Raw genomic sequence first — 57,671 nt, forward strand, 5'->3', positions numbered from 1 at the left:
GACCTGTCGGTCGTGCGCCATCTGTGCGACAGAGTGGCGATCATGTACCTGGGCCGGATCGTGGAGGAGGGCGAGCGTAGGGAGATCTTCGCACGGCCCGCCCACCCCTACACCAGGGCGCTCATCTCGGCTGTGCCGATCTCGCATCCGTCGCAGCGCGGTGAGAGGAAGCGGATCGTGCTCGCCGGTGACGTGCCCAGCCCGGCCGACCCGCCGTCGGGCTGCCGCTTCCGTACCCGCTGCTGGAAGGCCCAGGAGCGGTGCGCTCTCGAAGAGCCGGCGCTGACCGGCGCGGGACACCGCGTAGCCTGCCATTTCCCCGAGGGGGGCACCACCGCCGACCCCCGCTGATCCGAGCGACTGCTAGGGTGGAAGAGGCTTGAGATCGGATGCTAGGAGACCAGACGTGGCAGGTGACGACGACATCTCCGGGTGATACCGGAGGTTGATCGGCCCCGGCAGGCGCACATGACCGCCGCCGGCGTGGCTCTCGTCGTCGTTCTCCGAACCCCTGTCCCCTTCGCCGGGCGGCTTCGGCACGCCCGCGTTCTCACATGAGGTCTCTCGCATGTCCAACGCGTTCGTCATCTGCTCCAACCTGTCCTTCTCCTGGCCTGATGACACGCCCGTCTTCAGCGACCTGTCCTTCACCGTGGGCGGCGGCCGTACCGGCCTCGTGGCCCCGAACGGCGCGGGCAAGAGCACGCTGCTCAAGCTGATCGCCGGCGAGCACGTGCCCCGTGGCGGCAGCGTGTCCGTCGACGGCGTGCTCGGCTACCTGCCGCAGAGCCTGCCCCTCACCGGCGACCTGACCGTGGCCGAGGTCCTCGGCATCGCCCCGGTGATCGCCGCGCTGGACGCCATCGAGTCGGGCGACGCGGGGGAGGAGCACTTCACCACGATCGGCAACGACTGGGACATCGAGGAGCGCACCCGTGCCCAGCTCGACCGGCTCGGGCTCGGCGACCTCGCGTTCGACCGCACGCTGGCCACGTTGAGCGGCGGCCAGGTCGTCTCGCTCGGCCTGGTCGCGCAGCTCCTCAAGCGGCCCGACGTCCTGCTGCTCGACGAGCCGACGAACAACCTCGACCTTGAGGCGCGCCGCAGGCTCTACGACCTGCTCGGCGACTGGAACGGCTGCCTGCTCGTGGTCAGCCACGACCGGGCCCTGCTCGACCGCATGGAGCGCATCGCCGAACTCGACCGGGGCGAGATCCGCTTCTACGGCGGTGACTTCACCGCCTACGAGGAGGCCGTACGCGCGGAACAGGAGGCCGCGGAACGCAACATGCGCAGCGCCGAGCAGGAGCTCAAGCGCGAGAAGCGGGAGATGCAGCAGGCACGCGAGCGCGCGGAGCGCCGGGCCGGCAACGCCGCCCGCAACCTCAAGAGCGCCGGCCTGCCGCGCATCTTCGCCGGGAACATGAAACGGGGCGCCCAGGAGTCCGCCGGGCGGGCGGGCCAGATGCACGCCGCCCGCGTCGGCGACGCCAAGGCCAGGCTCGACGAGGCCGGGCGCGCCCTGCGCGACGACCAGAAGATCGCGCTGGAGCTGCCGGGCACCAACGTGCCCGCCGGGCGCACGGTCTTCCACGGCGAACGCCTGCAGGCCCGCGGCCTGTTCGCCGAGCCGGGCATCGACCTGACCGTCCGCGGGCCCGAGCGCATCGCGCTGACCGGCCCCAATGGTGCGGGCAAGTCCACTTTGCTGCGCCTGATCAGCGGCGAGCTGGAGCCCGACGGCGGCACGACGAGGCGGGCCGACGGGCGGGTCGCCTACCTGTCGCAGCGGCTCGACCTGCTCGACGTCGCGCGCACCGTGGCCGAGAACCTGGCCGCGTCCGCCCCCGGCATGCCGGAGGCGGAGCGGATGAACCTGCTGGCCCGCTTCCTGTTCCGCGGCGCGCGTGCGCACCTGCCGGTAGGGGTGTTGTCGGGCGGCGAACGGCTGCGCGCCACCTTGGCCTGCGTGTTGTGCGCCGAGCCCGCGCCCCGGCTCCTGCTGCTCGACGAGCCCACCAACAACCTGGACCTGGTCAGCGTGGGGCAGTTGGAGAGCGCGCTCGGCGCGTACGAAGGGGCGTTCGTGGTGGTCAGCCACGACGAACGGTTCCTCGCGGAGATCAAGGTGGGGCGCTGGCTGGAGCTGTCCGGCGGGCGGCTGCTGGAGACCGGAGGGCCCGCCGGTGAGTGACGAGCCGGCCGCCCGGTTGGTCAGGCCGTTTCCGCGCTCAGGGTCTGTGCCACGGGCCGGCGGGCCGCCAGGCGTGCGGGCAGGGCGGTGAACGCCGCCGTCGCCAGGAGGACCGCGAGCGCGGCGGTGAGCATCCAGGAGGTGGGAGGCGTGGTCGTCTTCCCGAGGCTGAAGGCCCAGAGCACGGCGATGCCCATGGGGATGCCGGCGAGGGCTCCGGGCAGGGCTGACAGGAGTTGGGCGGTGGACAACCCGGCCGAGATCTCGCCGGGGGTGGCGCCGAGCGTGCGCGCGATGGCCATGGTCACCCGGGCCTCCATCGCCGTGGTCCAGGTGAGCGCGATGGTGTTCACGGTGGCGAGCACGATCAGCAGGACGGTGATCGCCAGCAGCAGCCGGCCGTCGTGCACCTCTCGCAGGTTGGGCAGGGAGCCGTACCCCTTGACGGGCTGGGCGTGGAAGGCCAGCAAGGCGATGACCGCGATCAGTGTGGCGGCGGTGGAGCACGCGTGCAGCACGGCGCGGCCCGGCCGGCGGGCCATCAGGCGCAGCCCGAGCAGCAGCGGGGTGGGCAGCAACGCGGACAACGCCGTCAGCCGGGGACGGTGGCGAGGCTGGTGGGCGGGGCCGGTCAGCGCGGTGACGGTCGCGGTGCGCAGGGCCCGCAGTGTGGCAGGCAGGGTGGACAGCACCGCCACCGCCACGGCGAGGACGGTCGCCGCGACGATCGTGGCGCCGGTCGGCCCGGCGAGGTCGCCGATCCGGCTGGCGGTGGGGCTGGCGATGGCGGGCGCGGCCAGGCGGGCGAGCGCCAGGCCCAGCGCGTCGGCCAGCAGCGCCAGAGCCAGGTATTCGGTGAGCAGGACGGCGGCGATCAGGCCGGGGGTGGCGCCGACCGCCTTGAGCAGACCCGCCCGGCGCGTCTGCTCGGCGGCGCGTCCCGCGGCCAGCGCGGCCACCCCGGTGATGGCCAGGAGGCTGAGCAGCCAACTGCCGACGACCAGGATCGGCTGGCTGCTCCTGAGGATGACGGCGTCCTGCTTGGCCTTGAACTGCCAGGAGTGGAAGGTCACCCTGGCGGTGGAGTCTCGGTGGGCGTCGATGAAGTCCTGGGTGGCGGCGGGGTCGCGCAGCTTGAGGTCAAGGGCCATGGTCACCGGGAGATCCCGTGACGCCAGTGCCCGGGCATCTGATCGGGTCAGCCAGGCCAGGCCGCTCGCGTCGCCGGGGCCGCCGCCCGGGCCGATCTGCGCCGCCCAGGGGTAGATGGAGGTGGCCGCGGTCACGGCGATCCCGACGACGGGGTACGACCGGCCGGAGATGGTGACGCGGTCGCCGACGCGGGCGCCCAGCGCGGTGGCGAAGCCCCGTTCGAGTACCGCGCCGCCGGGGCGTACCCAGCGGCCCGAGGTCACCAGCGGCCGGTCGACAGCCCCGGGTTTCTCGGCGGCGCCGTGCACCACCACGTTGGAGGTGGAGCCGCGCGCGGTGAGGGTGGCGTAGACGATGCGGTAGGGGCCGTTGTGGGCGACGACCTCGGAGGCGCGCGCCAGCGAGGTCAGAGCCGATGTCGCGGCGGGGCCCGGGTCGGGGGCGAGTGCCACCATGTCCGGCCCGGCGGTGGCCGTGCGGGTCTGCCGATAAAGCGTCTGTGACGCGTCCCCGAGGGACAGGCCCAGGGCCAAGGTGGCGGTGGCCGCCGTCACCGCGAGCAGCAGCATCACGGCCTGGGCCTTGTGCCTGCGGACGTCGGCCAGGACGAGGCGGGCGATGAGCACGGCGCGGCCCATGTCGTTCAGCCCTCCAGCCCGATCAGGTCGCCGAGCCGCCCGGTGCCGGTGCCGGCCAGCCGGGTGTCGTCGACGAACATGCCGTCGCGCATCGACACCAGCCGGTCGGCCGTGGCCGCGACCCGCTCGTCGTGCGTGACGATCACGAGGGTCTGACCCGCTGACCGCAGGTCCTCGAAGATCCTCAGCACGTCGCGTGTGGCCGTGGTGTCGAGGTTGCCGGTCGGCTCGTCGGCCAGGACGATCAGCGGCTCGTTGGCCAGCGCGCGGGCGATGGCGACCCGCTGCCGTTGCCCGCCGGACAACTCAGCAGGCAGATGCCGGGCGCGCCTGGTCAGCCCGACCCGCTCCAGCAGGAGCCTCGCGCGCCGCCCCGCCTCACGCCGCGAGCGACCGGCCAGCAGCGCGGGCAACTCCACGTTCTCGGCCGCCGACAGCTCCTCCACCAGATGGAACGCCTGAAAGACGAACCCCAGCGACCGGCGCCGCAGCCGGGCCAGAGCCCGCTCGCTCAGGGTGTCGACGCGACGCCGCGCCAGCCACACCTCCCCACCGGATGGCCGCTCCAGGCCGCCCAGCAGGTGGAGCAGGGTCGACTTCCCGCAGCCGCTCGGCCCCATCACCGCCAGCATCTGCCCCGCGGGCACCTCCAGGTCGACCTCGTCGACCGCGCGGACCCGGCTCTCGCCCTGACCATGCTCCTTCACCAGGCCGTAGGCCCGGACCACAGGACTCGACACGTTCACGCACCCTCGGATTCGTCATCGGTCTTGGACCAGGCCCGCTCGCAGGCTTCCAACCAGCGCAGGTCCGCCTGCAGCCGCAGCACGACCCCCTCCAGCAGCAGGACGGCGGAAGATCCGGCCGGCTCGGCCAGCGCCGCGCGCTGCGCCTCACGCAGGCGGCGCAGCAGTTCACGGCGCTGCGCCGCCACGAGCTCGACCGGGTCGGCGAGCCGGGCGGCGGCCGCCGCGACGAGCTTGAGATGAAACTCCGCCAGATCCGGCTTCGGCCAGCCCACCTCGGCCACCCAGGCGGCCACCCGCTCCTGCCCGGCCGGCGTCAGCGCGTACACCTTGCGATCCGGCCGCTCGGGCAGGCCGTCGGCCCGCTCGCAGACGACGAGCCCCGCTTTCTCCAGCCGGGCCAACGTCACATAGATCTGGCCGGGGTTCATCGACTCGCCCAGCGGGCCGAGGCTCTGCCGCAGCCGAGCGCGCAATTGGTACCCGTGCGACGGCTCCTTGGCGAGCATCGCCAGCACTGCGTCCTGCATTCCACCCCCCTAACGGCTAGCCAATAGATAGCGGTTAGCCGTAAGAGGTGTCAAACGCGCTTGGCCTTGCGCCACGAGCGGTCGTAGAGGGTGGCGCTGTCGAGGGTCGAGGGGCCGCCTTCGTCGCCCAGCGTGGGACCGTTGACCGTTTTGCGGCTGGAAATGAAGCGGTGTTTGCCGGTGGAGTCGATTCCCAGATAAATGCCGACGTGGTCGAGGGCTGTGCCGTCGTCGGCGCTGGCGTCCCAGAACAGCAGGTCGCCCGCCCGCAGGCTCGCGTAGGACGTGGGTTTGGCCGTGCCACCGTCGATCACGGTGATTCCCGGGGCGTTCTCGTCGGCCATCTGCACGGCTCGGCGGGGGAGGGCGGACTTGTTCAGCGTGTCGCCGATGCCCAGCGGGTGGCCGCCTCGGTAGCCGAAGACCATTCTGACGAAGCCGGAACAGTCCAGCGAGTCCTTCTGGCGGGCTTCAGGGGCATCGATCCTGTCGTCGTAGGTCCAGGTGACGCCGAGGTAGTCGTTGAAGTCCGAGCCCTCTTCCCTGGTGCCGTCAGGAAGCAAGGGCCCGTAGTGGGCGTCGCCCGCGTAGCGCAGGCCATCGCGGACCTTGGAGGGGGCGTCCGCGAGGTACTGCGTGGCGATGTCCAGCAGATCCTCGTCGGTCCTTGCGATGTTGGCCGCCGGCCATGAGGCCGCCCACGGCGCCGAGAGCGACCACGGGCCGGGCAGCAGGCGGACCCACGCCCGGGTCGAGACGGTCGCCTCGGTCGTCGCCTCGGCGAACTTGCGTTGCGGGCCGTAGGTGACGGCGGTTCTGGCCCCTTCCGTCAGGACGGCGCCGACCCGGCCTTGGCTGTAGTAGAGGTTCTGGCCGGATTCGCCGGAGGTGTAACCGGTGAAGGACTGGTCGGGCGCGCAGGCGGTGGCGTCGGCGAACAGCGTGGTGAAGGCGGCGAACCCCCCTTTCAGCGGCCGGCGCTCCTGCCAGACCGGTGCTCCGGCCAGCGGGTCGGCATGGCGCTGCCACCACATCCGGCCGGAGGCGTCGAGCGCGTAGACGACTCCCGCTCCGGCACCGGACGGGCTGCGGCGATCCTCCCAGCCCTCGCCGGTCACCAGGCCCGTGCCCGAGCCGAAGGCGGTGCCGCCCGCGACCGGGTCGGTGTGGTCGTACCAGCGCAGGTGTCCCTTGGTGTTCACGCCGTACAGCGTGCCGTCGCGCCCGGTCATCAGCGTGGTGATCGCCGTCCAGCCCGAGCGGATGACCTTGCCGCTCCCCGGTGCCCACCGCGCCTCGCCGGTCGTCGGCGAAAGATGGCGGTACCAGTGCAGGTCTCCGACTTTGTCGAGGGCGTAGATGACCCCGGAGCCGGCCGACACGATGTCGACGAAGTCGCCCCAGCCCTGGCCGATGACCGTGCGCTCGCCGGGAGCCCAGCCGCGCTCCCCGGTCGCGGGATCCAGGTGGCGGTACCATTTCAGGCCGCCGTCGCCGTCGACCGCGTAGATCACGCCGTTGCCGCCGGAGAACACCTTGGTCAGCGTGTTCCAGCCGTAGCCGATCTCCTTGCCGCTGTCGGCGGCCCAGGAATCCGCGCCGGAGGCTCCGGCGCGGTGGCCGTACCAGCGCAGTTTGCCCCCGCCGTCGATGCCGTACACCGGCACGACCGCCGAGCAGGTCAGGGCGGAGGCGGCCGCGGCCGGTCGAGGATCGACCGCGGACAGCAGGGAAACTCCGACAATTCCCGCGGCCAGGACGGCCAGGTGCGCACGGAGCATGTCCACGACCTACTTTCGATCCCGTGCCGAGACGGATCCCGCACGCGTCAACGCCGCCGGACTGATCGTAGGGAAATGATCGCTCTGGTGTCACTATGCGCACCTTCATGGGTCACATGGCGCGACGCTTAGAAGTTCGTTGAACGATCAGCTCAGCGGGCCCTTTTGCCCCCAGAATCGGATCGGGAAAGTGGGAGGCCGCTCTGTTCACGCGCGACAACACACACGTCCGGCGGCATCCGGGCCCGGCCCGCCGCATGTCCGGCCTCTGGAACGAGCCACTCCCATGAGGCGGCCGGTCGTCGGCGGCTCACCCCTGCGGGTGCTGGTGGCCGACGACGAGGCGCTCGACCGCGCGGGCCTGGCGGCGCTGATCAGCGCCTGTCCGGGGATGGAGGTGGCAGGGGAGTCGGCCGCGGGCGAGGAGGCGGTGTCCCTCGCGCTCGCCGCCCGCCCCGACGTCGTCCTGCTGAACGTCCGCGTGCCGGCCACCGGCGACATCGCCACCGTCGAGCGGATCCTGGCCTCGGCCGAGAAGCCGGCGCCGAGGGTCCTCGTCCTGGGCGGCGATGACCTGCACGGGTACGTCTACCGCGCGCTGCGTGCCGGGGCGGCGGGGTTCCTGCTCAAGGACACGCCGCCGGCGCTGCTGCTGTCGGCGATCCGCACGGTGGCGGAGGGCCATGTCCTGCTGGCGCCGAGCGCGATCAAGGCGCTCATCGACGTGTGGCGGCCGGCCGACCCGATCGCCTCGGCCCCTGACCTGAGGCTGCTGACCCGGCGCGAGGCCGAGGTGCTGGCGCTGGTGGGGCGCGGGATGTCGAACAGGGACATCGCCGGGTTCCTGTCGGTGAGCGAGGCCACGGTCAAGACGCATCTCAACCGGGCGATGGCCAAGCTGGGGTTGTCCACCCGCGCCCACGTGGTGGCGCTCGCCTATGACCGGGGGCTGGTCAAGCCGCGCTGCCTCCCGGCCTGACGCGGACGCCTTCGTCGAGCCCGGGGCCCGCCGGGCCGTGGTGGGGCCACGGCCCGGCGGGGCGGCTCAGATGAGCTTCTTCTCCCAGTCCAGCGCCCGGGCGACCACCTCACCCAGCTTGATCACGTACACCTTCCACTTGGCGCCGTGGACCGGGAGCTGGGTCTCCATCTTGAACGTCTCCAGCCCGTACATCACCTCCGGAGTCTCCGACGACCTGACGGTGCCCTTGCTGGTCTCCCTGCCCGCCATCGGGTCGATCTGCTCGTGCACGTTGCGCCAGTCGTAGCGCTGCGCCGCCTGGCTCGGCTGAACCGGTGTGCGCTGGTTCTTGGGCGGCGACGTGCGTTGCTGGGCCTTGAGCGAGCCCGGCCGGTAGGTCCGCTCCTTCCAGGGGAGGTGTCGTTGTGTCTGTTTTGTGACCCGCCGGATGGCCCGTTGCGCCCGCGCCGCCGACGCCGCCCGCGGCCTGGCAGCGGCGGCCTGAGCGCGTCGCGCCGCGGCGGCGGCACGGCGGCGGGCCGCTGCCTCGGCGGCCCGCCTGAGCTTCTCCATCGCGCGCCGCATGGCGAGGGCGGCGGCGCGGCGGCGGGCCAGGTCCATCGCCTTGCGTCTGGCGATCTCGATGGCGCGCCGCCTGGCCACCTCGGCGGCCCGGCGCGCCGCCTCGGCGGCCGCGCGCATGGCCGCGCGCCTGGCCATCGCCGCTGCCACCCGCTGCGCCACCCAGGTCAGCGCCCGCCGGGCGACGAACCGCACCCCGATGCCGATGGCGATGGCGGCGAACCACCACAGCAGCCCGTCGGGGTCGGTCATCGAGATCGGGTTGTTGTTGGCGTAGGCGTAGGCGTTGAGCTGCTGCGGGTCGGACGCGTCGATGACGGGGTCCACGGACAGGAACCGGCCGGTCGCCGGGTCGTACTCGCGGGCCCCCAGCTGGACGAGGCCGGTGGTGGCGTCGACGTTGCCGCCGACGAACCCGCGCTGGCCAGGCCACCACGGCGGCGCCGGGCCCCGGTCGGCGCCGAACGGGGCCCGGCGGCGGATCGCCAGTTCGCCGGTGGCGGCGTCCACGGCGGCGTGGGCGGTGCCGTGGTGGTCGTCGCCGAAGAAGTACACCTTGTCCGCCGAGTTGCGCATGGCCACCGGCTGGCCGTTGACGGTGTAGTAGCGGCTGCCCTCCACAACCTTCTTGGCGTGGTCCAGGCGCAGCTCCATGTCGTCCACGTACAGCGTGGTCTCGTCGGCGGTCTTGCGCAGCAGCCGGTCGCCGTCGGCGTCGTAGAGGAACGACGTCGTCTTGCCCGCCTCGGTCACCGACTCCAGGTTGCCCTCGGCGTCCCACAACAGGCTCTGATCGGCGGTGCCGACCTTGCGCCGGGTGGTGTTGCCCGCCGCGTCGTACTCGAACAGGTCCGCCCCCACCGCCTGCAGCGCGTGCGGCTGCTTGCCGCCCGCCGCCGGGTAGGTGTAGTCGCGGACCTGCTCACCCGCGCCGCCCCAGGCGTGCTTGGTCTCCTTGGTCCGGTTGCCGACAGCGTCGTAGGCGTAGCTGACCGCGTACGGGGCCGCGCCGCCGATCTTGCCGGACTGCGGCGAACCCGAAGCGCAGTCGTCCGTGGCCGTCCACGCCGAGGTCATGCGGCGCAGATGGTCGAAGGTGAAGCACTGCGTGTCCTGGACGCCGGCCGCCCTGTCGGCGATCGAGGTCACGTTGCCCGCCGGGTCGTAGCGGTAGTTCAGGTCCAGGTCCGAGCTCGTGCCGGTGTCCCGGTCGAGCTGGGAGCGGATCATCCTCCTGGTGCCCTCCTCATGGGTGAAGGTGAGCCAGGTCTTTCTGGGGCCGGTGCTGAGCTCGTACTGGAGCGTCTCGCCCAGCTTGCTGTAACGGGCGTCGGTGACGTACGACGACAGGCCCGTGACCTTGACGGGCTGGCGCAGCCCGTCGTAGTCGTAGGTGACGGTCTCCGCCGCCAGGCCGCCCACCTCCGGGAAGGTGACGGACTGAACCTGGCCGTCAGGGGTGTAGCGGGTGTTGAAGACGTAGGAGCCGGCGAGCTTGCCCTCGCGCTCGGGGATCGTGACCGTCTGCCGCAGCGCGCGGTAGTCCCGGTCGATGGCGTTGACCTCCGCCTTGTACGCCTGCCCGCCCACGTACCGGATACTGGCGTTCTGCTGCCCCTTGGCCAGGGCGTCGTACGTCCACTCGGCCAGCAGCGAACCGGTCTGCGACCCCTCGCGCAGCGAGGTCTTGCGGCCGATCGCGTCGTAGCCGTACCACAGGGTGCGGCCGCGGGCGTCGGTCGTGGAGACCACCTCGTCGGTGTCGTTGTAGACGGTCGTGGTGCTGCCCTTGTCCGGGTCCTCGGTCTTGATCTCCCGGCCGCGCAGGTCGAAGTGGTGACGCCAGACGTTGCCGGCCGGGTCGGTGACCGTGGCCAGGCGGCCCGCCTTGTCGTAGGTGTACTTGGTGGATTCGTATGCGCCGGTCGGGGTGGCCCCCTTGTACTGGCGCAGCTCGACGACGCGGTCCTCGGCGTCGCCGATGTGGGTGGTGGCGGTGCCGCCGGGCGGCGGGGTGATGTCGACGCGGTCGCCCTGCCGGACGGCCTTGGTCGACCACTTCTCCACGCCCTTGACCCGGAAGCTCTGCTGGACCAGCTCGCCGCTGCCGTCGAAGGAGCCGACGATCTGCCCGGCCACGTCGTCGTCGGAGACGGCGAGCAGCTCGGAGGAGGGGTCGCCGGTGCTGTAGTAGCCGGTGTTGGTCTTGGCGATCTCGCCGAGCGAGTTGCGGAAGGTGTCGGTGAGCACCCGGCCGCCGCCGGTGGCGGGCTCCTGGGTCTGGCGCTCGCGCATCAGGCCGTCGTACAGCTCGTGGCTGGTGATGTACGTGCCGTCGGCGGCCAGCGTCTTGGTGGTGACCGCATTGGGGCCGTCGGGGCGGACGACGTAGGCGTACTCGGTGCTGGGCGACTGGCCGGCGGCCTTGTCGCGGTCGGGCTGCCAGACCTTGACCAGCCGGCCGAGCCCGTCGTGCTGGAGGTCGGTGCGGCGGCCGTTCTCGTCCACCTGGGCCACCGCCTCGCCCCTGGCCGGGTCGAGGTAGGTGACGTCGGCGTGGCCGAGGTCGTTGACGGTCCTGACCTCGGTCGCGGGCGCGCCGGAGGCCGGCGCGTACGTGGTGGTCACCTTGCCGCCGGCCGGGTCGGTCTCGGAGGTGAGCCGGCCGTAGCCGTCATAGGTGCGGATCATCTCGGGCACGTAGCGGGGCGTGGCCCCGTCGTAGCCGGTCAGCTCCTCGGTCCTGGTGACGTCGCCCCTGACCGGCGGCTGTCCGAAGGCCCGCCCGTCGAAGGACGTCCGCACGTCCGACAGCACGTCCTGGGGCCGCTGCGGCTCGGCCGAGCAGGGCTTGGACACGGCCTCGGCCCGGCTGACGAAGTCGAGCATCCAGGCCCCGCTGTCGCGGGCGTGCGTGTAGCGGGTGCACACGTCGTCGCCGGGGACGGCCACGTCGCCGAGGTCGTGGATCTGGGTGACGATGCCGTGCTCGTCGTAGACGCGTTCCTCGGAGGTGCGCCGCCACGTCCCGTCGTGCAGGAGGGCGCGGGTGCTCGTGGCCTTGGTCTCAATGAGGTAGGCCGTCTTGGTGACGCCCTCGAACGCGAAGGTGGCCGTCTGCCGCCACCACGGCTCCTCGACGGTGGCCGAGAGGATCTTGCCGCCGTCGCCGTCGCGGACGACGGTCTCCCTGTCCATCCCGGCGAGCTGGTCGTGGTCCTCGCGCGTGACGCCCTCGGAGTCGGCGACGTGCACGTCCTTGCGGCCGCCGTCGGCCAGGCGGTCGCCGTCCATGCCGCGGAAGTAGACGTGCTCGGTCAGCGTGCGCTTGGTGTCCTGGCCGTCGCCCTGACGCACCCGTACCTTGCCGAAGCCGCGCCACTCGGACCAGGTGCGCTCGGCGGGCTTGGTGAGGATGTTCTCGGAGTAGCGCCAGGCGGCGCCGCCCGCGTACTCGTAGTCGGTGACCAGCCACGGCGAGCGGGCGGTGCGGTCGATCTCCACGGTCCGGGCGACGACGTGCTTGTGGAACCAGTCCAGCACCTCCATCTCGTCCTGCGGCACCCAGCGCTGTGGGTAGCAGCGCATGGTGTTGCGGTCGGGGGCCGGCAGGTTGGACGGGGTGCACTCCTGCGGCGCGTAGGTGACCCGCAGCTCGGCCCCCGCCTCGGTGTAGACCGACTGGACGCGCCACTTGATCAGCGGGGCGCGGCCCTCGTCGCCGTCCACGCGGTTGTCGAGCTGCACGCCGGCGAAGGTCACCTTCGGCAGGGTGACGGTGCCGCCGACGTGCCCGGCGTGCTGGATCGAGGCCAGCCACAGCGCCGGGCTGAGCCCGTCTCCCGTGGTGGGGAAGGAGTGGGTCAGCGTCCAGGAGTCGACGTCCTTGTACGCCCCGCCGGACAACACCCGCGTGGTGACCTTGGCCAGCCGCTTGCGCGTCCAGAACGTGGGCGAGGTCCGGTCCTTGCACACCTCGCCGGCCGCGCAGTTACGGTCGAACGGCACGTCCGGCCAGTGGGAGGCGTTCTCCTTGGTGAGCTGGCCCGGCTCGCAGGTGATCGCCCCGCCGGGCAGACACCGCTCGGCGGGCGTGAACTCCACGCGCGCCGACGGCGAGCGGGTGAACAGCTCGTCCGAGCGGTAGCCGTAGTCGATCCTGGACAGCAGGCCGCCCCGGTCGTACGGGGTGCCCTGCTCGGGCTTGCCGTCGCGGCCGTAGTGGTTGCGCTCGCGCTCGTACCAGTACGTCGTGGCGTTGCCGTGCCGGTCGGACACGAGGTCGAGGTTCCACCGCCACCCCTGCTGACACCAGGCGTCGGCGGCCACGGCGTTGTGGCAGGGCTCGCCGGCCTCGTTGCCGAACACCGGCACGGTCCAGGCCGACGCGGTCTCCGGCTTGCCGTTCGCCCAGCCGGGCAGCCGGTTGAGGCCGAAGGTGTACTGGGTGCCGTCGAGCGTGGTGACCCGCCAGTGCTCGCCGTTGTCGTCGCCGTTGGCGGTGCCGAACAGTTGCTCGACGCGGGTGCCGTCGTCGCGCTTGAGTCGCCACTTGCCGCCGGCGGAGTCCTTGATCAGCTCGTTCGCCGAGCCGTTGAGCACGAGCGTGGCGTTCTCGTGGTCCCAGCACAGGTCGCCGGTCTGCTTGCCGTCGGCCGAGCAGGACTTGTAGCGGCGCTCGATGTAGCCGCCGGGCGTCAGGTCGAAGCCCTCACCGGCCCAGGACGCCTGGTTGTTGGTGGCGGAGGTGCGGCCGTCCACGCTCTGGGAGGAGTAGCCGAGCGACACCGTGGGCTCGTCGCCGCCGATCGCGGGCGGGACCCGCATCGGGTAGTTCCAGGAGAAGTCGCCCGACTGAGGGCCGACCGCCCAGGTGGCGGACGCGGCCAGCGGCGTGGCCTTGTAGTCGCCGGACGCGCTCGCCGGGGCGCTGGTCAGGCCGTACAGCCGGCCTTCCGCGGCGGCGACGTCCACGTCGGCGGTGAGCGTGCCGGCGCGCACGTCGTTCTCGGCGCGTACCGGCTCGGGGGCCGGGCAGTCGCGCGCGGCCGCCTCCAGGGCGCAGTCGGGCAGCTTGACCAGGCGGAGGCGGGCGGCGTAGTCGCCGCCGAAGGCGTGACGGAAGCCGGAGTAGTCCATCCGCAAGCGGGCCTTGCCGCCGCGGGTGGCGGCCCGCCCCGGCGAGACGCGCAGCACGACACCAGGCACCGAGGCGGACTTCGCCCGCTCCAGCACCTCCAGCTTCACCTGCTCGGGCGGCTCGGCCCGATCGGAGGGGGCGTCCACGCGCACGGACAGCGAGCCGGGCGCGACCTTCCCCGAACTGCCCGGCGCCAGCTCAACCGCCCCGGCACGTGGCCAGGTCACGGCGGGGGCGGCGCTCAGCGCCCGCTTGGCGGCCGGGTCCTCGCGCTTGGGCAGCACGGGCACGGACACACCCGGCACCGGCTCCTCCCGCTGCACACCGGGCCGCTCCCGGCGCGCGGCCTCGGCGGGCAGCGCCGGGGCGAGCGGCACGGTGACGAGCACCGTCAGCGCCGCGCACGAGCGGGCGAACCAGCGAGCCAGCCGGGGATGGAAATCGTAGATCAGTAAGTTGGAGCGTCCGGTCTCCGGGAACTCCTCAGAGACGTCCATCCTCACCATCCATGGGGATCGGGGGTGGGCCGGCGGGGCGGGCGCCCCGCCGGCCGGCGAATTACTCTGCGGCGAGCCTGGCGACGTCGTCGTCGCTCAGGGCGCCCTGGTAGGTGCGTACGTCGTCGAGGACCCCCGGCCAGTGGGCGGACATGGCCCCCGCGAAGATGCCCCTGCCGACCTGGAGGGGCCCGCCGGCGTTCCAGGTGCTGTAGTAGTCGGCCTGGGCGCCGGCGACGAGATTCCCGCCGACGTAGACGCGCAGCTTGCGGGCCGGCGCGTCGTACACGCCCGCCAGGTGGGTCCACTCCATCGGGTACGGCACGTCGTCGGAGCGGGCCATCACGAGGTTCGGCGCGTCGGCGTCGGCGTCGATCATCGCGAAGCCCCAGCGGGGCCCCTGCGCCGTGTAGCCGAGCGCGAACGCGCTGGTCCGCGCGCCTCCCTGGGCCAGGGCGACGCTGTCGACCGAGGGCAGGGTGTCGAGCTGGACCCAGGCGCTGACGGTGAAGCTCTGGTCGGTGCGGATCGCCGGACCTGCCGCCGCGGCGTGCCCGGCGGTGCCGTCCACGGCCAGCGCGTCGCCGAGCCAGCCCGGCGTCCACGCCGCGCCGCCGCCGAGGGTGAGCGGCCCCGTACGGCCGGTCGCGTCGGCGGCCGTGGCGCCCTCGCCCTCGTCCAGCATCCAGTGCCCGGTCAGCGTGGAACCCTGGTTGACCAGCCGGACGATCTCCTCGCCGTACACCGCCCGGTCGTGCACGCGCACGTCGTCCACCTCGCCCGGCCAGGGGTCGGTCATGCCGCCCTGGTGCTGGGCCCGCCCGAACTGCAGCGCGCCCGCGGGTCCGGCCCCGCCGTGGTAGGCGACGGGCCCGGCGGCGCGGTGGCCGTTGACGTACAGGTACATGGCCTTGGCCGCCGAGTCGTAGACGCCGGTCAGGTGGGTCCACTCACCCGCCTTCGGCGTCACGGCGGGGCTGTCGGCCCACACCGACTGGGACGTGCCGCCGGAGTTGTTCATCTTGAACGACCACGACTTGGTACTGGCCCGGTAGCCGAGCCAGATCCCGGCGTGCGACTGGCCGTCCTGGCTGACGGCGGCGGCGTTGTGCGCAGGCAGTTCGCTGAGCCGGACCCAGGCCGACAGGGCGAGGTTGTTCTCGGTGGGGACGACCGCCCCGGCGGTGGCGGCGTGCTGGCCCGTGGCCGTGAAGCGCAGCGCCTTGCCCTGGCGGCCGTCGGTCCAGGCCGCGCCGCCGCCGAGCGTGGCGGAGCGGGAGCCTGCCGAGTCGGCCGTGACACCGCCCTGGCCCTCGTCGAGCGTCCAGTGGCCGACCGGGCCCGTGCCGTCCCTGACGTTGAAGACGTAGCTGCGGATCGGGCCCTGCTTGCCGGCGGCGTCCTTGCTGCGTACCGACAGCACGTTGGGGCCGTCCTTGTCCGGGGTGAGCCGGACGGTGGCCTTGCCGCCCGTGGTGTCCGCCTTCACCTCGACGTCCGGGTTGGTGTTGAGGCCGTAGACGAACCTGGTCACGTCCGTGACGCCATTGGCCTCGAAGGTGAACGAGCCGGCGCGGCCGAGCCCCTCACCCCAGGTGTTCTCCGGGTACTGCGCGGAGGTGACCACGGGTTCGCGGCCGGGGGCGGTGGTGTCGACGCGGATCTCGCACCACGGGCCCCACGCGCTGGTGGCGATGCCGTCCTCGGCGCGCACCCGCCAGCGGATCACCGAGCCGTCCCCGTACGCGCCCGCCGGGATGTTCGCGTAGAACGCGTTCCCGGAGGAGGCGGAGGGGGTGAGGTGCTCGCCCACCTTGGCCTCGCCGTTCCACCACTCGAAGCGGCCCCTGACGGAGTTGTCGCCGTCGCGCAGCTTGGCCCAGAGCTTGGGCGTGGCGGTGCCCACGGAGGGCCGGGCCGAGCCCGACAGGCAGCCGCCGCCCGGGTCGGACCAGGCGTCGGCGGCGGCGGGAACGGCGGGCCGGCTGTTGTACTCGATGACCAGGACGGGGTTGTTGTGGAACTTCTTCCACCCGAAGGTGTCGCCCTCGTCGGTCGCCCGCAGGCCCAGCGTGATCGTCGGCCAGTTCTCGGCCGCCGCCCGCACCGCCGCGTGCGTGGCGTCGAACTCCACGCCGCCGGCCGGGCAGCCGGTGCTCCAGCCCTTGGCCACGTGCTCGGTGTCCAGGTGCGTCACCCAGGCGGGCTGGTTGTTCCAGGTGGTGGCGCCGCCGATGACGCTGGTCAGCCAGAGTTCGACCGGCCGGGCCGAGCAGGACCAGGACCAGCTCTCGAACGTGCGCAGCGTGGCCTTGAGGATCTGCTTGCCGTGGATGGCCGAGCCGTTGTTCATCTGGAAGAACGAACGGTTGGTCTGGCCGGTGTCCCTCTCGTAGCCGACGCGGGCCACGTCGCCGGAGTTGAGGTAGTTCGTGTTCGGGTACTTCCTCCACACCGCCGTCCACGCGCCGCGCGGCGCCGACACCGACGGGTCGAGGTAGACCGGGTAGCGGGTGCCGGGCGCGGTGAGCATGGCCTTGTCGGGCGCGAGGGTCAGCGCGTCGCCGCTCACCTCCAGGCCCATCCGCTCGTGCCGGGAGCCCGGCGCGGGACCTCGGTCGGAGGCCGAGGCCAGGCGGCGGGCCTCCGGGGCGGCGGGGGAGTCCCACATGAGCGGGGTCGGGGCGACGAACACGTCGGCGCCGCCGCCGTCCACCGCCCGCAGGCCGCCGCCCTTGCTTTCGCGTACGGACAGGTTGCCCGACTTGAGCGAGAAGCGCAGGCGGTCGAGTTTGCCGCCGAGCGCCGCCTGCCGGTTCTTGACGACGAGCACGTGCGAGAAGCCGTCCACGTCGGCGGTGACCCGGAGGTCAACGCCCGGCAGCACCTCGGCGTAGGTGGCGGTGGGGCCCTCAAGCGTTGGTGCCGGCAGCGGTCCTGGCCAGCCGACGGCCAGCGACTTGGCGCCGCGCGCGACCGTGGCCATCGGGGTGCTGCCGCCGCCGGAGAAGCGCAGCGCCACGGCCGTCGCGGCCGGGGCGATCGAACCGTCGGGCAGGCGGCGCAGGGTGGTGTCCACGTCGGCCCAGCGGCCGTCCTGGCGGACGCGTACCGGGCGGGCGTGCTGCTCCAGCACGAGGCCGCCGGGGTTGGCGTAAACCGTGCGCGTCTCGGTGCGCATGGAGCCGACCTCGGTCCGCTGCCCCGTCTGCCGGGCCTGCGCGAGGGCGTCCTGCTCTGTGACGGCCTGCTGGGGAGCCGGCGCGGGCTCGGCGGCTTCCGCTTCGGCCGGGAGGAGTGCCACGCCGCCCGGGATCAAAAGAAAAGCAGCCGCCGCTGCGACTGCTGCGATGTGTCCCACCCGGTGGCGATGGCCTTGCCGGGTACGGGCTGCCCTGGCCATCACCGCTCCGGTAACGCGACGGGCGGGTTGGTGCGTGCGTCCACGATCTGTTCGACTCTCCTCGGGGCGGGGACGGTGACCGGATGGGCGAAATGCCCGATCTCGCTGGGAATATATGGTCGCGTCCGCTCGCCGTCGTCAACCCGCTGCGGTAGATCGAGTCAATTTCCTCGGTTGGGCTCCTCACCGATGCCATCCAGCCGGGCGGGATAGCCGGCGGGGAGAGCAGGCAGCCGCCAGGGCTCGTGGACGTGCTCGGCGGGCAGAGCGGCGAGTTCGGGGACGTGACGGCGGACGTAGCGGCCCGCAGGGTCGAAACGTCTGGCCTGGCGGAGCGGGTTGAAGGAGCGGTTGGGCCGGGTGTCGTTGCCGGTGCCGGCGACCCATTGCCAGTTGCCGCAGTTGTTGGCCACGTCGCCGTCGAGCAGGTGCAGGAAGAAGTGCCGGGCACCGGCACGCCAGTCGAGGCCGAGACACTTGACGAGGTAGGCCGCCACGATGAGGCGGGCCCGGTTGTGCATCCAGCCCTCGGCCAGCAGTTGGCGCATGCCCGCGTCCACGATGGGCATCCCGGTCATGCCGGCCTGCCAGGCCTGCAGCGCGTCCTGGTCGCGCCGCCAGCGCCGTTCCCCGTGGCGGTAGTTCTCGCGGTTGATCTGCGGGAACGCGTACGCCACCTGGTGGTGGAAGTCCCGCCAGCACAACTGCCTGACGAAAGCCTCGCTGCGCTCGGCACGGCAGGCCAGCTCCAACGGTGACAGGCAGCCGAAGCGCAGGTACGGGCTGAGCCGCGAGGTCCGGTCGCCCGCCAGGTCGTCGTGACCGTCCGCGTAGCCGTCCAGGCCCTGGCGCAGCCACCGGGCGGCGCGCTCGCGGGCCGCCGACTCACCGCCGGGCATGGCCCCGCCCCGGCCGGGATCGGGCAGCCGCCCGGCCGCCAGCTTCGAGGGCAGGCGCACCCGAGAGGGAGGCGGCAGTTGCGGGCGCCGGCTGTGACGCTGCCACGCATGCCAGTAGGGGGTGAAGACTCGATAGTGGTCGCCTCCGCCCGAGGGCAGCAGCGCGCCCGGGGGCACGACGGTGACGCCGGGAAAAAGCAGGAACTCGATCCGTTCCCCGGCGAAGCGCTGCTCACGCCGCCGGGCGAGCGAGCTGACGTCGGCGGCGGCGCAGACCGTCTCCGCGCCCAGCTCCGTGGCGAGCCTCATCGTCTCGCGGACGACGTCGCCCTCCCGGACGACCAGATCGCCTCCGCGCGCCCGCAGCGAAGCACGCAGGTCGGCCAGGCACTCCAGGAGGAAAGCGTGCCGAGGCCCCTCCGGTACGGCCGGGTCAAGCACGAACAGCGGCACCACCCGCTCGGCCCGCTCACAGGCGGCGGCGAGGGCCGGCTGGTCGTGCACGCGCAGATCCCGGTTGAAGAGCACGATCGCCGTGTTCATCAGCACGTTCTCTGCCACTGATCACACATGTGGACAGTATGGGCCGCAGGCCGCTCGTGGAGCGTGAAGGAGCGCCGGATGGGGTCGGCTTCGGTGAGAAGCGGGAATCAGTGTCCGGTCGGGGCATGGGCGGAGCCGCCGGGGCTGTGTTCTTCGACCGTGCCCCCGATTCTCCCGCTCAGTTCCTGCATGAAAGCCTTGGACTTGGCTGACAGCGCCCATCGATTGCCGACGAGGTAGAGGCCGCCGTACATCTCGGCGTAGTCGAGCCACTCACGCTGGCCTTGGGTCGTGTCGAAGTCAAGGAACACGAAGGGGATTCCGTCGCTGGTGCATTCCCCTTTCCGGTAGTCCTTCGCCTTGAGGGTGATTTGGGCGGTGCAGCCGATGGTGGCCGCCAGTTGCTCGACGGTGTACGCGCGGGGCGGCGTCCCCGTCTTGTGCCCACTGTTCGCCTGGGCCTGCACACCGCATCCGGTGAGCGCGAGGGCCGAGGCGACGGCCAGCGACAGGACGACGCCGCCGTGGTCTCGCCTCCTGATGACGCCGGTCGGACGCGCCACACCGTGAGCGCGTCGCGGGCGGGAGAAGCCAGCCATGATCTTGCCCTTTCTCACACCTGATGTGGCCTTGCTCCTGGCAATCTGGCAATGAGGACGGCGTGGCCAGTCGCCCGGCCACGCCGATGAATCAGGGTCAGCGACAGCGTCTGCCGCCGTTGATGCAGTCGACGACCTGCCGCATCTGCTGCTCGTTCATCAGGTTGATGAAGTCACTGTGGTCAGTGATCGGTTTGTGTAGTTCCTCGGGGAAGCCGTCGACGGCGAAGTTGGGGCCCTGCGGCACGTTGTAGACGAGCCGGTGCTCCAGCGCGGGAATGGGCTGGAAACCCTGCGGGCAACTACCGTCGGCCTGGGGGAAGGTGACATGGGTGCGGTGGTTGGCGCTGTCGACGTTCTGGCCGTCCCAGCAACTCTGGAAATCGAAGACCCGCACGAGCCTGCTTCCTCGCGGGCAGAGCGGGTACTTGTCCGTCAACTGACGGTTCTCGAACCCGGTGCAGGTCCAACCGGCGTTGGGCTCGGCCCCGCCGACCCGGGCGTTACCGGTGATGATGCGCAGGAACTGCGGAGCCGCCACCACCTTGCCGGCCGGGTTGCCCTTGAAGGTGATCTGCACCGAAGCCGGAGTGAGGATCTTGCCGACGTTCAGGTCGAGGCCGCCGCCGCGCTGGTTGGCGTCGAACTCCTGCTGCCCCAGCGCCCTCACCACCGGCCAGTAGTGCGTGGACTTGTCACCGTTGCGGCAGGTGGTGCCGGCCGCCAGCAGGCTCTCATTGGTGGACTGGTTGTTGGTGGACTCGTTGCCCACGTAGTCGTGCGTGTGCTGCGCGCCGTTGGACACGCCCGGCGCCACGATGACGTTGTCGGAGTTGAAGATCCGTCCCTCGTTGCGTCCGCAGTCCACGCTGAAGGTTCCCCTGGAGCCATTCTGCTGCGTACGGGGGTTTCTCACATTCGGCTGTACGGAACGGATGTCGACGAAGTCCTCACGGACGGGGCCCCTGGCCTGGCCGCCGTTGTTCCCGCCGTTGCCGTTGTCCCCGTCATTTCCGTCGTCGCCATTGTTTCCGTCATTGCCATCGTTGCCGTTGTTTCCGCCGGTGTTCCCTCCATTCCCGTTCCGGAGTTCACATGTCGCCAGGGTCCGGAGGCTGGCCGGCGCCTGGGCTCCGGCGCGCTGGAAGGCGATCCGGATCCGATCGAGGGTCGCCGTCCGTTTGTCCCGGAGCGGTCCGAGGATCGCGTTCTGGACGAAGTTGGGGCCGCCCTGCCCTGCCGAGCGCGCCAGTCGCTGATTGGCCTCGGCGATCTGGGTCTCCAACTGTCGCAGGTTCCGCTGGACCTCCGCCTGGGCGCGAGCGGGGATTTCGCCCAGCCTGTCCGCTACCTCGGGACAGGAGATCTGGCCGCCGCGACCGCCGCCGTTCTGGTTACCGTTGCCCCGGGCGGCGTTGTCTTGGTTGCCGTTGTCTTGGTTGTTGTCGCCTTGGTCGCCGTTGTTCTGCCCGTTGTCGTCCTGATCGCTCCCGTTCTGGTCGCCGTTGCCTTGGTTGTTGTTGCCCTGGTCGCCGTTGTTCTGTCCGTTGTCGTTCTGTCCGTTGTCGTTCTGGTTACCGTTGTCCTGGTTGTTGTTGTCTTGGTTGCCGTTGTCCTGGTTGTCGCCGTTGTTGTTCCCGGTGCCATCGTCCTGCACGGTGCAGGTGGCCAGACCCTCGAGACCGGTCGGCGCCTGGGCGCCGGCCCGCTGGAAGGCGATCTGGATCCGTTCAAGAACTGCCGCCCGTTTGTCCCGGAGCGGTCCGAGGATCGCGTTCTGGACGAAGTTGGCGCCGCCCTGTCCCGCCGAGTTCGCCAGCCGCCGATTGGCCTCGGCGATCTGGGTCTCCAACTGTTGCAGGTTCCGCTGGACCTCCGCCTGAGCACGAGCGGGGACTTCGTCCACTCTGTCCGCCACAGACGGGCAGGAGATGTCCGGCGCAAAGGCCGTGCCGGACGCCGCATTCGCGGCGCCGACCGTAAGGCCACTGCTCATGACAGCCAGGGCCGTGAGCATGCCCGCCGCCCGCAGTCGGACGCGGGAGCCATGTTGCTGTCTCATAATCCCTCTCTCCGTCTGTGGATGAGGCCCGGCCTTCAGACTCATCGGGCGGCATCCACAAAGGGGGGTCGCGGCCGTCGTCTAAACGAGATACGCGCGCTCGACGACTCGGGTTCGACGCGCTCGCCGGCTGATGCTCACCCACTTCTGGCCGGGTGGCGACCGCGCCGCCGCCGTGGCCGCCCAAGCCTGGCTAAAGCGATTTGGAGAAACGTTGCCCTGGGGGGAGGTGTCGGCCCGACCGTGTGGGAATGGGTTGCATATCTACACTTCCACGAGACTTGAGGAAGGTGGTGTGCGACATGGCTGACCGTCCAACCCATACGACATTCGACATGGGTCAGCACCCCGATATAGCGGCTCTGCGAGCTCAATACGATATGGCTGCGCAGAGCCCGTCAGGGCAGTCCGTGAGCGGGCTGACCTTTCTGAGCGGTCTCTATCTCGCCATCTCGCCGTGGGTGGTGGGGTTCTTCGGGCGCTCGACCCTGTCCGTCAACAATCTGATCACCGGTATCGCCCTGGCGATGCTGGCGGCCGGGATAGCCTCGGCCTACGGTCGGATACACGGACTGGCGTGGGTTGTGCCCATCATCGGGGTCTGGACGATCATCGCCCCGTGGGTGCTGCCCCCGCACTCCGCAAGCGCAGGCGCGATCATCAGCAACGTCGTCACGGGGGCAATCATCACCGCATGCGGCCTGGCCTGCGTCATGCTCACCAAGATGCCCGTACCGCATCGGCGTTGACGTCTCCTGGCGGATCACCGGTCCGTAACGAGAGGCGGCACGCCGCCGACTGCGACTGCGTCTCCGACTCGTAGGAGAGACGGGGGCGCAGTCGGCAGTTCGGTTCACAGAAAAGCTCACCCGCTGACGGCGAACACCAAGCACCCCGGTTGGGACGGCCCGCGAGCGGACAGCACACGAACGTAGGCCGCGACCGGAGGACCGATGCTCGCACACGAACCGACGCCCTGGCGCGGGCAGCCATGAGGCTCGCCGACGCCCACGTCCTCGTCACCGGCGCCTCCTCGGGCATCGGCGCGGCCACCGCGCGGGCGCTGGCGGGCACCGGCGCGCGGCTGACGCTGGCAGGGCGCGACCGCGAACGGCTGGCGGCCGTCGCCTCGGCAACCGGCGGGAGCGTGCTGGTGTGCGACGTCGCCACCCAGGCCGAGGAGCTGGCCTCGCAGGCCGGGCACGTCGATGTTCTGGTGAACAACGCCGGAGTGGGGTGGGCGGGGCCGTTCGTGCGGATGCCGGCCGGCAGCGCCGAGCGGCTGCTGGCGGTCAACCTCGCCGCGCCGATCGAGCTCACGCGGCTGCTGCTGCCGGGGATGGTGGCGGCGGGCCGTGGGCGTCTGGTGTTCGTGGCCTCCATCGCCGGGGCGGTCGGCGTGGGGCAGGAGGCCGTGTACTCGGCCACGAAGGCGGGGCTGATGGCCTTCGCGGAGGGCCTGCGTCACGAGCTGGACCACGTGCCGGGCGTCGGCGTGTCCGTCCTGCTGCCGGGGGTGGTGGACACACCCTTCTTCGTACGGCGCGGCGCCCCGTACACGCGCGCCTGGCCGGCGCCGGTCGCGCCGGAGCGGGTGGCGCGGGCGATCGTGGCGGCGATCAGGGACGGCCGGCCGGAGTCGTTCGTGCCGGGCTGGCTGCGGGTGCCGGCGAGACTGCGCGGAGCGGCCCCCGGCGCCTTCCGGATGCTCGCGCGGCGCTTCGGCCGCGCCCAGGGGTCAGCGGCCCCTGATGGCGCGCGGTGACGCTTTCAGCGGCCCAGGCTCAGCCGCTCCTGATGGTGGCGGCGGCCCCGTCTCAGCCGCTCCTGAGGGCGCGTAGTGACTCCTTCAGTGACCCCATCGTGGCCAGGACGGCGGTCGGTTCGTAGCCGCAGTGCGCCATGCAGTTGTCGCACCGGGGGTCGCGGCCCCGGCCGTAGGCCGACCAGTCGGTTTTCTCGATCAGCTCGCGGTAGGTCCGCGCGTACCCGTCCGCCATCAGGTAGCACGGACGCTGCCAGCCGAACAGCGAGTACGACGGGATGGCCCAGGCGGTGCACGGGAGCTCGACCCGGCCCTCCAGGAAGTCCAGGAACAGCGGCGAGTGGTTGAACCGCCAGCGCCGCCGTCTCCCACCGGAGAAGGCCTCGCGGAACAGCGCACGCGTCTCCCGCACCCCCATGAACTGGTCCTGGACGGGCGCCTTCTCGTAGGCGTAGGCGGGGGAGATCATCATCTGGTCGACGGCGAGCTCGTCGTTGAGGTAGTCGAGCACCTCGATGACGGTCTGCGGGCTGTCGGTGGAGAAGAACGTCGTGTTGGTGGTGACACGGAAACCGCGCCGCTGGCACTCGCGCACGGCGGCGACGGCCTCGTCGAAGACTCCCTCCTTGCACACCGAGGCGTCGTGGCGCTCGCGCACGCCGTCGATGTGCACGGTCCAGGTGAAGTACCGCGAGGGTTTGAACTCGTCGATCTTCTTGGGGATCAGCAGCGCGTTCGTGCACAGGAACACGTACTTCTTCATGTCGATGAGACGGCGGACCATCTCGCCGATCTGCGGGTGCATGAGCGGCTCCCCGCCGGCGATGGACACCATGGGGGCGCCGCACTCCTGGATGGCGGCGACGGCCTGCTCCACCGGCATGCGCCGCTTCAGCACGTCGGCCGGATGCTGGATCTTGCCGCAGCCGGCGCATTTGAGATTGCACGCGAACAGCGGCTCCAGCTCGACCAGGAGCGGGAACTTGGTTCGTCCCCGGAGTCGCTGGCCGAGGATGTAGCTGCTGATACGCAGCCCTTGCCGGACCGGGATCGTCATGACAGCGCTTCCTTGGGTAGCGAGAACCGTACGGTCTCTTGGGCGATCACCCGCTCCTCGACGGTCACTTCGCCGAGCCCGCGCAGGGCGGCGACGATGTCGTCGACGAGGCGGGGAGGGGCGGAGGCGCCGGCGCTGAGCCCGATCGTGCGGGCGCCGGCGAGCCAGTCGAGGGCGATGCCGCCCTGGTCGTCCACCAGGTGGGCCGGGGAGTGGCGGGCGGCGACCTCCACCAGGCGCAGGGAGTTGGAGGAGTTGACGGACCCGACGACGAGGACGACGTCGGATTCCTCGGCTATCGCGTGGACGGCTCGCTGGCGGTTGGTCGTCGCGTAGCAGATGTCGTTCCGCTTCGGCTCCAGGGCGTCGGGGAAACGGCGGCGGATGGCGGCGGCGATCTCCGCCGCCTCGTCCTCCGCGAGGGTCGTCTGCATGAGGTAGGACACCGGCCGGTCGGCCGGCAGGGCCGCCACGTCGTTCACCGTCTGCACGAGCACGCCAGATTCGCCGCTTTCGCCGAGCGTGCCCTCGGCCTCCTCGTGGCCCGCGTGGCCGATGAGGGCCACCAGGCGTCCCTCCGAGGCGAACCGGCGTGCCTCCGCGTGCACCTTGGAGACCAGCGGGCAGGTCGCGTCGATCACCCGCAGCCCTCGGCGGGCCGCCTCCTCGCGGACCTTCGGCGACACCCCGTGCGCGGAGAAGACGGTCACCGCCCCGGCCGGCACCTCGTCGAGTTCGTCGACGAACACCGCTCCGCGCCGGCCCAGATCCTCCACCACGTGCAGGTTGTGCACGATCTGCTTGCGGACGTAGACGGGCGGGCCGTGCCGCTCCAGCGCGAGTTCGACGATCTCGATGGCACGTTCCACCCCGGCGCAGAATGAGCGCGGCTCGGCCAGCAGGACGGTTCGCGGCCCGGCCGCCGCCGCCCAGCGCACCAGGACGGGGCCCACGACACTGAGCGTGCGACGCGCGGCGACTCCACGGGCGAGCGTCGCGGGGCTCAGCAGCGGCGCCTCGGGCGTGTCGACGATGACCCGCACGGCGGCCAGCGGCCGTCCCCCGGCGGCATGGGCCAGCGGGCCGGTCTCCATGTCCACGGCGTACGCGCCCGCCGCGGCGAGGCGGTGCCGCTCCGCTCCGCTGACCACGTGATCGGCGGTGACCAGCGGACCCACCTTGGCGGGCAGGCCGGCGCGGGCCAGCTCGCCCGCGAGGAGCGGAGCGGTAGGGCAGGGATGGACGCGCCCCCCGAACCTGACCTCGCTCGCCACCAGGACGTCGCCGGGCCGCAGGCTCCTGTCGACGGCGCCGCCGAAGCCGGCCACGGCCACCGGCCCCCGCCCGCCCAGGCCGGCGGCGGCGCGGGCCGCCCGGCGCGGGCCGACCCCGGTGACGACCACCCTGGTGCCGTCGAGGCGAGCCGGCAGGCCGCGCCTGATCGCGCGGGCCTCGATCCCGAGCCCCGCGCAGATCAGCAGCCCTGTCATGAGGGCTCCAGGCCGGGGCGCAGGTAACGACCCAGGGCGCTGATCGGGAAGACGAGCCGGTAGAGGTGGTAGTTGATGTAGAAGTCGCCGGGGAAACCCGTGCCCGTGAAGTACGGTTCGTCCCAGGTGCCGTCCGTCCGCTGCCGCTCGACCAGCCAGCGCACCCCCTTTTCCACCGCCGGTGAGCGCTCGCCTGCGGCGAGCAGGGCCAGCAGCGCCCAGGCGGTCTGCGAGGCGGTCGAGGCGCCGCGGCCGATCCAGGCGGGGTCGCGGTAGGAACGCAGGTCCTCGCCCCAGCCGCCGTCACCGTTCTGGTGCCGCTCCAGCCAGACGACGGCGCGGCGTACCGAAGAATGTCCCGGCCGGACGCCCGCGGCGACGAGGGCGGGCACGACGGCCCCGGTGCCGTAGATGTGGTTCGCGCCCCAGCGGCCGAACCACGATCCGTCCTTCTCCTGCGCCTTCAGCAGCCAGATCACGGCCCTGCGCAGGACGGGGGAGCGGGGCCGCTCCTTGGCCAGGGCTTCGACGACGTGCGCGGTGACGTCGGCCGACGGTGGGTCGATCACCGCGCCGAAGTCGCAGAAGGGCAGCTTGGTGCAGAGCGCGCGGTCGTTGTCGGCGTCGAAGGCCGCGAAGCCGCCGTCGCCGCAGGCCATGCCGGCCATCCAGCGCACCCCGCGCTCGATCGCCGGTCGTGCGTCGGGGCGGTCGAGCCGGTGCAGCGCGAGCACCACCTCGGCGGTGTCGTCGGTGTCGGGATAGCCGTCGTTGTCGAACTCGAACGCCCAGCCGCCGGGAGGCAGGGCCGGCCTGCGCACCGCCCAGTCTCCGACCGTCCTGACCTCCTCGCGCAGCAGCCAGCCGGCGGCTCCGGCGACGGCCGGGTGATCGGCGGGGGTGCCCGCGTCCAGCAGCGCGTTGACCGCCAGCGCCGTGTCCCACACGGGAGACTGGCACGCCTCCAACCGGCGGCCCTTCTCGTCCCGGACGGTGAACCGGTCGAGCCCTTCGATCGCCTTGCGCATCACCGGGTGGTCCAGGTGGTAGCCGGACAGGTGGAGCGCGATGATCGAGTACACCCACGGCGGCTGGATGCCGCCCCAGGACCCGTCGGCCTCCTGACGTGCGACGACCCAGCCGACGGCGCGTCTGAGCGCGGCCCGCCGGAGGCCCGGCGACGGGCGACGCTCGTAGCGGTGCAACACTCGGTCCAGCGCGCCGAAGGCCGCCTCCCAGCCTCCGCGCGCGGGACGGCGCGGCATCCGGCCGGTCCGCAGCTCGGACAGGTCGAACGGGAGCCCGCGCACCGGCCGGCACGCGGTCACGACGGTCAGGGGCACGATCGTCTGCCTGGCCCAGCAGGCCCAGTCGTAGACGTTGAGCGGGAACCACGAGGGAAGGAACATGATCTCGGGCGGCATGACGGGCAGGTCACGCCACGACCACTCCCCGAACAGGGCCAGCCAGATACGGGTGAACACCCGGCTCGCCTCGATCCCGCCCATGGCCAGGATCTGCCGGGAGGCGGCGCGCATGTGCTCGGCGTCGGGCGGATCACCCGCGAGCCGCAGCGCCGTGTACGCCTCGATCATGGTGGACAGATCCGCGGGCCCTTCGTGGAAGTTGGCCCACGTGCCGTCGGCGCGCTGCTCGGAACGGATCCACCGGGCGGCCTCCGAGGTGTCCCGTTCGGTGCGGATGCCGAGGAACTGCCGCAGCAGCAGGTCCTCTGCGTCCATGGTCACGTTGGTCTGCAGTTCGCCCTTCCACCAGCCCTCCGGGGACCGCAGGCCGATCAGGTGGTCGCGGGCGGCCCGAAGGGCCTTTTCCGCGTTGGTGAGCAGGTCCTGGGGCGTCTCAAGGGCGGTCATGTCAATGATCCCTGGATGCGATGAATTGGGCGATGTGCAGGAATTCGGTGCGCACGTCCGCGGGCAGGTCCGCGTCGGCGAGGCAGCGGGCCGCGGCGTCGAGGCGCCGTTCGGCCTCCGACTCGGCCCACGTCCTGCCGCCTGCCTGCTCGACCAGGCGGGCGGCGTCGTGCAGGTCGGCCTCCGTCAGCGGCCCGGGCCTGGCCAGCAGTTCTGCGAGGCGGTCTCCGGCCTGCGTACGGCCGGTGAGCGCGGCGACCACGGGCAGGCTTTTCTTACGGGTGCGCAGGTCCGACAGCACCGGCTTGCCCGTCACCTCGGGCTTCCCCCAGATGCCGAGCAGGTCGTCGGCCAGTTGGAAGGCCAGGCCCGCCTCGGTGCCGAACGCGGCCAGGCCGGCGGCCAACGGGACGGGGCCCTCCACCGCCGTCACGCCGATCGAGCAGGCGCAGGCGAGCAGCGAGGCGGTCTTGTGCCGCGACATCAGCAGGCACTCCTCCCGCGTCACATCGTCGCGGTCCTGGAACTCCAGATCGAGGGCCTGGCCCGCGATGAGCGAGAGCGTGGCCTGGTCGAGCGTGCGGGCAGCCGCCACGTAGCCGGAGGTCCCCTGTTCCAGCAGGAGCTCCCCGGCCAGGACGAGCAGCGCGTTGCCGCACAGGATCGCCTGGGCGCGGCCGAAGACCGTCCAGGCGGCAGGCCGGTGCCGGCGGACCGGGTCGTCGTCCATGACGTCGTCGTGCAGGAGGGAGAAGGCGTGCACGAGCTCCACCGCGGCCGCGGCGGGAAGGCACCGCTCGACGTCCGCGCCCGCCGCCCTGGCCGACAACACCACGAGCGTGGGCCGCAGCGCCTTGCCGCCCGCGGCGCGCGGCCGTCCATCCCCGTCGGTCCAGCCGAAGTGGTAGCGGGCGACGCGCGCGGAGTGCGGGTCGAGGCGGCCGACGGCCTCACGCAGCACCGGCTCGACGAGCTCGCGCGCAGCCTCCGTCGGCGGCAGTGCCAAAGTCATGAGACCTCCTTCGTCGGCCTCATGTTTGCTTGCTTATTGATGACCTCGGCAAGCTCGCTCATGACCGGCTCTCCTGTTGTCGCATGTGGCCTTTGGCCAGGCGAGCCGCGTGGAGTCCGCTGCGCACGGCACCCTCCATCGTGTCGGGCCAGCCGGTGTCGGTCCAGGCTCCGGCGAGATACAGACCGGGCCATCGGGTCGCGCTCCTCGGGCGGAGCACCCCGCTGCCCGGGGCTTGGCGGAACGTCGCACGCCGTTCCCTGGTGACGAAGAAGTCGGTCATCCTGGCCTCGCGCGCTGCCGGGAACACCGATCGCAACGCCGGGACGAAGCTCTCGCGGATGTCCGCGGTCGGCCGGTCGATCCACGTGTCCGCGACCGACACCGACACCGCCAGGTACTGCCCCTCGCCGAGCCCGGCGACGCGGGTCTTGTCGAACACCCACTGCACGGGCGAGCCGGTGACCGCGACGAACGGCAGCCGCATGACCGGCCGGTCGTAGAGCGCGTGCACGTTGATGATCGGGCTCGCGTCCAGGGCGCTCCACGCATCGCGGCCCGGCGCCGCCGCCGCGGGGACCAGCTTCGCGGCCTGCTCGTGGCGTGTCGCGACGACGACCGCCGACGCGTTGATCCTGGCGCCGTCCACGATGACGGCCGGGCCGGGTTCGATGGCCGTGACCTTCGCCGACAGGCGCACCGTGCCGCCGCGCCCCGCGATGGCGGCCCTGGCGGCGGTGTCGTGCAGCTCGCCGAGCGGGACCAGGGGGATGCCCAGGTCGGCGGCGTCCGGCCGGCCGAGCAGGGCGGTCTTGAACACCTTCACCGCCGGGCCGAGCGCGGCCTCCTCGACCCCCGTGTTCAGGGCCGCGACCGCGAGCAGGTCCCAGAGCGCCTCCCGCACCGGGGTCCGCTGGCCGTGCGCCGCCAGCCAGTTCCCGAACGTCACCGAGTCGAGAGCGGGATCGGCCGGGTCGAGCCTGCTGAGCGCGAGCGAGCCGCGCAGGGCCTGGATCCGGTCGCCCGGCCCGAGCAGGCGGTATCCCGCGAGCGCGGGCACGAAGTGGAGCGGGCCGGGCAGCGCGGCGCGGCGCAGCCGTCCCGACCGGCCGGCCTTGCCGAGCACCCGCACGTCGAACCGGTTCTGCAGGCCGACCAGCGCGGTGCCGCCGAGCCGTTCGAGGAGCCCCCGGTAGGCCGTGCAGCAGCGCAGGAAGACGTGCTGGCCGTTGTCCACCGTCAATCCGCCGCGCTGGAAGGAGTAGGTGGCGCCGCCCAGCCTCGGACGGGCCTCGTACAGCGTCACGGGGCAGCCGGCTTCCGCGAGCGCGATGGCGGTGGTGATGCCGGCCAGGCCGCCGCCGATCACCGCCACCGGTGCGATCGTCATCTCAGCCCTCCCAGGGATGCGGGGTGCCGTCTCACGCTGACGGCAGTCGTCGCAGACCCGCACCGGGCCACGTCATGGTCGTGAGGACCCGCGCCCACGCCCAGAGCAGGCCCACGCGGCGTGGCCGGACGGCACGGTCCAGAATGTCGTAGCGGGCGCTCCTCAGCGCGGCCAGGGTGGCGTGGCCGCCGGCGACGTAACCCGCGACCGCCGTACGGGCGAAGCCGGACAGCGCGGCCACGATCGGCTCCCCCTCGCCCAGCAGCGTCCCGGCCCGTGCGGCCTGCTGGGCCACCACCTTGCGCAATCTCGGTGACGTGGTGGCCGCCGCCAGATGGCTGATCGGGCAGCCCGCCCGGCGAAGATCCTCTTCCGGCAGGTAGACGCGTCCGCGCCGGTAGTCCTCGCCCACGTCCTGGCAGTGCTCGATCACCTGCAAGGCCGAGCACACCCGGTCGGACAGGGCCAGCCGGGGGCCGCTGACCTCGCCGAACACGTACAGGACGAGATGGCCGACCGGGTTGGCCGACAACTCGCAGTAGCCGAGCAGTTCGTCGAAGGTCTCGTAGCGGGTGACCGTCTGGTCACGCCGGTTGGCCTCGATGAGGCGGTGGAACGGCTCGGCGGGAATCGAGCACTCCTGGACGGTTCCGGCCAGCGCGCCGACCGGCCCGAGCCGTGCGGGGCGACCGTCGTACAGCCGGGCCAGGTCGGCCTCGATCTCGTCCAGCAGTCTCAGGCGGTCATCGGGGCGCTCGTCGTCGCCGATGTCGTCGACCGAGCGCGCGAAACCGTACACGGCCATGAGATGGTCGCGGTGCCGGCGTGGCAGCAGCCGCGAGGCCACCGGGAAGTTCTCCCGGCGTGCCTTTTCCGCCAGCTTCCGCGAATGGCAACTTTCTGACCGCACGTCTGGGAAATATCCGCCGCCGGGTAGCGCAAACATGACGGCATTCCATTGCCCGGTTATTGGGCCGGAATTTACTCGCAGATAGAGCCGGAAAACGGCGTTTGAATTCCCGGAGAAAGGGGGAATGCCCGTTATGGAAGCGCGCTTCTCAACCGATCGAGGGTGAGGGCCGCCGGCACACCGTGGTCGCGCAGAGGGCCCACGTCCAGCCCCATGAGCCTGCAGCGGTCCACGAGCGCGGGGAGGGCGTCGAGCGCCGACCGCCAGGAACCAGGAACGGAGACGTGGTCGGAGTCATGGAGAACGACGGTCGCCCCGCCACGCAGCCCGGCCGAGACGCGGGCCAGCACGGAGCCGGGAGTGGCGGCCGCCTCCCAGTCACGGCCCCAAACGGTCCACAACACGGGGCGCAGCCCCCGCAGACGGGCGGCGACCAGCGCTTCGAGACTCAGCGCTCCGTAGGGCGGCCGGTACCACCCCGCGCGCACTCCGCCGACCGCTCTGACCAGGTCGGCGGTCCTGCCGATCTCGGCCGTCAGCCGCCCCGGCGGGGCGATCAGGGCGTTGCCGTGCCGCCAGCCGTGCACGGCGAGCTCGTGCCCCTCGGCCACGATGCGGCGGCCCAGCCACTGGTGGCGTTCGAGCAGCTCGCCGAGGACGAAGAAGGTCGCGTGACAGCCGATCCGCCCCAGCTCGTCCAGGAAACGCGGGGTCGAGTGGGGATGGGGCCCGTCGTCGAAGGTGAGCGCCACATGGCCGCGATAGCCGACGCCGGCCAGAGCGGGCAGCCGCCGCCGGACCTGGGGCAGCCAGGTGGCGGCGGGACCGGTGTGCAGCAGCGCCAGGCATGCGAGCCCGAGCGGCAGCGCGAGGCGGCGGTTCATCGTCCGACGGCCGGTGGTGAGAGGTCCGGGCGGCGGCTGGTCCTCATCCTCAGCGCGCCGATGGGCAGCGCCCATGACAGGACCGCCGCAGAACTGGCCGCCCGGCTCGCGGCCGAGAATGCCGACTCAGAGATCATCGATGTCCTCCAGCTTTTTCCGCTGCGGCTGGGATCGGCGCTGCGCTGCGGGTACCGCTGGATGATCCTGCACGCTCCCTGGCTCTACGACGTCATCTACCAGGTCTTCTTCATCGGCAAACGGACCGTCGGCACCTCGCCGCTCACGGCCCTCGCCGTCCCCCGCCTGCGCAGGCTCGTCGCCGCCCGATCGCCTGACGAGGTCGTCTCGACCTTCCACCTGGCGGCCCAGCTCACGGGACGGCTGCGCGAGCGCGGCGGGTTGCCCTGCCCGAGCACGGTGCTGATCACGGAGTTCGCGGCGCACCGGCTGTGGCTGCACCGAGGAAACGACCGATTTCTGAGCCCGAATCCCGGCAACGTCGAGGAGATCCGGGCCAGGACCCGCCGCTCGGCTCTTCAGTGCGCTCCGGTCGTGCGCCCGGAGTTCGCGCGGATCGTGGCGGATCCCAAGGAGGCGGCCGGCAGCGTCGGCGCGGACCCCGGCGACCGGCTCGTGCTGGTGTCGGGAGGGTCATGGGGGGTCGGGGACGTCATCGCGACCGCGCGCATCCTGGCCGGCTCAGGGCGGTACACGCCGCTCGTCCTGTGCGGGAACAACGCCGAGCTGAGCCGCCGCCTGCGGGCCGCCGGGCTGGGCCCGGGGCTCGGGTGGCGCGACGACGTGCCCGAACTCATGGCGGCCGCCCACGCCCTGGTCGACAACGGCTCCGGCCTGACCTGCCACGAAGCCTTCGCCGCAGGGCTACCTGTTGTCATCCACCGGCCCATCCCCGGCCACGGCCGCGCCGGCGCTCTGGCGATGGCCAGGGCCGGGGTGAGCCTCCACACCGGCACCGCGTCCGCGCTGCTGGAGGCGCTGGACCTCCTGGCGGACGAGCGGTCGCGAAAGCGTCAGGCGGACGCGGCCTTCGCGCTGTTCTCCTCGATGCCGGCCCAGGCGGGTCTCATTTCCGCGCGGAAGGGGGGACACTCGGCGCCTCGATGAGCGGCGAGCGGGCCAGCACGACGACGCCGTAGACCAGGAGCCCGGCGCCCGCGACCTCGAACACCAGCCATGGGCCGGTGCGGATCGGCTCGCCGAACATCATCGCGCCGTACAGGATGCCCGCGATGGGGTCGCTGATGGTCAACGCCGGCTGGGCGACGACGAGGCTGCCGCTGTGCAGGGCGTTCTGCAGGAGGAACAGGCTGCCCAGGCCCGCGGCCACCATCGCATACAGCGGCCAGGACGTCGGCAGCGCGCCCGGATCCTCCGCCAGCAGCGTCGTGCACTTCTTGATGAGCGTGGCCGTGAAGGCGAAGCCGATGCCCGCGGCCACGCCCAGCGTGGCCGAACGCATGGGCCCACTGGTCAGGGCCCCCACCGCCACCAGCACGGCGATCGTCGCCAAGGTCACGACGGCGGCGACGATCCATGCGAGCATGTCCGGTGACCACCGCCCCGGGCCGGGAACGGCCGCGGCGAGGAACATCGTCAGGCCGGCCGACAACGCGCCGATCGCCAGCCACGACCGCTTGTCCAGGAAAATGCCGAACGCCCGGGACATGATGATCATGGTGAACGGGAGCTCGATCACCAGAGCCGGCTGGACCAGGGCGATGCCGCCCCTCGACAGCGCGGCCGCCTGGAAGGCGAAACCCCCGATCAGCGCCACGATCCCCCACCGCCACAGCGGGTCACCGATGAGCGCCCAGATCAGGCCGAGCCGCAGTCCCAGATCCGGCGACACCGATCGTGCCGCCCGCCGCTGCAGAACCGACGAACAGGCGTTGCACAGCGCGGCGAGCACCGCCAGCAGCCCCGCAGTGATCAACGCAACCACGCTCGGCGCCGCCCGCGATCCTTGCTCTCCACGATGGAGGTCCAGCGCCGGCACCGGATCTCCTTGACCATGCCCTATCGGCCTCTTCCACGCCTGGCCTGGGCGAGGGCACGCACCGCGACCATGGACTTCTCCCTCGTCGTCAGCGACATCCTGGCGGCCAGCGCCCGGCCGGGATCGGCGGCGATGCGGTCGAGCAGGCACCGGTAGATGCCGGCCATGGTCGCCGTGCAGGCGGCGCTGCGCGCGTCCAGCATGGGCAGCAGGCGCATCCCGGTGGCGAACCAGTCGCGCGCCCGGTCCGCCTCGAACCGGACGAGAGCGGCCAGGCGCTCGGGCGGTGAGTTGAACCGGCCGTCCGCGTCGAGATCCAGGGTGCAGCCGAACCGTTCGAGGTCCTGGGCGGGCAGGTAGACTCGTCCTGACAGGCGGTCCTCTCGCAGGTCGCGCAGGATGTTGGTGATCTGCAGGGCCACGCCGAGCGCGTCGGCGAGCGGCGTGGCCGCCTCGACGTCGTCGGTGCCGAACACGCCCAGCGACAGCCGTCCGACCGATCCGGCGACGCACCGGCAGTAGCCGACCAGGTCCTCGAAGGTCGTGTAGGTCGTGCCGCGCACGTCGGCGGCGCAGCCGTCGACGAGATCGGCGAACGCCCCGAGCGGGATCAGGTAGCGGCGGGCGGCTTCCATCAGCGCCACCACCACGAGGTCGTCTCGCGCGGGGGCCGTTTCGCCGAGCAGCCCGCGCACCGAGGACAGGCGCTCCAACCGCTGCTCGGCGGGGCCGTCGCCGTCGGCGATGTCGTCGATCCTGCGGGCCAGGGCGTAGACGGCGCTCAGCGCCCGCCGCTTCTGGACGGGCAGCAACCGCAGACCGTACGAGAAGTTGCGGGCCTGACTGCGCATGATCTGCTCGCAGTGCCGGTACGCGTCATTGACGCCCACCGCCCGGCCCCCGTCACGCGAAAAGGCGCTCGCGGCTCGGGCGAACATCATGGCCGCGACGGCCGTTTGCGTGTTTTCCCCCAAGACATGAGTGATGGCTGTCCGTTATGTCGCGGAAATAAACCCGAACATCGGCCCGCTGGGTGGCTGTCGACCATTGTCGGATTAACAATTTACGCGCGGATGAACGATTCGTCCGTGAGAAAATTCCGGCTGCTCCGGGTCACTGTTGTGGCGTGGCGGTGGCAGGCTCGGCGAACTCGGAGACCAGGGGCACCAGCCGCTGCAGCTCCTCCAGATGGGCGGCGCTCAGCAGCGCGAGCTTCCCCTCACCCGCCTCGGTGAGCGTCAGGCGGACGACCCGGCGGTCCCTGCCCCCGCCGCGGTTGCGCACGACCAGGCCAAGCTGCTCCACCCGATCGATCAGTTGGACGGCGCTGTGATGCCGGGTGCACAGGTATCCGGCCAGTTCGCCGATGGTCGGCCCCCGTGAGTCCGCGTGGCCCCGGATGGCCAGCAACACCTGGTGCTGGGTGGCCGTCAGCCCCACTGCCGCCGACTGCTCCTCGCTCCAGCGCAGGAACCGGCGCAGGCCGGCCCGGAAGGCCAGCAGTTTCGTGTACTCGCGATCGGTGACGGACGGTGACCCCATGTGAACCAATCTCCTGACATGATATTATCACAGTATGATATATCGGTGAGAAGGTGAGAGACATGGCCGGCCAAGCCATGAGCATGCACCCCGATATCGCGGAGTTGCGGGAGAAGTACGAGCTCGCAGCCGAGTCGCCGACCGGTAAGGCGGTCGCCGGGCTCACGTTCCTGACAGGGCTCTATCTCGCGATCTCTCCGTGGGTCGTCGGGTTCAACAGATTCACGACCCTGACCGTGAACAACCTGGTCGTCGGCATCGCCCTGGCGATGCTCGCGCTCGGGTTCGCCTCGGCCTACGGTCACACACACGGCATTGCCTGGGTCGCTCCGGTGATCGGCATCTGGACGATCATCTCTGTCTGGGTGGTCAGCGGCCACGTCGCCACTGCGGCGACGATCTGGAGCAACGTGGTGACCGGCGTCATCGCCCTGCTCCTCGGTCTGGGGGCGGCCTCCGCCGTCAGAGCCTGGGGCCGGTAGTTCATCGGGGCAATGCCCCTAGGGCGGAGGCCGGGTCACCCGGCTTCCGCCACGAAACCTTCAGGGCGGCCCGGTGCGCGCCCCGCGGGTGCGGTGATGGCTGTCCTGCGAGGCGTTCAGTGCCGTGGCGGTGTTGACGACGCAGACGTGGCTGAAAGCCTGCGGGAAGTTGCCGACCTGGCGCCGGTTGGCGGTGTCGTACTCCTCCGCGAGCAGGCCGACGTCGTTGCGCAGGCCGAGCAGCCGGTCGAACAGACGCCGCGCCCGCTCGTGACGCCCTGTCAGGGCCAGGGCGTCGGCCAGCCAGAATGAGCAGGCCAGAAAGGTGCCCTCGCCGCCCGCCAGACCGTCGACGTCCTCGTCCGGCCGGTAGCGCAGCACGAGGCCGTCGTGCACGAGTTCGCGCTGGATGGCCTCGACGGTGCCGCCCACGCGCGGATCATCGGCGGGCAGGAAACCGAGGCGGGGGATGAGCAGCAGGGCGGCGTCCAGGTTGGTGGAGCCGTAGAACTGGGTGAAGGTGTTGCGGCCGGAGTCGTAGCCGTGGGCGCAGACGTCGTCGTGGATCTCCTCCCGCAGGGCGCGCCATCGGTCGGCGGGGCCGCCGAGGCCGAAGCGGTCGATGGCCCGGATCATGCGGTCGGCGGCCACCCAGGCGAGGATCTTGGAGTGGACGAAGTGGCGGCGCGGGCCGCGGCTCTCCCACAGCCCGTTGTCGGGCCGGTGCCAGGCGCCTTCGAGGTAGTTCATCAGCGCGTTCTGCAGGTCCCACGCGTGGTCGTCCACGGCCAGGCCGCACTGGCGGGCGATGTGCAGACAGTCCAGGATTTCGCCGTAGACGTCGAGCTGGAACTGGGCGCAGGCGGCGTTGCCGATGCGGACGGGCCTGGAGTCCTCGTATCCGCCCAGCCAGCCGGGGCTCCACTCGGGGATACGACGGCTGCCCTCGACGGTGTACATGATCTGCAGGTCGGCGGGGTGACCGGCCACGGCGCGCAGCAGCCATTCCCGCCAGGCCCTGGCTTCGGCGTCGTACCCGGCCGACATCAGGGCCTCCAGGGTGAAGCTGGCATCGCGCAACCAGCAGTAGCGGTAGTCCCAGTTGCGGGGCCCGCCGAGCCGCTCGGGCAGGGACGCGGTCGGCGCCGCGACGATGCCGCCGGTGGGGGCGTAGGTGAGCGCCTTGAGGGTGAGCAGGCTGCTCCGCACGGCCTGCTCGTCGTCGCCCCGGTACCGGCAGCGCCGGCTCCACTCGTGCCAGGATCGTTCGGTGTCCGCCAGCGCGTCCATGGCGTCCACGGGGTCGGGCCGGGGCAGCCAGGACTGCTGCCAGGTCAGCACGAACGGCACCCGCTCGCCTTCTCCCACGGTGAAGCGCGCGGTGGTGCGGTGGGCCTCCTCGTCGGGGTGCAGTTCGACGGGGGTGCGCAGCCAGGTGGCGTCGCTGCCGGCCACGGCGGCGAGCTGGCCCCCGTCATGGCGCAGCCTGGGGACGGTGCGGCCGTAGTCGAAGCGCAGCATCAGCTCCATGCGCATCTCGACCCTGCCGCGCACACCCTCGACGATCCGCACGACGTCGGGCGCCTCGCCACGGGGCGGCATGAACTCCACCACCCGCACACTGCCGTCGTCGCAGTGCCAGGTCGTCTCCAGGATGAGCGTGTCCTCGCGGTACCGGCGCGAGGCGCCGCGCCGGGCGTTGACGGGCGCCAGCAGCCAGCGGCCGGCGCGGGGGCTGTCCAGCAGGGCGGCGAAGCAGGAAGGGGAGTCGAAGCGGGGCACGCACAGCCAGTCGATCGACCCGTCACGCCGGACCAGCGCGGCGGTGTGCATGTCGCCGATCAGGGCGTAGTCCTCGATCCGCATGAGTGCTCATCCGTTCTCGCCTCACATGCCGCAGACGATGACCCATACCCCGGATCCATGGTGCCGAACGGAAAGCCCGCACGGCACCGCGCCGTGCCAGTCGATTAGCGATTTCTATCGCACAACACTTGCCAAAAGGAATCTGTTAGCGAGGCTATCTAAGTCGCTGGGCCCAAAGCTCCAGTTCGAGTCACGAAAAAATGGCCTATATCCGGACATGCGGCATTATCTAAAAGCGGAGTCCGAAATTTGGGTGAAACATCCTCGCCGCCGGCGGCGGATGCCCGGATGGCCGCAGGGACAAGGTCACAGGACGGCTGCGGAGCGGGAAGGCCGTCGGTGAGGAAAGACAGGCGTCCCGTTCTTCGCGGAACGTGCGCTTGCCCTTATCGTGATGGTGCAGCGCCTTTTTGTCCCATGCGAAACCCACTGGTCCTTCCTGTCGCCGCGGCGGCCGGCGCGGGGGAGGGAACCCTGCGTGCTTGAGGAAGGTGTCCGCAGTGCTTGTCAACGCGGTCCACAACGGTGACGACGACCATCCTGTGGCCGAAGGCGCGGCGGACGTGGACGACTCGGCCTGGCTCGTGGAGGAGGCGTCCCTGGTCCTGATGGAGGTCACGCTCGACGCCGTGGCCCAGATGGACAATCTGTCCCTGGCGGCCCTGCGGCACCTGCTCGCGGTGGACCGCCACGGCCCGCTGAACCTCAGCGGCCTCGCCTCCCACCTGGGCATGTCCCTGTCGGCCACGGGCCGCATGGTGGACCGGCTGGTCGCATCGGGCCTGCTGGCGCGGTTCACGGCCACGCACAGCAGGCGCGAGATCAGGATCGAGGTGACCCCGCGCGGGCTGGAGGTGCTGGAACAGCTGCGTTCGGCGCGCAGACGGCGCATCGGCGCGGCCCTGCGCAACCTGGCGCCCGAGGACCGCCACATCCTAACCAGCCTGCTGCAGCAGCTCACCGCCGCGGCCTACCCGCACGAGGACAACCGCTTCTGAAGACGGCGGTGAGGCGTGATGCGCCAGGTCAGGAGTCGAAGAGATCGAGCAGGGCCGTGCCGCGCGCGGTCCGGTGGACGTAGATCTCCCTGCCGTCGCGCCGCCGGGTGACCAGCCCCGCCGATTCGAGGCGGTTGCAGTGGTAGGTGATCACGCTGGGGTGGCATTTGATGCGCCTGGCCAGGACGCCCATCGACAGCGGCTGGTCGACGCCGGTCAGGATGGCCGCCCGCGCGTCGCCGAAGACGAAGCCGAGCTGCTCCTCGGTGCTCTTCCGCCTGGGCACCGTCAGGTGCGGCGGAGAGTAGCCGATCCACACGACCTCAGGGCCGTCGAAGCGGGCGACGAACGCGTCCGACCCGGCGAGCATGGGCATCAGCACCAGGCCCTTGGACTCGATGGAGAACTCGTCGGGCCCGAAATTGCGGACGCTGAACGTGCCCTCGTGGAAGGCGCAGTCGGCGTGCAGGTCATTGAGCACGACGTCGAGTGCCCCTCGGGCGCCGGCCATCTCGACCCGCTCGACCTCGCGATCGAACGTCGCGCGTGCCTGCTGCCACTCCGGATGCATGGCCGACCACACCTGCTCCATGAGGTCGGCGAAGCCGTGCAGCCAACGGCGGGGGTCTTTCATCGCCGGCTGCCAGTGGGGCGGCGGGTGCCCGTCGGTCATGGAGTCCAGCTCCACCTGTAACGCGTCGGGCGGTTGGTCGCGGAGCATTTCGAGCTGCGTGGCGACGTCCAGATCCCGGCGGAAGTCCCCGGGGAACACGACATCGGGCAGTACGGCGTTGCCGGGTACCGCGAGCGAATCCACCACCGTTTCGTCAGGCTCCGCCGCGGCGGAGCGCACCAGTTGCCGCCAGCGCTTGGGGGTTTTCGCGTCCTGGCCCGCCAGCGCGTCGCTGATCAGCGTGAGCATGGACAATCCTGGGACCATCGTCACGGCAACAGGCAACCGATCATGCCGCTCGTTGATCATGCGCGTGCGCATAGGTGCGTCTTCTTCCTTTCATGCTTCAGATCGGTCCACTCGACGGCCGTCGTCCGCGTCATCTGATGTGGCTGGCGCGCAGATGTTCGCGTACGGCGGGGGTCAGCACCGGACCGGTACGTTCCGCCATGAGCGTCATGTGGTAGGCGACGAGCGCCAGGTCGCTGTCGGGCTCGGCGAGCACGGCCAGGCAGGAGCCTTCGCCGATCGACATGGTGGTCAGCACCATGCCGTTCCCCATCTCGACGACGCTCTGGACGACCTCACCGCCATCGAGGACCCTGCACGCGGCCACCGACAGGCCGACCAGCCCGGCGGTGATCGCGGCCAGATGGTCGGCCCGGTGGGCGGGGAAGGACGAGGACGCCGCCAACGGCAGGCCGTCGTAGGAGAAGACGACAGCGTGGGCGATGCCTGGAACCATGCCGACGAATTCGCTGAGCAGCCAGTCGACCTCGTATGCCATGAAGCTCAGGTCGTTCACGTGCCCTGTCCCCTGGTGTTCGGGTCGGAAGCGGCCCGGCCCGTGCTGAGGTCGTCGCGAGCGGACTTGTAGCCCTGCTGGAAGCTGGACAGGCGGCTGCGTACCCGGTCCGCCGAGACGGGCGGCATCGGCATCGGCGTGGCCTCCTCGGGCGGGGGCGCCGTGGTGGCCGAGCCGGGCACCAGGTTGGCCTTGGGCACCCGCTTGGGCAGCCCGGTCGCGGTCACGCCGTCGCCCACCGGCTCGGCGGCGGCCTTGGCCGCGTTCCATCCGGCGTCGGCCGAGCCCCAACTGGCTCCCTGCTCGAACCACGCCGACTCGATCGAGGCGTAGATCGGCAGATATTCGTCCGAGGTCGCCTTGGTGGCAGGGATGGGACCGGTGGCCGCCGACGTCGTGTCGGGAAAGTCATAACCGGCCGGCATCGGCGGGGGTTCGTCGCGGACGCCCAGGTTGGGGCGCCTGGGGAGGAAGGCGTCGTCGCTGGGCTGGTGCCGGTTCCTCGACGGCATCCACGTGTCGGCTGTGCCGTACGAGCCGGCTCCCGCGACCTGCGGTACGGACGGCCAGTCGCCGGACTCCGCCGGCCGTCCGCCCGCGACCTGCGGCACGGACGGCCAGTCGCCGGACTCCGCCGGCCGTTCCGTCTGCGCGAGCCAGGCGCCGGACGCGTTGGAGGGGTAAGAAGGATGCCCGGGAGCCATCTGGAACGGGCCCCACTGCGGCGGGTTGGGCATGGCCCCGGACGGGCCGTCGGGATAGCCGGGCGGCGGCTGCGTCCCGAGCAGCGCCTCGGGCATCAGGACCATCGCGGTGAGCCCACCAGATTCGTGCGGGCGCAACTGCACCCGGATGCCGTGCCGGTGTGCCAGGCGCGCGACCACGAACAGGCCCATGCGCCGGGAGACCGACACGTCCACGCTGGGGGCCTCCATGAGGCGCTCGTTGGCCCCGGTCAGTTCATCGGGGGTCATGCCGATGCCGGAGTCGCTGATGGCCAGCATCACGCCGCCGCCGTCGATCCTGCTGCCCGACAGCGTCACCTGGGTTTCCCTGGGCGAGAACGACAACGCGTTCTCCACCAACTCGGCCAGCAGGTGGATGACGTCGTTGACGGACGGTCCCGAGACCGAGACGCCGTCGGGCACCCGGAGGACGACCCGCTCGTAGTTCTCAACTTCGGACAGCGAGGCGCGGGCGACGTCCACGAGCTTGACGGGCTTGCTCCAGCGGCGGGGCGGTTCCTGGCCTGCCAGGACCAGCAGGTTCTCGCTGTTGCGCCGCATGCGGGTGGCCAGGTGGTCGAGCTTGAACAGGTTGCTGAGCCGCTGCTCGTCCTGTTCGCCCTGCTCCAGCCCGTCGATGAGGGTGATCTGCCGCTCCACCAGCGTCTGGCTGCGCCGCGACAGGTTCACGAACATCGCGTTGACGTTGCTGCGCAGGCGGGCCTCCTCGCCCGCCAGCCGTACCGCCTCGCGGTGGACCTCGTCGAAGGCCCGCGCCACTTCGCCGATCTCGTCCTTGGAGGAGATGGCGATCGGCGGCACCTGTACGGCGTTCGTGTCGACCTCGCTGGTGCGCAACTGCCGCACGAGCTCGGGAAGATTCTGGCTGGCGATCATGAGCGCGTCCCTGCGCAACCGCCGCAGCGGGCGGACGAGCGAGCGGGCCATGACCGCGGTGACGGCGAGGACCAGGAGCAGCAGCACGGCCAGGACGATGACGTTGAGCGTGGCCGCGGACCGGTCACTGGACTGAATGTCGGCGCTTCTGGTGCCGACCTGCTCCAACAGTGACCGCTGCACGGTGTGCAATCGATTGACCGTGTCGCTGATGGCGTCGAACCACAGGGCGACGTCGTTGGTGGTCGAGGTGTCCAGGCGCTGGAGGGGCAGGCCGACACTGGTGATGAAGACGGCTCTGTTGAGGTAGAACTCGCCCCGGCCGACCGACACGCTGGTGACCGTGTTGTCGTGGAACTGACGCTGCGCCAGCGTGGCGACGGCGCGGAACGCGGCGCGTTCGCTCTCGCGGTTGGAGCGCGCGTCGAGGAACGCCTGGTACTCGGCCTCTTCGAACTTCCCCCTGGCGAGCGCGATCGTCAACAGGCCCCGCAGCTTGGCGGCCTCCTCTTCCGAGCGGGCGACGGCCCGCAGCGCCGCGCTGGTGGAGATGAGCTGCTCGTCCGTCGAGCCCTGCGCCACCTCGTCATACAGCTGCAGCATCTCCGCGATGACTTCGGAATACTTCTCCATCGTCGGGAGCGGCGGCAGTTGCGCCTTCTGCCCGGACACGGTGTCCCGCAGCGAGGCGAGCTGGGTCAGCCTGGTGCGGACGATGGACAGCTTCCTGCGGCCGAGATCGGACAGCGAGTCCTCGGCCGCCGCGGCCGCCGCGTTCGTGCGCTGCACGCTGGAATCGACGATCCTGCGCTGGTCCGCGACCCGCTCCAACTGCGCCGTCGCTCTGTCGGCGGCGACGTAGTGCGCGGACAGGTCACGCTCCAGTGCCATCTCGCGGGACAGCTCGCCGAGCTGGGCCACCAAGGAGCCCACGTTGCTGATGCGCTGATTCTGCTCGGCGCTGCTGATCGATATGCCGACCCGCAACGCGCCCAGGATCACGGCGACCAGGGTGGGAATGGCGATAAGCGTGATGAGGCGGGTTCGCACCCGCCAGTTTCGCAGCGCTATCGGGTTCCCGTGGGTAGGAACCTGTTCCGCTGGCTTCTCGTCGGCCACGAAGCGTTCCTGCAGAACAGGACCACTGGCACGACCACTTTGGGTCATCTTTGTCCTTACCGATGGCAAACATCCCCCTACGGATCGCTTTGGGAGATGCCGGCCGCGTCTCTGAGTGAACGCGGGCAAGCTCCGGCGTAATTCGATCACAAACCTCATTAGTAGGCCAACGCGACGAAGGGGATTGGGCAAATCAACCTTTGCAATTCTCTCCAATCATCACGCAGAGTCACCACAACATCCATCTTCCGGTCATCGGATCATTTGGCGGCGTGTCCGCCGTTCAGCCTGGTGACACGATTCATTTGCAGAGAAATCCAAGAGAACGTCATCCGGTGCGCTTCAGCATCGATCTCGCCTTCGGTAATCTTCACGCTCGTGCCCTGGTGCCGATCACCGGAGGCGTCCTGTGTAAGGAGAACCCCAAATGACCAGCAAAGTGCGCCGTCGCACCCTCGTGCTCGGCGTTACGGCCACTCTGTTATTGACCGGCTGCGGCGGAAACGGTGAGCCCACGAGCTCATCGGGCGGCAATGGCCTGGAGAAGACCACCATCAAGGTCGGCGCCATGCCGGTTCCCGACCCCGTCTCCCTCCACATCGCCATCGCCAAGGGCTTTTTCAAGGCAGAGGGCCTGACGGTCGAGCCGGTCGCCATCACCGGCGGCGCGGTGGCCGGTCCGCAGATCAAGAGCGGTCAGCTCGACATCACCCAGAACAACTACGTCTCGACCCTCTTGGCGGTGAGCAAGGGGGAGAAGTTCAAGCTGGTCGCCGACATGTACCAGGCGGCGCCCAACACCTTCACCATCATGGTCCCGAAGGATTCGCCGATCCAGACGGTCGCGGATCTCAAGGGCAAGACCGTCCTGGTCAACAACTTCAGGAACATCGCCACGCTCGCCGTCACGACGCAGCTCAAGGTGGCCGGCCTCACGGAGAAGGACGTCAAGTTCGCCGAGAAGCCGTTCCCCGAGATGGGCAACGCGCTCCAGGCCGGACAGGCCGACGCCGCCTGGATCACCGAGCCGTTCATCACCGCCAACCAGAGCAAGCTGGGCTTCCGCAAGATCGCCGACACCATGACGGGGCAGACCGAGGACCTGCCGATCGCGGGCTGGATGGCCTCCGACGAGTGGGTCCAGAAGAATCCGAAGACGCTGGCCGCCTTCCAGCGGGCCATCGCCAAGGCGCAGGAGCTCGTGTCGAACGACCGCAAGGAACTCGAGGCGATGCTGCCCAAGTACACGAAGATCGATGCGAAGACCGCTTCGGTCATCACCCTGGGCACCTTCCCGACCTCGCTGAGCGCCAGCCGACTGCAAAAAGTGGCCGACCTCATGCTTGAGTACAAGTACCTCGAAACCCCGATCGACGTGAAGTCGGTCATCGCGACGCCGTCGGACGGATGAACCGTCCATTCCGCAGTGTCGCGGGCGTCGTGGGGTTCCTCGCCGTGGGAGAGCTGGTGATCCGGTTCGGGCTGGGCGACGGCCTGGTCTTTCCTGCGCCCTCCGTCGTCCTGCTGGAGGCCGCGAAGCTGGCGGTCGACGAAGAGTTCCTGCTGGGAGCGCTCACGACGCTCACGAACTGGGCGCTCGGCCTGCTGGCAGCGGTGGCGGTGGCGGTCCCGGCAGGCGTTCTGCTCGGCGCGCTGGCCCCGGTGGAGCGCGCCGTCCGGCCCGTCCTGGAGTTCCTGCGGCCCATTCCCTCGGTCGCGGTCATCCCGCTGGCGATCCTGCTGATCCCGGTGGATGAGCTGATGAAGGTCGGCGTCATCGTGTACGCGGCCGTCTGGCCGATCCTGTTCAACACGTTGTACGGCATGCACGACGTCGACCCGCTGGCGAAGGAATCGCTGCGCAGCTTCGGATTCGGGCCGCTGGCCGTGCTCGGAAGGGTGAGCCTGCCCAGTGCCGCGCCTTTCGTCGCGACCGGCGTCCGGATCGCCATGGGGATCGCGCTGATCATCGCCGTCAGCGCCGAGCTGCTCGCCGGTGGTGCCGCGGGTCTGGGCGTCTTCGTCATCGAGGCGGGCAACGGCAACAGGACCGACCTCGTCATGGCGGCCACGCTGTGGGCCGGCATGTTCGGCCTGCTGGCCAACGCGTCGCTGCGGGCGGCCGAGCGCCGCCTGTTCACCTGGCATCAGATGCGGACGGGTGCGGCGCTGACGTGAGATCACCAGCCGGGATCTGGACGATCCCCCCTGTCCTCCTCGTGTGGGAGCTCCTCACGCGGTGGCTCGAGGACACCGACTTCCCGCCGCCCACGACCATCGTCGCCCGCATGCACGAGCTGTGGTTCTCCGGCCCGGCCGCACGGCTGTTCCTCACCGACGACGCCGTGGACAACATCGTGCCCAGCATGGGACGCATGTTCTCCGGCTGGCTCCTGGCCGCGTTCATCGGAGTGGTGGCCGGTGTGATGCTGGGACGCTCGCGGGTCGCGGCCGACTACGTGGACGCGCTGATCGAGTTCGGCCGTTCCGTTCCGCCGCCGCTGCTGCTGCCGCTGTTCCTGGTGTTGTTCCAGGCCGGCCTGGCGATGCAGCTCGCCGCGATCGTGTGCGGCGTGGTCTGGCCCGTGCTGCTCAACTCGATCGACGGAGCCAGAAACGTCGACCGCACCTATACCGAGACCGCCACCGTCTTCGGGCTGTCCAGGGCGCAGCGACTGCGCAGGATCGTCATCCCCGCCGCCTCGCCCAAGATCTTCGCGGGCCTGCGGCTGAGCCTGTCCCTCGCGCTCATCCTCATGGTGATCTCCGAGGTGTTCGGCAGCACGGACGGCATCGGCTACCAGTTGCTGCAGGCGCAGCGGAGCTTCGACACGCCCGGCGTCTGGGCGACGATCGCCCTGCTCGGCATGCTCGGTTACATCGTCAACTCGTTCTTCGTGCTCGCGGAGCGCCGGCTGCTGATCTGGCACAGGCAGGCGAACCGCACGCCATGACCTCTGGAAAAGGACATATGTCGTCATCCGAGAGCCTCCTGTGGGAGGCGGTTTCCGGGATCTCCCGTTTCGCTGCCCTCTTGACCATGGCGGAGCTCGGCGTGGCCGACCAGCTCGCGGACGGGCCGCTCGACACCGAGGAGCTCGCCACCAGGTGCGGGGCGCACGCCCCCTCGCTCCGCCGGGTCCTGCGCGAGCTGGCGAGCGTCGGAGTCGTCCGTCCGGCCGGCGCCGACGGGTACGAGCTCACCGAGGAGGGCTCGGTGCTCCGCTCGGACGTCCCCGGCTCGATCCGCTCCTCCATACGCATGCTCGGCGAGGAGAGCTTCTGGTACGCCATGGGCAAGCTGCCCGAGACGGTACGCGAAGGCCGTTCGGCGTTCGTCGCCAGGTACGGCGAGCTCTACGAGCACCTGGGCCGCCATTCCGAGGTCAGCCGCCTCTTCGACGACTACATGACCGCCAGGGCCGAGACGTTCACGCGGAATCTGGTCACGCGCTACGACTTCACCGGCGTCGGCACCATGGTGGACGTCGCCGGGGGCAAGGGCTCGATCCTGGCCACGATCCTGCGTGCCAACCCCGGCATGCGGGGCGTCCTGCTCGACCTCGACCACGTGGTGGCCCACGCCAAGGAGCTCCTGGCGGCGGAGGGCCTGGCCGAGCGGTGCGAGACGGTGGCGGGGAACTTCTTCGACTCGGTGCCCGAGGGCGGCGACGCCTACCTCCTGGCCAGCATCCTGCACAACTGGGGCAAGGACGACGCCGTGCGGATCCTGCGCAACGTCCGGCAGGCCTTGAAGCCCGGCGGGCGCGTGCTGGTCCTGGAGGTGGTCCTGCCCGACGACGCGCAGCCGCATCTGGCCAACGATCTGGACCTGCGGATGCTGGCCATCTTCAACGGCGGCTCGGAGCGGAGCCGGGAGGAGTACGCGGAGCTCTTCTCCCTGGCCGATCTGGAACTGGAGGGAGTCACGGAGCTGGGCGCGGGAGCGTGCCTGCTGCAGGCCAAGCCCGTCTGACCCGCTCCCTTCGGCAGGCTGGCAATCCGCTGGAGAGGTTCACCGGCTTCCACCGCGGCGACCTCAGCTGATTCCACGTCGACGTCTACCGTCATTCCCCACTGAACAGCGGCTCGCCGTTGAGCGGGGACGACGGCAGGGCGGGGCTCCTTATCCGAGCAGTGGCTCGATGGATTCCCACGCGGGAGGCGCCGGCCACTCGTCCGCCAGGTCGGCGCCCTCCAGGCCGATGACCGCGCAGGCCAGCAGGTGCTCGCCGGGCGGCAGCTCACCCATCAGCGTGGGGATCGTGGTGCGCGGGGCGAAGACGTTGGTGCCGGGCAGGGCCGTGACGACGGCTCCTTCTCGCCGGCCGGACAGGTCCTCGATCACGCACAGGCCGTGCGGCGAGTCGAGCCTGGCCCGGCCGGGACCGGTGTCGACCCGCGTGGCGGGCCGGTCCCGATCGACCGCGAAGGCGCCCTCGGCCGTGCGCAGCGCCCGCCCGGTCGTGATCCGGTGCACCCGCACGTGCCATGGGGGCAACGCCACCAGCCAGGTCTCGATCTCCACGTCGTCCCAGGGGGTCCAGCGCGCGTGCAGCACACCGTCGGAGGCGGAGAGGTGTTCCGGCAGTTCGCACGGCCGCCAGTGCGAACCGTCCTCGCTGAGCGCCAGCGTGCTGTCGAAAGCACCCTGTTCGAGGCCCAGCGTCCCGGCGGGCACGCTGAAGCCGAAACGCGTGGAGTAGGCGAACTTGGCGTACTTGGCCGCGCCGTGCCGCATCTTCGGGCTGCGCTGCCCCGCGCTCAGTAGCACCACGTGCCGTCCCTCCTCGCAGCGCATCAGCGCCACGCCGGCCTCCGGCTGGGTGCTGACCTCGGGCAGCGGGGGCGCGTCGGCCTCCTTGGCGGCCCAGAACGGATGCTCCGCGGGCAGGGCGAGCGGCAGGAACGCCTTCATGGCCCAGTACGGCGAGCCGGGCGCGTTGTACTGCTCGGCCAGGTGCGGCTGGGGGTAGCCGTAGCCGATGGTGAGCAGCCCGGAGGTGTCGCGGATCGGACGGCGGGCCCAGCCGCGCAGGTTGCGCAGCAGGTGCCCCTTGGCCACCTCCCACGGCAGCGCCTCGACCCCGGCGAAGGCCAGCGCCCCCCAGAACGCCGACTGCGCGAAGCGGTAGGTCAGGCTCCTGCCGAACGGGACGGCGACCCCCTCGCTGGTGAACCAGTGCTGGAAGTCGTGGGCGAAGGCCGCGGCCCGCTCGCGGAAGCGCCCGGCCCTGGCCTGGTCGTCGCCGAGCGCCGCGTAGATGAGGCCGTAGTAGTGCATGGCGAACGGGATGTAGTAGTCGCGCTGCCACGTGGGCCCGTCGGAGTACCATCCGCGTCCGAGGTCGAACTGCTCCAGCCGGTCGAGCCTGGCCGTGTTGGCGTCGTGGTCGTGGGCGACTCCGACGCGGTCGAGACCGAGCCCCACCATGACCGGGAAGAACATCCAGTTGTTGTTGTTCGGCTCCACGGTGACGGCGTGCCGCAGCCAGGCGGCCACCGTGTCGCGCTGCCGGCCGGTCAGCGGGTCCCAGATCTGCTCGGGGGCCAGGGCGAGCGTCAGGCCGATGGCGGCGGTCTCGACCAGTCGCTGGTTGCGGTCGAAGACCGCGCCCCAGTAGTCGGGGTGGTCGGGGTCGGTTCCGGCGGCGAGCCCGGCGCGCCAGAGTTCCCAGTGGTCGAACGCGCCGCCGCCGGCCGCCAGCGGCGCCAGCCCCCACAGCGGGCGCGCGTACGATTCCAGTTCTGAGGCCGCCTGGTCGTAGTGCGCCGTGTTGACCCCCAGCCGCAGCCGCCCCCCGTCGGGGTCGAACCGGGAGATCAGCGGCGCGACCAGGTCGAGGACCTGACGTCCCAGGTCGTCTCTGTCGTTGCCAGGCCGTCCTGCGCGGTCGTCAGTGTCCACGGGCTCCCTCTCATCGGCTGGGAAAGCGCTTTCAGGGGACAGAGTCGCCGCCGCGGCCCGCGCTTGTCAACAGCCCGGCGGCGCGGGCCCCGTCAGGTCACCTGGTGACTTCCCTGGTCACCCGGGGTGGCGCGGTGCTGTCGCGGACGTGCAATTCCATCGACAGGTACACCGGCTCCCCGTCGTGCTTGCCGGCCATGAGGCTCTCCAGCGTCTCGGCCGCCTGCCTGCCGAGTTGCCCCCGGGGCACCGACACCGTGGTCAGGCTCGTGTGGGCGACGTGGTCGAGCGCGATGTCGTCGAACCCGACCACCGACAACTCCTCGGGAACCCGCACCCCGAGCTCGCGCAGCCGGGTCACCGCACCCAGGGCGACCAGGTCGTTGTAGGTGGTGAGCGCGGTGGCGCCGGTGCCGGCCACCTCGGCGGCGGCCTTGTACCCGTGGCGGCTGGTGGACCCGCACGGCAGGATCGTGACGGAGATGCCGAACGCCTTGGCCGCCTCCAGCGCCCTGATCCGCTCGGAGTTCGCCCAGGACACCTCGGGCCCGCTCAGGTAGGCGACCCGGCGGTGGCCGAGCTGCGCCAGGTGGCCGCAGATCAGCATCATCCCGCCGAAGAAGTCGGCGGAGACGGCGGGGGCGGCCAGGCCGGGGACGATCCGGTCGAGCAGGACGAGCGGATGGTCCCGCGCGGTCAGGACGACCAGGTCGGCGCGCTCCATGCGGGAGGAGCAGAGCAGCACCCCGTCGCAGCTCCGCATCAGGTCCTCGACCAGGTCGTGCTCGATCGAGGGATCCTCGTCGGTCTCCATGACCATGACGCGTCGCCCGTGGGAGCGGGCGACGGACGAGACGGCCTTGAGCACGTCGGGAAAGTAGGGGTTGGCCAGGTTGGGGACCAGCACACCGATGGTGCCCCACTCCCCGCGGGCCAGCCCCTGCGCCGCGGCGTTGGGCCGGTAGCCCAACTGCGTGACCGCGTCGTGGACCCGCGCCGCCAGCGAGGGGTCGACCTTGGCCGTCCCGTTGAGCACGCGGGAGACCGTCGAGGCCGACACCCCCGCCGCCGCCCCGACGTCGCTGATCGTCACCCGGGTCTGGCGGCCCTGCCGTGCGTTGCGCACCTGCTCCTCCTACCCCCGTGGAGCGCCCGTCAGCCGAGCAGCCCGCGCAGATGATCCAGATCTCTTCTCACGGCCGCCACCGGGTCGGCCGACGGGTAGTGGACGTGCAGCGACAGCGGTCCGGCGTAGCCGCGTTCGCGCAGCCCGGAGACGACCTCCGCCCAGCGGACCACGCCCCCGTCCGCGAACGGTTGCCACTCGCACACCCACCCGTCCGCGTCCGAGCGCCACACGGCGTTCTTCACTCCGATGCAGGCCATCCGATCGCCCAGCAGATCGGCGTTGAGCGCCCATGCCTCGCTGCCCTCCTTGGCCTGGTTGCCGGGATCGGCGTAGAAGCCCACGTCGTTCAGTTCGCCTGCGAGGGCGAGTGCGAGCGAGGCGGATGGATGGATCGTACCGTGATGGAGCTGGAGCACCAGCCGTACGCCGTGGCGGGCGGCCAGGCCGGCCAGGCGGGCCAGCGCGGCCCTGGACTCCGCCAACTGGCGGTCGTAGCCGGCGGCGGGGTCGTAGCGGTAGAAGCCCGCCCGCATGAGGGGGACGCCGCTCTCGCCGCAGGCCGCGATGATCCGTTCGGCGTCCGCGCCGACGTCGAGCAGGTCGGTGGTGACGACGTCGAGGGTGAGCCCGCGGCGCGCGAGCTCCGCGGCGGCGACGGCGATGCCGCCGGGATCGGCGGGGCTGACCGTCTGCCCCTCGCGTACGAGGAGGTCCGCCCCTTCCGCTCCCACAGAGGCGACGGCGTCGGCCAGCCGGGTGGCGTCGATGGGGCCGAAGGGCTTGGTGAAGGCGAGCAGGCGCACATGTACTCCTGAATGAGAAAGCGCTTGTAGATCTTGGTGAGAGGTGTCGGCGGCCGAGGTCGGTTCATGACCCTCCCGGAACGATACTTCCTGGTAAATCTGCTTATGTCGGGTGGTGGAGGGCCGTGCGGACCGGCGGCAGGCAGGTCCTCACGTCTGAGCATTGATCTGAAAACGCTTTCTCACAAGCCTTGAATCGGATTATGAGCGGGGTTACTCTCGACCCACCCCCGGGCAAGCGCTTACCCGCTCCTCCGTCTCTTCGGGAGGGCTCCATGAACCCCCATCGGCCTGGCACCCTGATCACCGCAGCCGTGGCATCGCTGCTCGTGGCGGCGTGCGGCACATCGAGCAACAGTGACCGTGGCGGCAGAGGTTCGCAGATCACGCTGCAGATCTGGGACTTCTCCGCCGAACAGGTGAACTTCCACAAGGACGTCGGCGCGCAGTTCACCAAGGAACATCCCAACATCAAGATCGAGTGGCGCTCGATCACCCAGGCCGACTACATGAAGACCCTGCCCCTGGCCTTCCAGAGCAACCAGGCGCCTGACATGTTCTACTGGAACGCGACCGGCCTGTCCGAACTGCTCGACCAGAAGTGGATCGCCCCGCTCAACCCGAACGGGACCGTCCCCGCCGACTTCGCCAAGCGCTGGCCGGACGGGTCCTTCCTGGACGGCATCAACACGCAGGACGGGAAGACCTACGGGTTCCCGTTCTCGGAGAACCTGTACTGGGGCTCCGGCTACATGTTCCTCAACAAGCAGGTCTTCCAGCAGGCCGGGCTGGACATCAACAACCCGCCCAAGACCTGGACCGACCTCAGGAACGCCTGCGCGCAGATCACGTCCAAGACCGAGGCCGAGTGCATCGCCGCCCCCACCAAGGGCGAGGACATGCAGCGGCTCTGGTACGGGCTGATCAGCAGCGTCTCGACGGACGAGTTCTTCGACTACAAGACGGGCAAGTTCAACCTGACCGACCCCGAGCAGGTGAAGACCTTCGGCTTCATGCAGGAGCTCAAGAAGGCCGGATACCTGGCGCCGGGCACCAACGACAAGAACTTCTCCCGCCAGCAGTTCGCCGCCGGGCAGGCCGGCATCTACTTCGACGGCACCTGGATGCTGAGCGTGTTCAACAGCCAGGGCTTCGGCAGCGACAAGTACGTGGTGGCGCCGCGCGTCGACCCGGACGGGGGCCCGACCGGCGCGGGCGGCCGCCAGCACGACGGCAACAAGTACTGGGTCAGCTCGCAGACCAAGAACCCCGATGCCATGTGGACGTTCATCCAGTGGATGACCGACCCGAACGGCTACTTCGTCAAGCAGTACTACAAGAACGCCTTCGGCACGCTGGCCTACGTCGACAACCAGAAGACGGTCACCGACCCGGTCCTCAAGCAGATCATGCAGATCGGCGCGAAGCCGGGCTACCGGGTCCAGCTCCCGGAGCCGTTGCTCAAGTGCCCCGACCTCGCCAAGTCCAAGGCGTACGTCAAGGCGCTGGGCAAGACCCCCGACGGGGAATGGGAGGCCATGAGCGAGGCGCTGGTCAGCGGCCAGCCGCTGGCGTCCGTGGGCGCCGCCATCGTCAAGCAACGGCAGACCGCCCTGGAGGAAGAGCTCAAAAAGGAGGCGGCCGGCGGCCTGAAGGTGTCCATGGACTGCTACACCTTCCCCGACTGGGAGCACACCAAGGACTACACACCGGACATGTACAAGAACTGATCAGACCGGACGGACCCCATGACAACCACCGCCCCCGCCCCCGGCAGGGAGAAGGTGACGGACAGGGAGCGGTCTCCCGCCGAACGTGTACCCGAACGGGTCGATCACTCCCGCGAGCGCGTCCGCGGCCTCGACCGGGTCTGGCTGCTCGTCTTCCTCGCCCCCTTCCTCCTGCTCTACCTGGGCTTCACCATCTGGCCGCTGGCCGCGACGATCTACTACTCCTTCTTCGACTGGTCGGGCATCGGCCCGGTCGAACCCTTCGTCGGGGTGCGCAACTACGGCTCGATCCTGGTCGACCCGCTGTTCTGGGTCTCGGTCGGCAACACGCTGATCTTCGCCCTGCTGACGACCGTGATCAAGCTCCCGCTCTCGCTGCTGGCGGCGATCGTGCTCACCCGCAAGTGGCTGCGCGGCAAGCGGTTCTTCCGGACCACGTTCTTCGCGCCGCTCATCATCCCCGTCGCCATGGCGGGGCTGATCTTCACCTACCTGCTCAACCCGTCCAACGGCGCGCTGAACGCGATCCTGCGCGACCTCGGCCTGGTCGACCAGGGGTTCGACGTGTTCGCCAACCGGTGGAGCGCGCTGCTCGTGATCGTGCTCGTCTCCGTCTGGCAGATCTTCGGGCAGTACATGATCTACTGGGTCGCGGCGCTGCAGAACGTGCCGGAGGAGGTCTACGAGGCGGCCGACATCGACGGCGCGAACGAGTGGAAGAAGCTCACCCGCATCACGCTGCCGATGATCAGGCCGGTCGCCGTGATCATCACCCTGCTCGGCCTCGTGAACGCCATGCACGTCTTCGGCCTGGTCGTCACGCTCACCGCGGGCGGGCCCGGCACCAGCACCTACGTGGTTTCCTACTACATCTACCAGAACGCCTTCGGCTCGGTTCCGTTCGCCTACGGCTACGCCTCGGCCGCGGCGCTGCTGTTCTCCGTCATCGCCTTCGTCGTGGTCTCGGCCCAGGGCATCGCGGTCCGCCGGGCGCAGCGGCTCAGGAAGGAGTACGGCGTCTGATGGCGACGATCACTCAGGGCGCCAAACGCAGCCGCGCCGTGCGGGCCAACCTCATCGCCCTGCCGATCCTGCTGGTCATCGGGCTCGTGTGGGTCTATCCGTTCCTGTGGACGATCTCGGCCGCGTTCAAGACCCAGACCGGGATGTTCACCAGCGGCGCGAGCCTCGTGCCCGACCAGTGGAACTTCGACAACTTCGTCCGGGCCTGGGTCAACGCCGGGTTCTCCGGATACTTCTTCAACACGGTGCTCTACTCGGCCGCCTCGACCCTCGTCGAGCTGATCAAGGCGGCGCTGTGCGGCTACGTGCTGGCCAGGTACGACTTCCCCGGCCGCACCCTGCTCTACCGGATGATCGTGGGGACCCTGTTCATCCCGGTCGCCTCGATCATCGTCCCGCAGTTCGTGCTGATCGAGAACCTCGGCCTGCTGAACACCCGGGCCGGGGTCATCCTGGCCATGTCCGGCGGCGCCGGCGCGCTCTACGTGCTGCTGTTCGTCGGGTTCTTCTCCAGCGTCCCGTCCGACCTGTTCGAGGCGGCCAAGCTCGACGGGGCCGGCTTCCTCAAGACGTTCCAGCTCATCCTCCCGCTGGCCAAACCGGTCATCGCGGTGGTGGTCATCTTCCAGTTCATCAGCAGCTGGAACGAGTTCAACATCCCGCTGGTGTTCACACTCGGCCAGCCCGACCTGCAGAACCTCGCCGTCGGGATGCTGTCCTTCCAGGGCGAGCACGCCACCGACTGGACCGGGTTCGCCGCGGGGATGACGATCTCGTTCCTGCCGATGCTGATGATCTTCCTGTTCTTCCAGAACTACTTCACGCGCGGCCTGGCCGGCGCCACGAAGGGGTGACACTTCGCTTGAAGATCACCGATGGTGATCCCTCCACGGTCGGGCACGGCGCCTTCGCCTACACCTGGGACCTCGTGGGCGACCCCGCGGGGGCCGAGCGCATCGCCGGCCTCGGCGTGAGCACGGTGACGCTGCAGGCCGCCTACCACTCGGTCCGGGCCGTCACCCCGTGGCATCCGCGCCACCGCATCGTGCACGCCGACCACGCCGCGGCCTACTTCCGGCTGCGGCCCGAGCGCTGGCGGGGGCGGCTGCGGCCGCACCCGCCGAACTGGGCCGTCCCCCACGAGGACAGGTTCGGCGCGGCGCTGGCCGCCCTGACAGCGGCAGGGCTGCGGGCCGAGGCCTGGCTGGTGCTCACGCACTCCTCGGTGCTGGGCCGCCAGGCGCCCGACCTGACGGTGCGCAACGCCTACGGCGAGTCCTACCCCTACGCGCTCTGCCCCGCCCAGCCCGCCGTCCACGACTACGCGCTCACCCTCGTGCGCGAGGTCTGCGAGCAGTACGACGTGCCCGCGCTGATGCTGGAGGCGTGCGGCTGGCTGGGCGCCGAGCACGCCAGCCACCACGAGAAGACCTCCGGCGCCTCCCTGTCCGCCTGCGGCAGGGCGCTGCTGTCCCTCTGCCTGTGCCCGGCCTGCCGGGCCGGGCTGGCCGGGCGCGGCCTGGACGTCGACGAACTGGCCCGCGACGTGCGCGCCGCCGTGGACGGGGAGCTCCAGCGGGGCGTCCCGGCAGGGACGAGTCTGGACGACGCGCTCGGCCGCGAACGCGCCAGGGCCCTGTACGATCACCGAGGCCAGGTCATCGCCGGCCTGGTCCGCGCCGTCGCCGAGCCGGCCGGCGGCCGCGAGCTGCTGCTCATGGCCACCGACGACCCGCAGGTCACCGGCCCCGACGTGGGGATCGACCTGGCCTCCTTCGACGCGCCGGTCGACGCGTTCGTGCTCAAGTGCTGGGGCCAGGAGGAGGCGGCCCTGGCCCAGGTGAAGGCGGCGGCGGGCCGTACCGGGGTCCCCCTCGTCGCCAATCTGACCGTGCTGGAGGACGGGCACGCCCGGATCCCGGAACTGGCCGCCGACCTCGTCGCCGAGGGCGTGCGGCACCTGCGTTACTACCATGCCGGACTCGGCTCGCCCGCCCGCCTGGGCAGCGTGCGGGCGGCGGCTCGTTTGAAGGAGAGGCAATGCTGAACGGCCTGTACGTGATGGATCAGAACCGCTTCGACGACGTCTACGGCCCGCAGGCCAGGGCCGCGATCGAGCGGCACCTGGCCATCTCATCGCCCCCGCTCACCGTCGACAGGATCACCCCCGACATGCTGGCCGACCTCGACGTGCTGGTGACCGGCTGGGGGGCGCCCAAACTGGACGCCGACCTACTCGCCGCCGCGCCCAAGCTCTCGCTGGTGCTGTACGGCGCGGGCTCCATCAAGAACATGGTCACCCCGGAGATGTGGGCCAGGGGAGTGCGGGTCACCTCGGCGGCCACCGCCAACGCCGAGCCTGTCGCCGAGTTCGCGCTCTCGCAGATCCTGTACGCGCTCAAGCACGGCTGGCGCTACGTGCTGGCCGCGCGCGCCGCCGCCGCCACCGCCCCGCGCGGGCACGAGATCGGGGCCTACGACGCGACGGTCGGGCTGGTCTCGCTCGGCGCCACGGGCCGGGCCACGGCGCGGCTGCTCGCCCATCACCACCTCGACGTGCAGGCCCACGACCCGTACGCCGACCCCGCGCAGGCCGAGGAGCTCGGCGTTCGCCTCGTCGGCCTGGAGGAGCTGTTCGCCACCTCCGACGTGGTCAGCCTGCACTCTCCGCTCACCCCGGAAACGCACCGCCTGGTCGGCGCGAAACTGCTGGAGTCGATGAAGACCGACGCCACCCTGATCAACACCGCGCGCGGCGGCCTCGTCGACGAGACCGCGCTCGTGGACGTGCTCGGCCGGCGGACCGACCTGTTCGCCGTCCTCGACGTCACCGACCCGGAACCGCCCGTCGCGGGGTCGCCGCTGTTCACGATGCCCAACATCGTCGTCACCCCGCACGTGGCGGGCAGCCTGGGCCACGAGCGGCGCCGCCACGGGCAGGCGATGGCCGAAGAGCTCGCGCGTTACGTCGCGGGGGAGCCGCTGCTGTACGAGCTCGCCGAGTCCGCTCTGGCGAGGAGGGCGTGAAAAAGCTCACCCTGGTGCTGCTGCCCCCGCACGATCCTGACACCGACGGCTGGCGGGATCGGCTGGAGCGGGCGGTGCCGGAGCTCGTCGTGCGCCGGCCGCGGACCCGGCAGGAGGCGGCGCACGCGCTGGAGGAGGCCGACGCCGCCTACGGCACGCTCCCCGCCGACCTGCTGGAGCACGCCGGGCGGCTGCGCTGGCTGCAGGCTCCGCAGGCCGGGCCGCCTCCGGGGTTCTACCATCCGGCCTTGGTCGCGCACCCCGTGCGGGTCACCAACATGCGTGACACCTACACCGACCACGTGGCCGCGCACACGCTGGCGCTCGTGCTCGCGCTGGCCAGGGGCCTGCCCAGGTACGTCCGCGACCAGGCGGGCGCGCGCTGGGAGCCCGACTGGGACCCCGGCTCGGTGCTCTCCCTGGGCGAGGCCGGCGCCCTGGTGGTGGGGGTGGGCGCGGTCGGGGCCGAGGTCGGCAGGCTGCTGGCGGCCTTCGGCACCCGGGTGGTGGGCGTGGACGCCCGGCGCGGCGGCCCCGTGCCCGGCTTCGCCGAGGTGCTGCCCGCCGACGCCCTCGACCGGCTGCTTCCCGAAGCGGACCTGGTCATCCTGACGGTTCCGCACACCCCCGCCACCGAGGGCCTGCTGGACGCGCGGAGGCTGGCGCTGGCCAAGCCGGGGGCCTACGTCGTCAACATCGGCCGAGGGCCCACCGTCCGGCTCGACGCCCTGGCCGCCGCCCTGGCCGAGGGGCGGCTGGCCGGGGCGGCCCTGGACGTCTTCGAGACCGAACCGCTGCCCGCCGATCACCCGCTCTGG

The 57,671-nt window shown here is 70.9% G+C and carries 44 protein-coding genes (2 of these 44 cut by a window edge); 18 read left to right on the plus strand and 26 right to left on the minus strand.

Going from position 1 to position 57,671, the window contains the following annotated elements; genetic code table 11:
- Both ACFOY2_RS17545 and ACFOY2_RS17550 read left to right on the plus strand, forming a co-directional pair.
- On the plus strand, positions 1 to 351 hold the 3' end of the coding sequence (locus tag ACFOY2_RS17545) for an ABC transporter ATP-binding protein (protein ID WP_379529104.1). The gene continues 639 nt to the left of window position 1, outside the view; only the last 351 of its 990 coding nucleotides appear in the window; the start codon falls outside the window, past its left edge; its stop codon occupies positions 349 to 351.
- 217 nt (positions 352 to 568) lie between these two features.
- Positions 569 to 2,194, plus strand: coding sequence for an ABC-F family ATP-binding cassette domain-containing protein (locus tag ACFOY2_RS17550; RefSeq protein WP_379529105.1), 1,626 nt, complete (start codon positions 569 to 571; stop codon positions 2,192 to 2,194).
- A 20-nt stretch (positions 2,195 to 2,214) separates the two neighbouring features.
- Here the strand turns inward: ACFOY2_RS17550 and ACFOY2_RS17555 are convergent, their stop codons facing one another.
- The 4 genes from ACFOY2_RS17555 to ACFOY2_RS17570 are packed head-to-tail and all read right to left on the minus strand — an operon-like array spanning position 2,215 to position 7,041.
- On the minus strand, positions 2,215 to 3,984 hold the full coding sequence (locus ACFOY2_RS17555; protein WP_379529106.1) for an FtsX-like permease family protein: 1,770 nt from the start codon (positions 3,982 to 3,984) through the stop codon (positions 2,215 to 2,217).
- 5 nt (positions 3,985 to 3,989) lie between these two features.
- Positions 3,990 to 4,730 (minus strand): ABC transporter ATP-binding protein, encoded by a 741-nt coding sequence (locus tag ACFOY2_RS17560; RefSeq protein ID WP_379529107.1) that lies wholly within the window; start codon positions 4,728 to 4,730, stop codon positions 3,990 to 3,992.
- On the minus strand, positions 4,727 to 5,260 hold the full coding sequence (locus tag ACFOY2_RS17565) for a PadR family transcriptional regulator (RefSeq protein ID WP_379529108.1): 534 nt from the start codon (positions 5,258 to 5,260) through the stop codon (positions 4,727 to 4,729). The genes ACFOY2_RS17560 and ACFOY2_RS17565 overlap by 4 nt, the downstream gene beginning before the upstream one ends.
- 50 nt (positions 5,261 to 5,310) lie before the next feature.
- A complete protein-coding gene (locus ACFOY2_RS17570; RefSeq protein ID WP_379529109.1) occupies positions 5,311 to 7,041 on the minus strand; it encodes a tachylectin-related carbohydrate-binding protein in 1,731 nt (576 codons plus the stop codon).
- 286 nt (positions 7,042 to 7,327) lie between these two features.
- Here ACFOY2_RS17570 and ACFOY2_RS17575 point away from each other — a divergent pair, with 286 nt between their 5' ends.
- The gene (locus tag ACFOY2_RS17575) at positions 7,328 to 8,020 is read left to right on the plus strand and encodes a LuxR C-terminal-related transcriptional regulator (RefSeq protein ID WP_379529110.1); all 693 of its coding nucleotides are present in this window, start codon (positions 7,328 to 7,330) and stop codon (positions 8,018 to 8,020) included.
- A 66-nt stretch (positions 8,021 to 8,086) separates the two neighbouring features.
- Here ACFOY2_RS17575 and ACFOY2_RS17580 read toward each other — a convergent pair whose 3' ends face one another.
- The 5 genes from ACFOY2_RS17580 to ACFOY2_RS17600 form a co-directional block, all read right to left on the minus strand.
- Entirely contained in the window at positions 8,087 to 14,221 is a 6,135-nt protein-coding gene (locus ACFOY2_RS17580) for an RHS repeat domain-containing protein (protein ID WP_379529111.1), read from the minus strand.
- Between the two features lie 61 nt (positions 14,222 to 14,282).
- Positions 14,283 to 17,525 carry a LamG-like jellyroll fold domain-containing protein gene (locus ACFOY2_RS17585; RefSeq protein ID WP_379529112.1) on the minus strand — a complete coding sequence of 1,081 codons (3,243 nt, stop codon included), beginning with the start codon at positions 17,523 to 17,525 and terminating at the stop codon, positions 14,283 to 14,285.
- Positions 17,526 to 17,785: 260 nt separating this feature from the next.
- Positions 17,786 to 19,066, minus strand: a complete 1,281-nt coding sequence (locus ACFOY2_RS17590; protein WP_379529323.1) for a cryptochrome/photolyase family protein — start codon at positions 19,064 to 19,066, stop codon at positions 17,786 to 17,788.
- A gap of 107 nt (positions 19,067 to 19,173) precedes the next feature.
- Positions 19,174 to 19,629, minus strand: coding sequence for a hypothetical protein (locus tag ACFOY2_RS17595; protein ID WP_379529113.1), 456 nt, complete (start codon positions 19,627 to 19,629; stop codon positions 19,174 to 19,176).
- Between the two features lie 133 nt (positions 19,630 to 19,762).
- Positions 19,763 to 21,682, minus strand: a complete 1,920-nt coding sequence (locus tag ACFOY2_RS17600; protein ID WP_379529114.1) for a DUF1996 domain-containing protein — start codon at positions 21,680 to 21,682, stop codon at positions 19,763 to 19,765.
- A gap of 455 nt (positions 21,683 to 22,137) precedes the next feature.
- Between ACFOY2_RS17600 and ACFOY2_RS17605 the strand changes: the two genes are divergently transcribed.
- Positions 22,138 to 22,476, plus strand: a complete 339-nt coding sequence (locus tag ACFOY2_RS17605) for an SPW repeat protein (RefSeq protein WP_379529115.1) — start codon at positions 22,138 to 22,140, stop codon at positions 22,474 to 22,476.
- 242 nt (positions 22,477 to 22,718) lie between these two features.
- Complete coding sequence (locus tag ACFOY2_RS17610; RefSeq protein WP_379529116.1) at positions 22,719 to 23,492, plus strand: SDR family NAD(P)-dependent oxidoreductase; 774 nt, start codon at positions 22,719 to 22,721, stop codon at positions 23,490 to 23,492.
- A 52-nt stretch (positions 23,493 to 23,544) separates the two neighbouring features.
- Here ACFOY2_RS17610 and hpnH read toward each other — a convergent pair whose 3' ends face one another.
- From hpnH to ACFOY2_RS17645, 7 genes are all read right to left on the minus strand, one after another.
- Complete coding sequence (hpnH, locus tag ACFOY2_RS17615) at positions 23,545 to 24,549, minus strand: adenosyl-hopene transferase HpnH (RefSeq protein ID WP_379529117.1); 1,005 nt, start codon at positions 24,547 to 24,549, stop codon at positions 23,545 to 23,547.
- Entirely contained in the window at positions 24,546 to 26,039 is a 1,494-nt protein-coding gene (gene ispH / locus ACFOY2_RS17620; protein WP_379529118.1) for a 4-hydroxy-3-methylbut-2-enyl diphosphate reductase, read from the minus strand. Before ispH ends, hpnH begins: the two co-directional genes overlap by 4 nt.
- On the minus strand, positions 26,036 to 27,913 hold the full coding sequence (gene shc, locus ACFOY2_RS17625; protein WP_379529119.1) for a squalene--hopene cyclase: 1,878 nt from the start codon (positions 27,911 to 27,913) through the stop codon (positions 26,036 to 26,038). Before shc ends, ispH begins: the two co-directional genes overlap by 4 nt.
- 1 nt (position 27,914) lies before the next feature.
- Complete coding sequence (locus tag ACFOY2_RS17630) at positions 27,915 to 28,925, minus strand: polyprenyl synthetase family protein (protein WP_379529120.1); 1,011 nt, start codon at positions 28,923 to 28,925, stop codon at positions 27,915 to 27,917.
- 58 nt (positions 28,926 to 28,983) lie between these two features.
- The gene (gene hpnE, locus ACFOY2_RS17635) at positions 28,984 to 30,315 is read right to left on the minus strand and encodes a hydroxysqualene dehydroxylase HpnE (protein ID WP_379529121.1); all 1,332 of its coding nucleotides are present in this window, start codon (positions 30,313 to 30,315) and stop codon (positions 28,984 to 28,986) included.
- A 31-nt stretch (positions 30,316 to 30,346) separates the two neighbouring features.
- The gene (hpnC, locus tag ACFOY2_RS17640) at positions 30,347 to 31,261 is read right to left on the minus strand and encodes a squalene synthase HpnC (protein ID WP_379529122.1); all 915 of its coding nucleotides are present in this window, start codon (positions 31,259 to 31,261) and stop codon (positions 30,347 to 30,349) included.
- A 95-nt stretch (positions 31,262 to 31,356) separates the two neighbouring features.
- Complete coding sequence (locus ACFOY2_RS17645) at positions 31,357 to 32,109, minus strand: polysaccharide deacetylase family protein (protein ID WP_379529123.1); 753 nt, start codon at positions 32,107 to 32,109, stop codon at positions 31,357 to 31,359.
- Between the two features lie 60 nt (positions 32,110 to 32,169).
- Between ACFOY2_RS17645 and ACFOY2_RS17650 the strand changes: the two genes are divergently transcribed.
- The gene (locus ACFOY2_RS17650; protein WP_379529124.1) at positions 32,170 to 33,234 is read left to right on the plus strand and encodes an MGDG synthase family glycosyltransferase; all 1,065 of its coding nucleotides are present in this window, start codon (positions 32,170 to 32,172) and stop codon (positions 33,232 to 33,234) included.
- On the opposite strand, the gene ACFOY2_RS17655 is transcribed toward ACFOY2_RS17650, so the two are convergent.
- From ACFOY2_RS17655 to ACFOY2_RS17665, 3 genes are all read right to left on the minus strand, one after another.
- Positions 33,194 to 34,126 carry a DMT family transporter gene (locus ACFOY2_RS17655; RefSeq protein ID WP_379529125.1) on the minus strand — a complete coding sequence of 311 codons (933 nt, stop codon included), beginning with the start codon at positions 34,124 to 34,126 and terminating at the stop codon, positions 33,194 to 33,196. The two genes, ACFOY2_RS17650 and ACFOY2_RS17655, sit on opposite strands and share 41 nt — an antisense overlap.
- Before the next feature lie 20 nt (positions 34,127 to 34,146).
- Complete coding sequence (locus ACFOY2_RS17660) at positions 34,147 to 35,016, minus strand: phytoene/squalene synthase family protein (RefSeq protein ID WP_379529126.1); 870 nt, start codon at positions 35,014 to 35,016, stop codon at positions 34,147 to 34,149.
- A gap of 223 nt (positions 35,017 to 35,239) precedes the next feature.
- Positions 35,240 to 35,668, minus strand: a complete 429-nt coding sequence (locus ACFOY2_RS17665) for a MarR family transcriptional regulator (RefSeq protein WP_379529127.1) — start codon at positions 35,666 to 35,668, stop codon at positions 35,240 to 35,242.
- A gap of 62 nt (positions 35,669 to 35,730) precedes the next feature.
- On the opposite strand from ACFOY2_RS17665, the gene ACFOY2_RS17670 reads away from it, so the two are divergent.
- Positions 35,731 to 36,150 carry an SPW repeat protein gene (locus ACFOY2_RS17670; protein ID WP_379529128.1) on the plus strand — a complete coding sequence of 140 codons (420 nt, stop codon included), beginning with the start codon at positions 35,731 to 35,733 and terminating at the stop codon, positions 36,148 to 36,150.
- A gap of 60 nt (positions 36,151 to 36,210) precedes the next feature.
- Here ACFOY2_RS17670 and ACFOY2_RS17675 read toward each other — a convergent pair whose 3' ends face one another.
- Positions 36,211 to 38,016 carry a glycoside hydrolase family 15 protein gene (locus ACFOY2_RS17675; RefSeq protein ID WP_379529129.1) on the minus strand — a complete coding sequence of 602 codons (1,806 nt, stop codon included), beginning with the start codon at positions 38,014 to 38,016 and terminating at the stop codon, positions 36,211 to 36,213.
- A gap of 500 nt (positions 38,017 to 38,516) precedes the next feature.
- Between ACFOY2_RS17675 and ACFOY2_RS17680 the strand changes: the two genes are divergently transcribed.
- Entirely contained in the window at positions 38,517 to 39,014 is a 498-nt protein-coding gene (locus tag ACFOY2_RS17680) for a MarR family winged helix-turn-helix transcriptional regulator (RefSeq protein WP_379529130.1), read from the plus strand.
- 28 nt (positions 39,015 to 39,042) lie between these two features.
- On the opposite strand, the gene ACFOY2_RS17685 is transcribed toward ACFOY2_RS17680, so the two are convergent.
- From ACFOY2_RS17685 to ACFOY2_RS17695, 3 genes are all read right to left on the minus strand, one after another.
- Entirely contained in the window at positions 39,043 to 39,936 is an 894-nt protein-coding gene (locus tag ACFOY2_RS17685) for a helix-turn-helix domain-containing protein (RefSeq protein ID WP_379529131.1), read from the minus strand.
- A 130-nt stretch (positions 39,937 to 40,066) separates the two neighbouring features.
- Positions 40,067 to 40,492 (minus strand): roadblock/LC7 domain-containing protein, encoded by a 426-nt coding sequence (locus ACFOY2_RS17690; protein WP_379529132.1) that lies wholly within the window; start codon positions 40,490 to 40,492, stop codon positions 40,067 to 40,069.
- The gene (locus tag ACFOY2_RS17695; protein WP_379529133.1) at positions 40,489 to 43,233 is read right to left on the minus strand and encodes a sensor histidine kinase; all 2,745 of its coding nucleotides are present in this window, start codon (positions 43,231 to 43,233) and stop codon (positions 40,489 to 40,491) included. Before ACFOY2_RS17695 ends, ACFOY2_RS17690 begins: the two co-directional genes overlap by 4 nt.
- Before the next feature lie 427 nt (positions 43,234 to 43,660).
- Between ACFOY2_RS17695 and ACFOY2_RS17700 the strand changes: the two genes are divergently transcribed.
- The 4 genes from ACFOY2_RS17700 to ACFOY2_RS17715 are packed head-to-tail and all read left to right on the plus strand — an operon-like array spanning position 43,661 to position 47,209.
- Positions 43,661 to 44,644 carry an ABC transporter substrate-binding protein gene (locus tag ACFOY2_RS17700; RefSeq protein WP_379529134.1) on the plus strand — a complete coding sequence of 328 codons (984 nt, stop codon included), beginning with the start codon at positions 43,661 to 43,663 and terminating at the stop codon, positions 44,642 to 44,644.
- A complete protein-coding gene (locus tag ACFOY2_RS17705; RefSeq protein WP_379529135.1) occupies positions 44,641 to 45,411 on the plus strand; it encodes an ABC transporter permease in 771 nt (256 codons plus the stop codon). The genes ACFOY2_RS17700 and ACFOY2_RS17705 overlap by 4 nt, the downstream gene beginning before the upstream one ends.
- Positions 45,408 to 46,187 carry an ABC transporter permease gene (locus ACFOY2_RS17710; RefSeq protein WP_379529136.1) on the plus strand — a complete coding sequence of 260 codons (780 nt, stop codon included), beginning with the start codon at positions 45,408 to 45,410 and terminating at the stop codon, positions 46,185 to 46,187. Before ACFOY2_RS17705 ends, ACFOY2_RS17710 begins: the two co-directional genes overlap by 4 nt.
- 17 nt (positions 46,188 to 46,204) lie before the next feature.
- Complete coding sequence (locus tag ACFOY2_RS17715; protein WP_449290134.1) at positions 46,205 to 47,209, plus strand: methyltransferase; 1,005 nt, start codon at positions 46,205 to 46,207, stop codon at positions 47,207 to 47,209.
- A gap of 150 nt (positions 47,210 to 47,359) precedes the next feature.
- On the opposite strand, the gene ACFOY2_RS17720 is transcribed toward ACFOY2_RS17715, so the two are convergent.
- The 3 genes from ACFOY2_RS17720 to ACFOY2_RS17730 form a co-directional block, all read right to left on the minus strand.
- Positions 47,360 to 49,141, minus strand: a complete 1,782-nt coding sequence (locus tag ACFOY2_RS17720) for a DUF2264 domain-containing protein (protein WP_379529138.1) — start codon at positions 49,139 to 49,141, stop codon at positions 47,360 to 47,362.
- Positions 49,142 to 49,238: 97 nt separating this feature from the next.
- Positions 49,239 to 50,267 carry a LacI family DNA-binding transcriptional regulator gene (locus tag ACFOY2_RS17725; protein ID WP_379529139.1) on the minus strand — a complete coding sequence of 343 codons (1,029 nt, stop codon included), beginning with the start codon at positions 50,265 to 50,267 and terminating at the stop codon, positions 49,239 to 49,241.
- Positions 50,268 to 50,296: 29 nt separating this feature from the next.
- Entirely contained in the window at positions 50,297 to 51,073 is a 777-nt protein-coding gene (locus tag ACFOY2_RS17730; RefSeq protein ID WP_379529140.1) for a sugar phosphate isomerase/epimerase family protein, read from the minus strand.
- Between the two features lie 275 nt (positions 51,074 to 51,348).
- Here ACFOY2_RS17730 and ACFOY2_RS17735 point away from each other — a divergent pair, with 275 nt between their 5' ends.
- The 6 genes in view from ACFOY2_RS17735 to ACFOY2_RS17760 are tightly spaced (at most 18 nt apart) and all read left to right on the plus strand, a layout consistent with a single transcriptional unit that may run on beyond the window.
- Positions 51,349 to 52,803: an ABC transporter substrate-binding protein gene (locus ACFOY2_RS17735; protein WP_379529141.1), complete on the plus strand. Its 1,455-nt coding sequence runs from the start codon at positions 51,349 to 51,351 to the stop codon at positions 52,801 to 52,803.
- Between the two features lie 18 nt (positions 52,804 to 52,821).
- Positions 52,822 to 53,826 carry a carbohydrate ABC transporter permease gene (locus ACFOY2_RS17740; protein WP_379529142.1) on the plus strand — a complete coding sequence of 335 codons (1,005 nt, stop codon included), beginning with the start codon at positions 52,822 to 52,824 and terminating at the stop codon, positions 53,824 to 53,826.
- Entirely contained in the window at positions 53,826 to 54,680 is an 855-nt protein-coding gene (locus ACFOY2_RS17745; protein WP_379529143.1) for a carbohydrate ABC transporter permease, read from the plus strand. Before ACFOY2_RS17740 ends, ACFOY2_RS17745 begins: the two co-directional genes overlap by 1 nt.
- An 8-nt stretch (positions 54,681 to 54,688) precedes the next feature.
- Positions 54,689 to 55,873, plus strand: coding sequence for a hypothetical protein (locus tag ACFOY2_RS17750; RefSeq protein ID WP_379529144.1), 1,185 nt, complete (start codon positions 54,689 to 54,691; stop codon positions 55,871 to 55,873).
- A complete protein-coding gene (locus ACFOY2_RS17755) occupies positions 55,867 to 56,853 on the plus strand; it encodes a hydroxyacid dehydrogenase (RefSeq protein WP_379529145.1) in 987 nt (328 codons plus the stop codon). Before ACFOY2_RS17750 ends, ACFOY2_RS17755 begins: the two co-directional genes overlap by 7 nt.
- On the plus strand, positions 56,850 to 57,671 hold the 5' portion of the coding sequence (locus ACFOY2_RS17760) for a D-2-hydroxyacid dehydrogenase (RefSeq protein ID WP_379529146.1). Its footprint extends 150 nt past the window's final position; the window shows 822 of its 972 coding nt (coding positions 1–822); its start codon is at positions 56,850 to 56,852; its stop codon lies off the right edge, out of view. The genes ACFOY2_RS17755 and ACFOY2_RS17760 overlap by 4 nt, the downstream gene beginning before the upstream one ends.

Source organism: Nonomuraea purpurea, assembly GCF_042650645.1.
GTDB lineage: Bacteria > Actinomycetota > Actinomycetes > Streptosporangiales > Streptosporangiaceae > Nonomuraea > Nonomuraea purpurea.

What these genes read in the sequence shown, in the direction of transcription:
- ACFOY2_RS17550 (WP_379529105.1), top strand. Translation starts at nt 569, where the DNA reads ATGTCCAACGCGTTCGTCATCTGCTCCAACCTGTCCTTCTCCTGGCCT.
- ACFOY2_RS17555 (WP_379529106.1), bottom strand. Translation starts at nt 3,984, where the DNA reads ATGGGCCGCGCCGTGCTCATCGCCCGCCTCGTCCTGGCCGACGTCCGC.
- ACFOY2_RS17565 (WP_379529108.1), bottom strand. Translation starts at nt 5,260, where the DNA reads ATGCAGGACGCAGTGCTGGCGATGCTCGCCAAGGAGCCGTCGCACGGG.
- ACFOY2_RS17570 (WP_379529109.1), bottom strand. Translation starts at nt 7,041, where the DNA reads ATGCTCCGTGCGCACCTGGCCGTCCTGGCCGCGGGAATTGTCGGAGTT.
- ACFOY2_RS17575 (WP_379529110.1), top strand. Translation starts at nt 7,328, where the DNA reads ATGAGGCGGCCGGTCGTCGGCGGCTCACCCCTGCGGGTGCTGGTGGCC.
- ACFOY2_RS17580 (WP_379529111.1), bottom strand. Translation starts at nt 14,221, where the DNA reads ATGGACGTCTCTGAGGAGTTCCCGGAGACCGGACGCTCCAACTTACTG.
- ACFOY2_RS17590 (WP_379529323.1), bottom strand. Translation starts at nt 19,066, where the DNA reads ATGAACACGGCGATCGTGCTCTTCAACCGGGATCTGCGCGTGCACGAC.
- ACFOY2_RS17600 (WP_379529114.1), bottom strand. Translation starts at nt 21,682, where the DNA reads ATGCTCACGGCCCTGGCTGTCATGAGCAGTGGCCTTACGGTCGGCGCC.
- ACFOY2_RS17610 (WP_379529116.1), top strand. Translation starts at nt 22,719, where the DNA reads ATGAGGCTCGCCGACGCCCACGTCCTCGTCACCGGCGCCTCCTCGGGC.
- hpnH (WP_379529117.1), bottom strand. Translation starts at nt 24,549, where the DNA reads ATGACGATCCCGGTCCGGCAAGGGCTGCGTATCAGCAGCTACATCCTC.
- ispH (WP_379529118.1), bottom strand. Translation starts at nt 26,039, where the DNA reads ATGACAGGGCTGCTGATCTGCGCGGGGCTCGGGATCGAGGCCCGCGCG.
- shc (WP_379529119.1), bottom strand. Translation starts at nt 27,913, where the DNA reads ATGACCGCCCTTGAGACGCCCCAGGACCTGCTCACCAACGCGGAAAAG.
- ACFOY2_RS17630 (WP_379529120.1), bottom strand. Translation starts at nt 28,925, where the DNA reads ATGACTTTGGCACTGCCGCCGACGGAGGCTGCGCGCGAGCTCGTCGAG.
- hpnE (WP_379529121.1), bottom strand. Translation starts at nt 30,315, where the DNA reads ATGACGATCGCACCGGTGGCGGTGATCGGCGGCGGCCTGGCCGGCATC.
- hpnC (WP_379529122.1), bottom strand. Translation starts at nt 31,261, where the DNA reads ATGTTTGCGCTACCCGGCGGCGGATATTTCCCAGACGTGCGGTCAGAA.
- ACFOY2_RS17645 (WP_379529123.1), bottom strand. Translation starts at nt 32,109, where the DNA reads ATGAACCGCCGCCTCGCGCTGCCGCTCGGGCTCGCATGCCTGGCGCTG.
- ACFOY2_RS17650 (WP_379529124.1), top strand. Translation starts at nt 32,170, where the DNA reads ATGGGCAGCGCCCATGACAGGACCGCCGCAGAACTGGCCGCCCGGCTC.
- ACFOY2_RS17665 (WP_379529127.1), bottom strand. Translation starts at nt 35,668, where the DNA reads ATGGGGTCACCGTCCGTCACCGATCGCGAGTACACGAAACTGCTGGCC.
- ACFOY2_RS17670 (WP_379529128.1), top strand. Translation starts at nt 35,731, where the DNA reads ATGGCCGGCCAAGCCATGAGCATGCACCCCGATATCGCGGAGTTGCGG.
- ACFOY2_RS17675 (WP_379529129.1), bottom strand. Translation starts at nt 38,016, where the DNA reads ATGCGGATCGAGGACTACGCCCTGATCGGCGACATGCACACCGCCGCG.
- ACFOY2_RS17685 (WP_379529131.1), bottom strand. Translation starts at nt 39,936, where the DNA reads ATGCTCACGCTGATCAGCGACGCGCTGGCGGGCCAGGACGCGAAAACC.
- ACFOY2_RS17700 (WP_379529134.1), top strand. Translation starts at nt 43,661, where the DNA reads ATGACCAGCAAAGTGCGCCGTCGCACCCTCGTGCTCGGCGTTACGGCC.
- ACFOY2_RS17705 (WP_379529135.1), top strand. Translation starts at nt 44,641, where the DNA reads ATGAACCGTCCATTCCGCAGTGTCGCGGGCGTCGTGGGGTTCCTCGCC.
- ACFOY2_RS17715 (WP_449290134.1), top strand. Translation starts at nt 46,205, where the DNA reads ATGTCGTCATCCGAGAGCCTCCTGTGGGAGGCGGTTTCCGGGATCTCC.
- ACFOY2_RS17735 (WP_379529141.1), top strand. Translation starts at nt 51,349, where the DNA reads ATGAACCCCCATCGGCCTGGCACCCTGATCACCGCAGCCGTGGCATCG.
- ACFOY2_RS17740 (WP_379529142.1), top strand. Translation starts at nt 52,822, where the DNA reads ATGACAACCACCGCCCCCGCCCCCGGCAGGGAGAAGGTGACGGACAGG.
- ACFOY2_RS17745 (WP_379529143.1), top strand. Translation starts at nt 53,826, where the DNA reads ATGGCGACGATCACTCAGGGCGCCAAACGCAGCCGCGCCGTGCGGGCC.
- ACFOY2_RS17755 (WP_379529145.1), top strand. Translation starts at nt 55,867, where the DNA reads ATGCTGAACGGCCTGTACGTGATGGATCAGAACCGCTTCGACGACGTC.